Annotated in this window: 34 protein-coding genes; 12 read left to right on the top strand and 22 right to left on the bottom strand. The window is 70.2% G+C overall.

All coding sequences use genetic code 11. The features are described from left to right. Positions 1–125 precede the first annotated feature (125 nt). On the bottom strand, positions 126–1,730 hold the full coding sequence (locus ACTIGN_RS27585; RefSeq protein ID WP_439629940.1) for a glycosyl hydrolase family 28-related protein: 1,605 nt from the start codon (positions 1,728–1,730) through the stop codon (positions 126–128). Positions 1,731–1,871: 141 nt separating this feature from the next. Beyond that, positions 1,872–2,714 (bottom strand): helix-turn-helix domain-containing protein, encoded by an 843-nt coding sequence (locus ACTIGN_RS27580; RefSeq protein ID WP_439629938.1) that lies wholly within the window; start codon positions 2,712–2,714, stop codon positions 1,872–1,874. Between the two features lie 540 nt (positions 2,715–3,254). Here ACTIGN_RS27580 and ACTIGN_RS27575 point away from each other — a divergent pair. After that, complete coding sequence (locus ACTIGN_RS27575) at positions 3,255–4,181, top strand: DUF1559 domain-containing protein (protein ID WP_439629936.1); 927 nt, start codon at positions 3,255–3,257, stop codon at positions 4,179–4,181. A gap of 48 nt (positions 4,182–4,229) precedes the next feature. Here the strand turns inward: ACTIGN_RS27575 and ACTIGN_RS27570 are convergent, their stop codons facing one another. From ACTIGN_RS27570 to ACTIGN_RS27555, 4 genes are all read right to left on the bottom strand, one after another. Next, a complete protein-coding gene (locus tag ACTIGN_RS27570) occupies positions 4,230–4,625 on the bottom strand; it encodes an arsenate reductase ArsC (RefSeq protein ID WP_439629934.1) in 396 nt (131 codons plus the stop codon). Positions 4,626–4,653: 28 nt separating this feature from the next. Further along, complete coding sequence (locus ACTIGN_RS27565) at positions 4,654–5,109, bottom strand: DUF6428 family protein (protein ID WP_439629932.1); 456 nt, start codon at positions 5,107–5,109, stop codon at positions 4,654–4,656. 112 nt (positions 5,110–5,221) lie between these two features. Next, positions 5,222–5,914: an MIP/aquaporin family protein gene (locus tag ACTIGN_RS27560; RefSeq protein ID WP_439629931.1), complete on the bottom strand. Its 693-nt coding sequence runs from the start codon at positions 5,912–5,914 to the stop codon at positions 5,222–5,224. Next, complete coding sequence (locus ACTIGN_RS27555) at positions 5,911–6,288, bottom strand: ArsR/SmtB family transcription factor (RefSeq protein ID WP_439629929.1); 378 nt, start codon at positions 6,286–6,288, stop codon at positions 5,911–5,913. Before ACTIGN_RS27555 ends, ACTIGN_RS27560 begins: the two co-directional genes overlap by 4 nt. Before the next feature lie 126 nt (positions 6,289–6,414). Here ACTIGN_RS27555 and ACTIGN_RS27550 point away from each other — a divergent pair, with 126 nt between their 5' ends. Next, on the top strand, positions 6,415–6,717 hold the full coding sequence (locus ACTIGN_RS27550; RefSeq protein WP_439629927.1) for a plasmid stabilization protein: 303 nt from the start codon (positions 6,415–6,417) through the stop codon (positions 6,715–6,717). 635 nt (positions 6,718–7,352) lie between these two features. Here ACTIGN_RS27550 and ACTIGN_RS27545 read toward each other — a convergent pair. Then, positions 7,353–7,559, bottom strand: a complete 207-nt coding sequence (locus ACTIGN_RS27545) for a hypothetical protein (protein WP_439629925.1) — start codon at positions 7,557–7,559, stop codon at positions 7,353–7,355. A gap of 148 nt (positions 7,560–7,707) precedes the next feature. Between ACTIGN_RS27545 and ACTIGN_RS27540 the strand changes: the two genes are divergently transcribed. Continuing rightward, positions 7,708–8,598: an alpha/beta fold hydrolase gene (locus ACTIGN_RS27540; protein ID WP_439629923.1), complete on the top strand. Its 891-nt coding sequence runs from the start codon at positions 7,708–7,710 to the stop codon at positions 8,596–8,598. On the opposite strand, the gene ACTIGN_RS27535 is transcribed toward ACTIGN_RS27540, so the two are convergent. From ACTIGN_RS27535 to ACTIGN_RS27510, 6 genes are all read right to left on the bottom strand, one after another. Continuing rightward, the gene (locus ACTIGN_RS27535; RefSeq protein WP_439629921.1) at positions 8,585–9,373 is read right to left on the bottom strand and encodes a hypothetical protein; all 789 of its coding nucleotides are present in this window, start codon (positions 9,371–9,373) and stop codon (positions 8,585–8,587) included. The two genes, ACTIGN_RS27540 and ACTIGN_RS27535, sit on opposite strands and share 14 nt — an antisense overlap. Before the next feature lie 65 nt (positions 9,374–9,438). After that, the gene (locus ACTIGN_RS27530) at positions 9,439–11,433 is read right to left on the bottom strand and encodes a HEAT repeat domain-containing protein (RefSeq protein ID WP_439629919.1); all 1,995 of its coding nucleotides are present in this window, start codon (positions 11,431–11,433) and stop codon (positions 9,439–9,441) included. Between the two features lie 97 nt (positions 11,434–11,530). Then, entirely contained in the window at positions 11,531–13,279 is a 1,749-nt protein-coding gene (locus ACTIGN_RS27525) for a DUF885 domain-containing protein (protein WP_439629917.1), read from the bottom strand. An 82-nt stretch (positions 13,280–13,361) separates the two neighbouring features. Continuing rightward, positions 13,362–14,096, bottom strand: coding sequence for an HNH endonuclease (locus ACTIGN_RS27520; protein WP_439629916.1), 735 nt, complete (start codon positions 14,094–14,096; stop codon positions 13,362–13,364). 320 nt (positions 14,097–14,416) lie between these two features. Continuing rightward, positions 14,417–16,006, bottom strand: a complete 1,590-nt coding sequence (locus ACTIGN_RS27515) for a phytoene desaturase family protein (protein ID WP_439629914.1) — start codon at positions 16,004–16,006, stop codon at positions 14,417–14,419. A 280-nt stretch (positions 16,007–16,286) separates the two neighbouring features. Continuing rightward, positions 16,287–16,823 (bottom strand): CBS domain-containing protein, encoded by a 537-nt coding sequence (locus tag ACTIGN_RS27510; RefSeq protein ID WP_439629912.1) that lies wholly within the window; start codon positions 16,821–16,823, stop codon positions 16,287–16,289. Positions 16,824–17,053: 230 nt separating this feature from the next. Between ACTIGN_RS27510 and ACTIGN_RS27505 the strand changes: the two genes are divergently transcribed. Both ACTIGN_RS27505 and ACTIGN_RS27500 read left to right on the top strand, forming a co-directional pair. Then, the gene (locus ACTIGN_RS27505) at positions 17,054–17,908 is read left to right on the top strand and encodes a metallophosphoesterase (RefSeq protein WP_439629910.1); all 855 of its coding nucleotides are present in this window, start codon (positions 17,054–17,056) and stop codon (positions 17,906–17,908) included. 173 nt (positions 17,909–18,081) lie between these two features. Continuing rightward, positions 18,082–18,777: a class I SAM-dependent methyltransferase gene (locus ACTIGN_RS27500; RefSeq protein ID WP_439629908.1), complete on the top strand. Its 696-nt coding sequence runs from the start codon at positions 18,082–18,084 to the stop codon at positions 18,775–18,777. 230 nt (positions 18,778–19,007) lie between these two features. Here ACTIGN_RS27500 and ACTIGN_RS27495 read toward each other — a convergent pair whose 3' ends face one another. The 3 genes from ACTIGN_RS27495 to ACTIGN_RS27485 form a co-directional block, all read right to left on the bottom strand. Then, complete coding sequence (locus tag ACTIGN_RS27495; protein WP_439629907.1) at positions 19,008–19,538, bottom strand: hypothetical protein; 531 nt, start codon at positions 19,536–19,538, stop codon at positions 19,008–19,010. A gap of 375 nt (positions 19,539–19,913) precedes the next feature. Beyond that, positions 19,914–20,825, bottom strand: a complete 912-nt coding sequence (locus tag ACTIGN_RS27490) for a leucine-rich repeat domain-containing protein (RefSeq protein WP_439629905.1) — start codon at positions 20,823–20,825, stop codon at positions 19,914–19,916. A gap of 319 nt (positions 20,826–21,144) precedes the next feature. Continuing rightward, entirely contained in the window at positions 21,145–23,982 is a 2,838-nt protein-coding gene (locus ACTIGN_RS27485) for a PSD1 and planctomycete cytochrome C domain-containing protein (protein WP_439629903.1), read from the bottom strand. Positions 23,983–24,323: 341 nt separating this feature from the next. Between ACTIGN_RS27485 and ACTIGN_RS27480 the strand changes: the two genes are divergently transcribed. Continuing rightward, the gene (locus tag ACTIGN_RS27480; RefSeq protein WP_439629901.1) at positions 24,324–26,147 is read left to right on the top strand and encodes a DUF4129 domain-containing protein; all 1,824 of its coding nucleotides are present in this window, start codon (positions 24,324–24,326) and stop codon (positions 26,145–26,147) included. 151 nt (positions 26,148–26,298) lie between these two features. Beyond that, positions 26,299–28,263, top strand: coding sequence for a 1,4-alpha-glucan branching protein GlgB (gene glgB / locus ACTIGN_RS27475; RefSeq protein WP_439629899.1), 1,965 nt, complete (start codon positions 26,299–26,301; stop codon positions 28,261–28,263). Between the two features lie 311 nt (positions 28,264–28,574). On the opposite strand, the gene ACTIGN_RS27470 is transcribed toward glgB, so the two are convergent. From ACTIGN_RS27470 to ilvN, 4 genes are all read right to left on the bottom strand, one after another. Then, complete coding sequence (locus ACTIGN_RS27470; RefSeq protein WP_439629897.1) at positions 28,575–29,195, bottom strand: hypothetical protein; 621 nt, start codon at positions 29,193–29,195, stop codon at positions 28,575–28,577. A 160-nt stretch (positions 29,196–29,355) separates the two neighbouring features. After that, on the bottom strand, positions 29,356–29,796 hold the full coding sequence (locus tag ACTIGN_RS27465) for a hypothetical protein (protein WP_439629895.1): 441 nt from the start codon (positions 29,794–29,796) through the stop codon (positions 29,356–29,358). Then, a complete protein-coding gene (locus tag ACTIGN_RS27460) occupies positions 29,793–30,098 on the bottom strand; it encodes a hypothetical protein (RefSeq protein WP_439629893.1) in 306 nt (101 codons plus the stop codon). The genes ACTIGN_RS27465 and ACTIGN_RS27460 overlap by 4 nt, the downstream gene beginning before the upstream one ends. Then, the gene (gene ilvN, locus ACTIGN_RS27455) at positions 30,095–30,601 is read right to left on the bottom strand and encodes an acetolactate synthase small subunit (protein WP_439629891.1); all 507 of its coding nucleotides are present in this window, start codon (positions 30,599–30,601) and stop codon (positions 30,095–30,097) included. Before ilvN ends, ACTIGN_RS27460 begins: the two co-directional genes overlap by 4 nt. 324 nt (positions 30,602–30,925) lie before the next feature. Here ilvN and ACTIGN_RS27450 point away from each other — a divergent pair, with 324 nt between their 5' ends. Both ACTIGN_RS27450 and glgX read left to right on the top strand, forming a co-directional pair. Then, the gene (locus ACTIGN_RS27450; protein WP_439629889.1) at positions 30,926–31,816 is read left to right on the top strand and encodes a hypothetical protein; all 891 of its coding nucleotides are present in this window, start codon (positions 30,926–30,928) and stop codon (positions 31,814–31,816) included. Positions 31,817–31,950: 134 nt separating this feature from the next. Continuing rightward, a complete protein-coding gene (gene glgX / locus ACTIGN_RS27445) occupies positions 31,951–34,221 on the top strand; it encodes a glycogen debranching protein GlgX (RefSeq protein ID WP_439629887.1) in 2,271 nt (756 codons plus the stop codon). Positions 34,222–34,390: 169 nt separating this feature from the next. Here glgX and ACTIGN_RS27440 read toward each other — a convergent pair whose 3' ends face one another. Together ACTIGN_RS27440 and ACTIGN_RS27435 are read right to left on the bottom strand one after the other, a co-directional pair. Further along, on the bottom strand, positions 34,391–35,539 hold the full coding sequence (locus ACTIGN_RS27440; protein WP_439629942.1) for a Gfo/Idh/MocA family protein: 1,149 nt from the start codon (positions 35,537–35,539) through the stop codon (positions 34,391–34,393). Positions 35,540–35,809: 270 nt separating this feature from the next. After that, positions 35,810–36,556, bottom strand: coding sequence for a Uma2 family endonuclease (locus tag ACTIGN_RS27435; protein ID WP_439629885.1), 747 nt, complete (start codon positions 36,554–36,556; stop codon positions 35,810–35,812). 283 nt (positions 36,557–36,839) lie between these two features. Here ACTIGN_RS27435 and ACTIGN_RS27430 point away from each other — a divergent pair, with 283 nt between their 5' ends. From ACTIGN_RS27430 to ACTIGN_RS27420, 3 genes are all read left to right on the top strand, one after another. Next, positions 36,840–37,709, top strand: coding sequence for a BON domain-containing protein (locus ACTIGN_RS27430; RefSeq protein WP_439629883.1), 870 nt, complete (start codon positions 36,840–36,842; stop codon positions 37,707–37,709). Positions 37,710–37,858: 149 nt separating this feature from the next. Next, positions 37,859–40,924, top strand: a complete 3,066-nt coding sequence (locus ACTIGN_RS27425; protein ID WP_439629881.1) for a PQQ-dependent sugar dehydrogenase — start codon at positions 37,859–37,861, stop codon at positions 40,922–40,924. Between the two features lie 90 nt (positions 40,925–41,014). Next, positions 41,015–41,515: a hypothetical protein gene (locus tag ACTIGN_RS27420; RefSeq protein ID WP_439629880.1), complete on the top strand. Its 501-nt coding sequence runs from the start codon at positions 41,015–41,017 to the stop codon at positions 41,513–41,515. Positions 41,516–41,554 lie beyond the last annotated feature (39 nt).

Raw genomic sequence — 41,554 nt, 5'->3', positions numbered from 1 at the left:
CCTCTACGCTGCGCGCGGCGAGCGGCGCGCGTGGCTGGCGGAGGCGGTGGGCGGAGATCGGGGTCTGGTCGACCTGGCGGAGCGGGCCGGGGCTCGGACCGGGTGCCGGTCCACAACAGTTGGTCTCACTTCCCGCCCTTGAGCCTCAGGTCGAGCTGGGCCTGGAACAGGTCCTTGACGTCGGGCTCCTTCGGCTCGTCGATGACGAGGCACCCCTTGTCCCCCGGGACCATTGCCCAGGCGTTGGCCGCGCACCGCGGGCCGCGGACGCACACCAGCGCGCCGAGCGAGTGCGCGTCGGGCTGGTTCACGTACAGGCCCGGCTCCTTACCCGCGTCGCGAAGCGTCAGGTTCCAGTGGACCACCCGCGCCCCCAGGAACGGCCCCGCGCCGCCGGCGCCGCCGGGGCGGCCGTCGTTCGCCTCCAGGACGATGTTCGTGCGGAGCAGGTCGAAGCTCATGGCCCGGTGCGAGTCGAACGTGCCGTGGACCATGACCCCGTCGCTCCACACGTTCCCGGCCGACAGGTACTCGGTGTTGACCCCGTGGAACGGCTTGCTCTCGATGCGGAACTTGGTGACGAGGTTGTCGTGGCTCCCGACCCGCAGTGCCGTCGCGTGGTGGTTCTCGCCGCCGCGGACCACGAGGCCGGTGACCGTGGTGTTCTTCGCCGCGGCGTGCGTCACGGCGTTGTCGGCGTTCTCGACGGCCACGTCCCGCACCCAGCAGTGCGCCGCCCGGTTCAGGTACACGCCGTTCCACCCGGCGTACTTCAGGTGGGCCGGGAGCTTGTGCGGCTTCATCCGGAGGGTGAGCCGCTCGACTCCGGACTCGGTGACGCACGGGCCGAGGTCCTCGAACCGCACGTTCCACTCGGGCCGCACGTCCACCCGCAGCGGTTGCTTCAGCGTGACGGTTCCGCCCTCGACCTTCACGATCTCGACCGGCCAGTCCCACCGGTTGCGCCCGGTCAGCCCGGTGGCCTTGGCCCAGTCGTACTCCTTCATCTTCTCGTGCCCCGCCATCTGGAGCAGGAGCGACAGGTCGGCCGGGTTGTCCCACGCCATCATCACGAGGCCCGGCTTGAGCCTCTTCGCCGCCGCCGGGTCGACGGTCACGGTGAGGTCGCCGCGCTTCGCCGGCCCCTTCACGTCGGCGAGCTTCGCGCCGGGCCGCCAGTACTCCCATGTCTGAACGTCGCCGTCCTTGACGGTGAGCTTGCCGGCAGCGTCGAACGCGTCCCCGGGGCCGATCCACACGAGCCCGCCGCACCACGACCACTGGAGGTTCCCGCCGCCGGCCCCGAGCTTGCCGAGCGCGTCGCTGAGGGACTTCTCGAACGCGATTACCGACTTCTCGGCCCCCTCCCCGCGGAGCACGACGCCGCTGGCGTGGATGCGGATCGGGGCCGAGACCAGGTAGGTGCCCGCGGGCACGAGGACCGCGCCGCCGCCCGCGGCCGCCGCCTTCTTGATCGCCGCGTCGAACGCGGCCGTGTCGTCGGACTTGCCGTCCCCCTTGGCCCCGGCCTCCTTGACGTTCGCGACCACCTTGGGTTCGGGGAGCGGCACCTCCGAGTGCCGGTAACCGGCGAACGAGCAGTTCGGGACGTGCGAGTGGGCGTTCGGGTTCTTGGCGTACTCGGCCCACAGGGCGGCCGACGTGGCGGGCTTGTCGGCCGCGACCGCCGACAGTGCGGTCGCGAGCAGAACGAGGGGGCAGAAGCGCATCGGCGTCTCCGGGGCGGGTGGCGCGGGACAGGCAGCGGGGGCGGGACCGTTGGCAGCGGCTCAGGAAGTATCGCCGGGCCGCCGCGGTCGGGCTTCGCGATCCGGGCACGGGGGCGTTCGCAGATCGGGCAACGCCCCGGGTCAGGCGTTCGCCTGCCGCCACTCCTGCGGGGGGAGGCCCGTGTGCCGCTTGAACGCCCGGTAGAAGCTCGACAGGTCCTCGAACCCGCTCTCGAACGCGACCGCGACGACGCTCCGGGGCGTCTCCGTGAGGAGCCGGCAGGCGTGCGCGACGCGGAGCCGCGTGAGGTGCCCGAGCCACGACTCGCCGGTCAGTTCGCGGAACAACTGGGTGAACCGCCGGCGGCTCATGCCCAGCAAGGCCGCGGTGCCGTCGAGGGTCGCGGGCTCGTAGAACCGCCGGGCCATCCCGTCGAGGTACCCGCGGACCGCGGCGGCGTGCCCCGCGGCGTCGGCCCCCGGCGGCGCAGATCCGGCACCGCCCGCGAGGGTCCCGCGGACCAGCACCGCGAGGGTGCGGAACGTCAGCCCGACGACGGCGGCCCGGTGGCCCGGCCGGGCGAGCGCCTGCTCGTAGAGGATCTCGCGGAGGCCGGCGCGGAGTTGGGGCAGCGCGAGCGCGTTGAGCGGGAGCCGGCCCGGCGGGACGCGGGCGACCGCCGGTTCGCACCGGTACACCTCGGGCGCGACGCAGATGCCGTACAGCGAGAGCGGCCCGGCCCCGGCCGCGTCGTCGATGATGCGGTGGACGGCCCCCGCGGGGACGACGACCACGTCGTCGGGGCCGCAGCGGTGGTCGCGGCCGGCGACGCGGACCGTCCCGCCCCCGCGGAGGATGTAGAAGATTTCGAGGAAGTCGTGCCGGGAGTCGGCCATCGCGAAGCCGGGCGCGTGGTGGCTCTCGAGCACGAACACGCCGTGCGGCGGGAGGTCGACGCGGACGGGCCTGAGGCGCTCGCGCATGTCGCGGCCGGGAGGTGGAGCGGGTTCCTCCTCATCGGTAGACCGCCGACCACCGGGCGTCAACTCGATCGCTCGCCGGGGTGTCACCCCGGATCGGTGGATCCGTGACTTCTGGAGCGGCCCAGTATGCGACCGGATCGCGATGATCCGCATGTCTTCTGTAGCCGGCCTCTGTGAGGCCGGGCCTGTACCCGTCCCCAAGTATCGGCCTCACAGAGGCCGGCTCAAGTTAGCACTCAACGAGACCGGGGTTCACACGGTCCGCTCCGGTGGCGGCTCACGGCGGTTTGGTTGTGCGTTTGGTGAGAGGGGTCGCGAGACCATGTCGGATGCTTCTCCGCCTGCGCCGAGCGGTTTGGGCGAGGCGAGCGGGGGGCACAACACCAATTCCCGTGGGGTCGTCTCTCCTCGCAGCTCCCACCCCCCACTTTCGTGTTATCGCAAACTACCCGAACCGGGTGATTGGAACGAATCGCGGGGCCAGGTATAGTTCCCGACGTGCAGCTTTGCCCCGTGCCGACCCCTCCCCGGAGGCTCTCCATGCCGTCGAACTCCACGCGGCCGCGCACGGCGTTCACGCTGATCGAGCTACTCGTGGTCATCGCGATCATCGCGATCCTCATCGGCCTTTTGCTGCCCGCGGTCCAGAAGGTCCGCGAGGCCGCCGCCCGAGCAAAGTGCGCGAACAACCTGAAACAGCTCGGGATCGGCCTGCACTCGGCCCACGATGCGACCGGGGGGTTCTTCCCGGCCCACAACTACGACGCCCAGTTGAGCTGGCACGTCGATGTGCTGCCGTACCTCGAACAGGGCGCGCTCCACGCGCAGTTCAGCTTCGCGGCCGGGCCGTACTTCGCGTCCGGAAAGAACGACCCGCACGGGCTCATCAAGGTCCCGACCTACCTCTGCCCGTCGTCACGGTTCGAGCGAATGCCGACGGCCGCCCCGCACAGCACGTACGCCCCGGACCGCGTCCCGACGAACACCGGCGAACCCCCGTACACCGCGCACTACTACGGCGTCATGGGTCCGAAGGGGACGAACCCGGCGACCGGGGCCGCGTACCTCACCGACGCCGTCGGGAGTCACGGCGGGTACGCGCGACAAGGGGTGTTCAAGGCCACCGAGCGGACCCGGCTGACAGACATCGCCGACGGCACGTCCGGCACCCTGATGCTGATGGAGATCTCGTGGGGGAGCGACTCCGTCGGGACGCGGTACCGGAGTTGGGTCCGCGGGCGGACGAACACCGGCGAGCGCGACGTGACCGGGGCGAAGAACGTGGTCAACTCGATCAACACGCCGGGGGTCGCGACGTTCAACGACATCGCGGCCGGCAGCCCGCACCCGGGCGGGGCGAACTTCGCGTTCGCCGACGGGTCGGTCCGGTTCCTCCGGGAATCGATCCCGCTCGGGACGTACCGGTCGATGGCGAGCCGGGACGGCGGGGAGGTCGTGTCGGAGTGATCGCGGGGCATTGCAAGCGACCGGCGGCCCGCGGCTGCCCCGTCGCCGTCACAGGGTCGCGATCAGTTCCTTCACCTTCTGCTCGATCAGGTCGCGCACGCCGCGGAACTGCTCGGGGGTCATGTCCCGCGGGTCGGGGATCTGCCAGTCCACCCGGCGGGTCGCCTTCACCAGCGGGCACTCGTCGCCGCACCCCATCGTGACGGCGACCTCGACGTCCGTGCCGTTGAAGGCGTCCAGCCCCTTCGACGTGTGCGTGGTCAGGTCGTAGTCGAGTTCCCTCATCGCCTCGACCGCCTTCGGGTTCACCCGGCCACTCGGCCGCGACCCGGAACTGTGCGCCTCGACCTTCCCCGCACCGTGGATGCGGGCGAACGCCTCGGCCATCTGACTCCGATTGCTGTTCTCCACGCACACGAACAGCACCTTCTTCAGCGACGCCATACGAGCGCTCCGGGGCAGGGGGGAAGGGTCAGCAGCAGCCGGGGGCCGAGCAGCCCGCACCGGTGGTCGCGGGGACGCCGCAGCGGTCCGGGGCGAGGCACGCGGTGTGCTTCGTGCCCAGGTGGAACAGCACGCCCGACGGTGTCACCTCGGCGGCGGCCACGGGGTACTGCGACACGACCCCGCTCTCGAACTCGACCTCGACGGGCACCGTCGCGTCCGGCAGCAGCGGGCCGGCGAGGGCGACGATCTTCGCGAGCCTCGCCGTGTCGAGGCGGTGGTCGAGGTCGTTCGCCACCCACACTTGAAGGACGCACGACGTCGCGGACCGAACGGTGCCGCCGCAGTCGATGAAGTCCTTCTGCACGCGGCCGACCTCGGTGACGTGGAAGTGCTCGGGCACGAAGCTCCCGTCGGGCAGCATGAGGAAGAGCGGGGCGGCCGGGTTGGCGGCGAGCACGGAGCGGAAGGCGTCGAGCGTCATCGGTCGGTCTCCTTGGGGCCAGAGGGTAGAACGTCAGAGGACAGAGGGCAGGAAGGCACAGCGGAGCTACACCGATTTCTGACCTCTCGGTACTGTCTTAAGATCTTTTGCGTCATGTCTCGGTACAGGTCTTCGCGGGCTCGGGGGCGGCCCCGCAGCACCCGCCGGGGCCGTGGATCACCCCGCACACGGCGACCGCGACCAGCGCGCCGAGGACCGGCGCGGTCAGGTACACCCACAAGCTGTCGAGCCGGAGCGACACGAGCGCCGGGGCCAGCGACCGCACCGGGTTCATCGACGCGCCGCTCACCGGCCCGGCGAACAGCGCCTCCAGCGCGATGACGGACCCGACCGCCACGCCCGCGAGCACGCCCTTCTCCTTCGCGCCGGTCGAGACGCTGAGAATCACGAACATCAGGATCAGCGTGAGCACGACCTCCATCGCGAACGACTGCGTCGGGCCGCCGGCCGGGAGCGTCGCGCCAAGGGTGGGGCTGTCCGGGAACATGAGCCGCAGCGCGGCGCTCGCGAGGAGTGCCCCGACGCACTGAGCGGCAACGTAGGGCACCACCCGCCGGCCCGCGAACCGCCCGGCCGCGAAGAACCCGAGCGTGACGGCCGGGTTCAGGTGGCACCCGGACACCTCGCCGATCGCGTAGATCATCGCGAGCACGACGAGCCCGAACGTGAGCGCGACGCCGACGTGCGTGACCGTGCCGCCGCTGACGCTGTTGACGACGACGGCCCCGGTCCCGGCGAACACCAGGCAGAACGTGCCGAACGCCTCGGCCGCGAGCGGTCTCATTCGGTCCCCCCGCAGCACGAGGCCGCACGCGCCGTCACCCCGCACGCGCCGCCGGCCTGCTCGGTCAGGCACCAGCCCTGTTCGAGGAGCCCCGACACGCACAGGTCGACGAGCCGGTAGTACACGTTGTTCCCGTCGCGGCGGGCCGAGAGGATGCCGAGGTCGGAGAGCCGCTGGAGCTGGTTCGACACGGCCTGCGGCGTCATGCCGAGCGCGGCGGCCAGGTCGGTCACGCACACCTCGCCCTGGCGCACGACGGCGTGGAGCAACCGCAGCCGGGTGTCGTTGGCGAGCACCTTGAACACGGCGGCCAGCCCGCCGGCCTGGATCGGCGTCATGAGCGGGCGGGCGGCCAGGGGCGTCGGCTTCTTCATCACGGGGCTCCTCGGTCAACGATTACACTATGTGGTGTAATCGTTGCTTCAAGGGGAGGTGCGGGCGGCACCAGGATTGCTGCGGTTCGTGTGTCGCCCATCGCACGACACGTACCGGAGGGAGCGATGCCACGCGGCGACAAGTCGAAGTACACCGACAAGCAGAAGCGGCAGGCGGAGCACATTGCGGGCGGGTACGAGGACCGCGGCGTGCCGGAGAACGAGGCCGAGCGCCGGGCGTGGGCCACGGTGAACAAGGAGAGCGGCGGCGGGAAGAAGTCCGGGTCGGGCCGCGGCAAGGCGGCGAACCCTGAGCCCAGCCGCAAGGGCGGTAAGGTGGGCGGCGCGGCGGCCGCCACGCGAACGGCAGCCGAGCGGTCCGAGTCGGCGAAGAAGGCGGCCGCCACCCGCAAGCGGAACGCGAGTTAACCGACCTCACGGGGGCGGCCCGGACCCGGGCCGCCCCGGCGTTCAGTCACCTTACCTGGGTGTGTCGTCCGCGGGTGCAGGTGTCGGCGGACCGCTCGTCGCCCGACTCGGGCGTGAGGCACCTACCACTGCCACCACGCCCAACCCGCACCCGATCGCAGTGCCCGCGATGCCGCCGAGGACACCCCCGATCAGCCACAGGCTTTCGAAGTGGTCCCGCTCGAACGCCCCGCTCTTCGAGTCGACCAACTGCCACACGCCGAGACCGATGCTGAGTGCGGTTCCTCCAGCCCACGCCCCGATCGTGCCGAGGTGTGCCACCGGCCGCCCCCAGCGGGCGAAGCGCCCCGGTCCCACCGGAACCCAACACACCGCCCACACGATTGCGGCCGCCCCGAGGCCCGCGGCGAGGTAGTTGGTGAACTCCCAATTTTCGAGCCAGGTGACCTGCTGTGGGCTGCGGGCGAAGTGCGCGGTTGCCCGGACGCGAGCCGCGTTGTGGTACGAACCGTCCGCGACAATGGCGTACGTTGCGAGTGCGATTCCGAGGGCTGCCGTGCGAACCATAGAGCCTCCGTGCTGAGCGACCGCGGCGGGCCGCGCTTTCCGGGCCGCACGCCGCGACTCCGGTGGGGTTACAGCTTCTCGACGCGCTCGATGGTGATGTGTGCGCCCTCGGGGATCGGGTCGCCGGGCGGGGCCGAGGCCATCCACGCGGCGGTGCGGGCCGCGGCGTCGGCCTGCTTCTGCATGTCCTTCACGCCCGTCGCGTACACGACCACGTCGGCCTGGCACGCCACGCCGTCGCCCGTCGTGCCGAACAACCGCAAGTCGAATCGCATGGTCCCCTCCGCACTCCCGACGCGCCGGAGCTGCCCGCCGGTCCAGTATGCTGGCCCGGGCCGGGTTTGTCACGCGGCCGCAGCGGGGAATGCCCCGTGCGTGGCACCCGCGTTGCACCGTCCCCCGGCGGCCCTGAAGGGAGGCTCGATGCCCGCGACCTGTTCCGTCCAGCGGCGGTGGCTCACCGGCGACGGGGTGCGGCTCCGTGCCGTCACCGCCGGCGACCCGCACGGCCCTCCGGTCGTGCTGCTCCACGGGTTCCCCGACTTCTGGTACGGGTGGCGGCACCAGATCGGCCCGCTGGCCGCGTCCGGGTTTCACGTGATCGCACTCGACCAGCGGGGGTACAACCGCAGCGACAAGCCGCCGCGCGTCGCCGACTACGCGACCGACCGCCTCGCGTCGGACGTCGTGAAGTGCCTCGACGGGCTGAGCGTCGACCGGGCGGTCGTCGTGGGGCACGACTGGGGCGGCGGCGTCGGCTGGCACGTGGCCGCCGCGCACCCCGACCGCGTGGCGAAGCTGGTGGTGCTCAACTGCCCGCACCCGGTCGCCATGCAAGCCGCGCTCGAAGGGAGCTTCGCGCAGCTCGTCCGCAGTTGGTACGTGTTCGCGTTCCAGATCCCCGGCCTGCCCGAGTGCGTCGCGGCGGGGGGCGACTTCCGGCTCCTCGCGCGGGCCGTGCGGCGGAGTTCGCGGCCGGGCACGTTCTCGGACCGGGACCTCCGGCGCTACCGGCGGGCGTGGGGCCGGCCCGGGGCGCTGACCGCGATGGTGAACTGGTACCGCGCCGCGGCCCGGTACGGCCCGCGGCTCCCCCGGCCCCGGGTCACGGTGCCGACGCTCCTGCTGTGGGGCGAGCGCGACCGCTTCCTCGACCCGGACCTCGCGGACGCGTCGGCCGCCCTGTGCGACGACGTCCGCCTCGTGCGGTTCCCCGCGGCCACGCACTGGGTCCATCAGGAGGAGCCCCGGGAGGTGAATCGGCTGATCGCCGAGTTCGTCGGGACCACCCCGGTGGTGGTCACCCGCCCGTGACGCCCGCGTACGACTCGTAGATCGGGCAGTTCACGGCCCACGGCTTGAACGCCGACCAGTAGTGAATCAGCGACACGTCGTAGTCGGTGGCCAATCCGCGGGTGCGGGCGCGCCACCGGTCGCCGTCACGCCACACGGCCGTGACCCCGGCGCAACTGTTCCACTCCGGGCCGATCTCCGGGTGCCGGTAGTCGTATCCGATCGAACGGAAGTACCGGAACAGGACCGCCTGGTCCGCCCCCGGGCACGCGAACATTTGCTCCTTGGTGAACTCCGCGGCACGGGCCAGCGGCGCGACGGCGTTCTGCGCCGCGAGGATCGTGCCGAGGTCGTAGAACGCCGGGTCGGAGACGAGTTGCACGCCCGAGTTCAGGAACGGGTCGCGGTGCGTGCGGGGGTCCGCCGGGACCCACTGGTGGTCGATCCCGACCCACGGCTTCGCGTGCCGCCGCTCCCAGAGGTAGCTGAGGTCGTGGAGCACCACCGTGTCGGCGTCGAGGTAGAGGAACGGGTAGTCGAGCGCGGCGAGGTTGGGGAGCTTGAACCGCAGGTTGAAGTGGGGGTGCCCGACGTCGCGGGACCGGCACCGGACGACCTCGACGTCGGCGGCCCGTCGGTGCTCGGGCGCGACCTCGGGCTCGTGGTCCTCGTACAGGATGGTGACGCTGGCCGCGCCGCGGGCGACCACCGAGTCGAGGAACACGCGGCACATCCGCCGGAGCCGCGGCTCCGGCGGGTAGTTCATGATCGTGACGACCTTCAGCCGCGTGTCCATCAGCGCCCCGCGCGAACCCGGCGGGCACGAGCGCCCGCCCCAGGGTTCAGCATAGCGGGCGGTGGCTACTGCTTCTCGGCGACCGCGGCCTCGATCCTCGCGATCGCGTCGATCGCCGCGGTGCGGACCCCCTCGTTCGTGGCCGCCTTGAACTCCTTCAGCACCGGCAGCGTGAACCGGGCCTGCTTGCCGTAGTCCCCGAGCGCCTTGAGGACGGGCACGAGCGTGCCCTTGTCGTTGAGGGCCGCTTCGAGCGCGTCCACCTTCTCCCGGTCCGGGGCGTCGACCGCGGCGAGTTGGGCCAGCGCGGCCAGTCGCCGCTCGCGGAGCGCGAGGGTCGAGTCGGGGTTCTTGACGGCGACCGCGGCCAGCACGGCGGCGACGACCCGCTTGTCCTTGGGCGCGAGGCGGACCAGCGGGGGGAAGACCGCGGCGACCGTGCCCCGGTCGCCCAGCCCCTGGAGGAGCGCGTCCACCTTGGGCCCGGGCGGCGCGTCGATGGCGTCGAGCTGCGCGACGGCCGCGACGCGCCGGGCCCGGACCGCCTCGTCGAACTCCGGGTTCGGGTCGCCCACCGCGGCGAGGACCGCGGCCGCGAACCGCTTGTCCGCGGGGGCGATCTTGGCCACCGCGGCGAACACGTCGTAGTGCCCCTCGAAGCCGCCCAGCCCGGGCCGTTCGCTCGTGGCCAGCAAGAGCGGGACGACGGGGGCGGCCACCGCACCCAGTTCCGCGATCGCGTCGGCCGCCTTGGCCCGGTCGCGCATCGGCCCGCGGACGAGCACGGCGACGGGACCGGAGAGCGCCGGGTTCGCCCGCTCCAGCGCCTTGAGCGCGGCGGCCTGCACGCCCTCGCCGGGGTCGGCGAGCGCCTCAATCAAGTAAGGGGTCGCGACCTTTCCCTTGGGACCGAGCGCCGCGACTTGCTTCAGGACGTCCACCCGGGCCTTGGGGTCGCGGGCCTGGAGCCCGGTCGCGCACATCCGGACCGCCTCGGCGTCCGGGTTGATCGCGCCCAGCGCCTCGGCGGCCGCGTCCCGGACCACCTTCTCGCGGTCCCGCAACCCGTCCGCCACGGCGTCGGTCGCGGCGATGCCGTCGGCCCCGAGCGCGGCGATCTTGCGGAGGGCCTTCACCCGGTCCTCGGGCTCCTTGGCCTTGACCGCCGCCACCAGGGCGGCGAGCTCCTCCCCCCGGCGGCCGGCGGCCGCGTAGTTCTCCAGCGCCTGCTTGGCGAACTTCTGGACGTCGGCGTCGGGGTCGGTCTCGGCCCCGCGGAGCGCTGCGAGTGCGGGCTGTGCGTCGCCCTTCAACTCCGCGAGGCCCTCCGCCGCGGCGCGGCGCAGGTCCGGGTTCCCCCGCCCCAGGAACGCGGCGAGCCCCGCTGCCGCCTGTCGGCGCGCCGCGGCGTCCGGCCCCTTCGCGGTTGCGACGAGTGCCGCGAGTTCGGCCGACAGGTCGCGCGGGGTCGGGAGGGGAACCTCCGGTTCCTTGACCGGGGCGGGCTCCTTCGGCGGCACGGGCTCCTTGACCGGGATGGGCTCCTTCGGGTCCGGGAGCGGGTCGGGCTCGTCCTTGAACTTTGGGACCGGCTCCGGGCGGGGCCGCGGGCGGGGCCGGACCGGCGGACGGTTCGCCTCGGAATCGACCGCGGCCCTGGGCTCGGGCGCGGCCTTCGCCACCGGCTTCGGCTCCTCCCGCTCGGCGTCCCCGGCGCGGGACACGAAGTACCAGATGGTCAGCGACATCGGCACGAAGACGAACAGGACGTACCCCACCGGGATCGCGATGCGGAACAGGAGTTCGTTCTTCCCCTTGGCGGGCCGGGCCGGGGTCGGGGCGTCGTCGAGTTGGAGCGGCTCCGCGGCCGGAGCGGAGCGCGCCCGTTGTGCGGGCGGCGGGAACGGCGGTGGGAACGGCTGCGGCTGCGGTGCGGTCGGGACTGCAGCGTGCGGGACGCGGCCGAGCCCCCCGCACCGCGGGCAGTTGAACGTCCCCCCGGGCGGAACCCCGTCGAGCATGAGGGGGCACTGGCAGAAGCGGCACTGGGCGGTGGGCATGCTCGATTTCTCGGGCAGGAAGGGTGGGAGCGCGGCGGGTATTCACCATTATAACCCCGCCGGCTGTCCCGGGCAGCCCCCGTTGTCAGGTCCTTCGTTACAACGTCGGAGCGGTGTCGCCGGGGAGCATGATTTTGCGGATCATCTTGATCGGCAGCCCGCCCTGCTTCACGAACTCGTCATGGAACTTTTGCAGGGTGAACGCGGCCCCGGTCGCCCTCTTGTAGTCGTCGCGGAACTTGTAGATCTGGAGCTTGCCGAGCGTGTAGTACAGGTACGTCGGGTTGTACGTCCCCCGCCGCGACTCCTGGAACGCGACCTCGGGCTCGATGTACCCCTGCTCGACGAAGAACTTCTTCCCCTGCTCGACGGTCCACCCCTCGGTGTGCAGCTTGATCCCGACGACGAACCGGCAGTCCCGGAGCAGCGCCTCGGAGAGCTGCGCGAGCAGCACCTTCGGGTCGCCGCCCCCGAACCCCTCCTCGACGCACATCTGCTCGGCGTAGTGCGCCCACCCCTCGACGTTGGTGCCGCAGGTGTACAGCTTCCGCACCTTCGTCGGGTACCGCTTCGCGTTCAGGAACTGGAGGTAGTGCCCGGGGTACGCCTCGTGGATGGTGAGGATGTCGAGCCCGGTCTGGTTGAACTGCCGCATGTGCTCGGTCTTCTGCTGCGGGGTCCACTCCTTCTCGGGCGGGGTGACGTAGTAGAACGCCTCGGTCGCCCTGGTCTCGTACGCGCCGGGCGTGTCCATCGACGCGAACCCGCCGGTCCGGGCGAACGGCGGGGTCTCGGCGATCGTCGGCCGCACCTCCGACGGCACGGTGACGATCTTCTTCTCGATCAGGAACTTCCGGCACCGCTCGATGGTGCCCCGCGTCGCGGGCACGAGGTCGTCGGGCTTCGGGTGATCGTCGGTGAGCAGCGCGAGCACCTCGGTCGGCGTCTTCTTCGGGTCGATCTTCTTGGCGGCGGCAGCGAACGCCTCGCGGTCCCGCTTCAGGGTCGCCTCGCCGATGGCGAGCAGCTTGTCGAGCGGGATGTCGAGCATCTCCTCGGCCGCGAGCTTGTCGAGAAACGTCTTGGCCCCGATGGCGTAGGTCCCCTTCGACTTCGGCAGCAGGTCGGCTTCGAGCCACTTCGCGGCGGCCTCGAACGCCTCGACCACCGGCGCGTTCGCGGCCTCGAACTCGGCGAGCAACTTCGCGTCGGCCCCGGCGGCGGTCTTCGCCCACGCGGGCAGGTCGGTCTTGAAGAACCCGACCGAGCCCTTCGCGACGATGACGCCGAGGTCGGTGAACTCCTTCGGCGGGTTCTCGATATTCGCCTTCATCGCGGTGAGCAGCGGCGGCGTGTGCTGGAGCCGGCCGATGATCGCCTTGAGGCGCTCGGCCGGGGGCGCGAACGTGCGCTTCAAGAGCATGTCGATCCCCTCGGCCGGCTTGCCGAGGTACGCCACCGGGTTCCGCTTCCAGTCGCGGACGGTGCCCAGGTCGAGTTCCTCGGCCCGCAGCGCGTGGTCGAGCGTCTCGGCGTCGATCTGTTCGTCCGCGCTGAGCTTCCCGGCCCGCAGCGCCTTCAGCCGCGCCTGGAACTTGCCGACCGCCTCGGCGCGCGACGCGATGGCGGCGGCCGACAGGTCCGAGAGCTTCGCGTCGTAGTCGTGGACGCCGGCGTAGGTGGCCTGGTTGGGGTCCCACGCGAACAAGGCGGCGTAGTAGTCGTCCACGAATGCCGCGAACGTGTCGGCGGTGGCGGGGGCGGGTCGCGCCGGGGCGGGCGGAAGGGCCGCGATCACGGCGAGCGCGACAAGAACCGCGCCGACGGCGAGCGTACGAGCGGGCATGGCCGGGTGCTCCTGGGGGGTGGCGAGCGGAGAGGGGGCTGTCAGGATACGCCGGGCGGGGAGAGCACGGCAAACGGATTCGTCACCGCGTCTCGTCTTCGAGTGCGGCGAAGTTGCGGACCGAGATGATGTCCCACCCTGGGGGCATGAACCGCGGGGCGAGTGTACCAACGAAGTGGTCGCGCCACGCTCGCACGTAGGCCCGCCAGTCGCCGCCCGGTGGGTCGGGTTCCGGCGTCCCCTCGTAGAGCGTGTGGCACGGGCCGCACAGGAACAGCACGTTCGACAGGCACGACCGCCACGGGTGCGGCACCCGCCACTTGTGCCGCTTCGGGACGACGTGGTGCCGGGTCAGGTTGGTCGCGGCCCCGCAGCACACGCACCGGTCGTTCTTCACGGCGAGGAAGAAGTCCGAGAACGCGCCGAGGTAGAGCGCCCGCAGGCGGTCCTCGGTCTGCGTGTCGGTGAACTGCAACACGCCCGGCGCGACCTCGGCGGCGTACCCCTTGCGGAGGTAGAACGCGGCCCGCTTCGCGCTGCACCGCAGGATCGGCGAGCCGCCGGTGTCGCGGACCTCGTAGGTGTCGAACCGCACCGCGCCGTCGAGGTCGGAGTAGTCGCCGCGTTCCTGGACGAGCGACCACCCGGCCGCGGCGAAGTTCCGCGCCTTGCACGTCCCCGACCCGAGGCGCAGCGACCGGGCCGAGCCGTGCAGGTACGCGAACTCGACCCACTCGCCCACGACGGCGGTGACGCGGACCACCTCGGCCTTGCCGCTCCGCCGCCGGGCGTACACGCGGCCGATCTCCGGGGCCATCGGCGGGTGCTCCGTTGCCAGATCACGGGCCGTCACTCGCTTCGGATTCGCTGCACCCGCGCTGATTCATGCGGCACAGCAACTCAGCGGTGAGCGGGAATCCCGAGGCGGAACCGATGACGGTGTCGCATCCGCACTGTGGGCATAGCGCCGACCGCTCGGCTTCGGACGGACCGTCGGAGAGCCAGGAGCGAACGGCAGACGGCTCGAACACCGCAAGGCACTGGAAACAACCGCACGAGTCACTCGCGAGGATCTCGCCGTAGTGGCGGATGCAGTGCCGGTGTGCAAGGGCGTAATCGGGTGGAAGTTCCATCGGGTCACCCGTCGCGGAGGATCTCGCGGGCCGCGTTCAGGCCGCACGCGCCCATCACGCCGCCGCCCGGGTGCGTCGCGGCCCCGCACATGTACAGCCCCTTCACCGGCGTGCGGTAGTTCGCGTACCCGGCGGCCGGGCGGAAGCTCGCCATGTTCGACAGCGACATCGACCCCTGCATGATGTTCCCGCCGGTGATGCCCCACAGCCGCTCCATGTCCGGCGGCGGGATCACGATCCGGTGCAGCACGCTCGACTTGAACCCCGGCGCGTACTCCTCCAGGATGTCGAACACCCGGTCCGCGAACCGGTCCTTCTCGACCTCCCAGGTCGTGTCCTTCAGGTGGTACGGGGCGTACTGCACGAACATGCTGATGATGTGCTTGCCGGGCGGGGCGAGGGTGTCGTCCAGCGCCGTTGCCATCGTGCACTCGATCATCGGGTTCTGCGACCAGCGGCCGTACTTCGCGTCGTCGTACGCCCGCTCGATGTAGTCCTGGCTCGGGCAGATGTGCATGGTGCCGTGGTGCTGCGGGCCGACCTTGCCGTCCGACGGCAGCGCCTTCCAGTTCGGCGGCCGGTCCACCGCGACGTTGATCTTCACCGTCGCGGAGCTGTAGTCGATGCGGTTGATCGCCTTCAGGAACTCGGCGGGCAGGTCCTTCGGGTCCATGAGCTTCACGAACGTGACGTGCGCGTCGGCCCCGGAGATGACCCGCGGGGCGGTGAACTCGGTGCCGTCCCTGAGCGCGACGCCGACCGCGTGCCCGTCCCTCACGATGATCCGGCCGACGTCGGCGTTGACACGGACCTCGGCCCCGTAGCTCTTCGCGGCGCTCGCGATGCTGTTCGACACGGTGCCCATCCCGCCGCGGACGTACCCCCACACCCCGCGGACCCCGTTGCACTCGCCCATGACGTGGTGGAACAACACGTACGCCGTACCGGGGTGCGAGGGCGGGGCGAACGCGCCGATCACCGCGTCGGTCGCGATGGTCGCCTTCAACTCGTCCGACTCGAACCACCGGTCGAGGATTGGGCGGGCCGCGCCGGTGAGGATCTCGACCGCCTCGCCCGCAACGTCCCGGCCCATGCCCTTGAACTTCCACCCGGTCTTGGCGAGCTGCCACAGGTTGCCGAGGCCCGACGAGAACGGGTTGGGCGGGGTCTCGACCAGCATCGGTTCGAGGAAGTCGGCGACCCGCGTGAGCATGTCCTCGTACTTCGGGTACGCCTCGGCGTCCTTCTTCGAGAACTTGGCGATCTCGCGGTGCGTCATCTCCTTGTCCGGCCCCATCAGCAGGGAGCGGCCGTCGGGGAACGGGGTGAACGACGACGGGCTCCGCGGGAGCATCTCAAACCCGTACTTCTTCAGCTCCAGGTCGCGGATGATCTCGGGCCGGAGCAGGCTGTTGACGTAGGCCGCGGTCGAGACCTTGAACCCGGGCCAGAGTTCCTCGGTGACGCAGCACCCGCCGACGAGTTCGCGGCGCTCCAGCACGAGGACGCGGTGGCCCGCCTTGGCGAGGTACGCGGCGGTGACGAGCCCGTTGTGCCCGGCCCCGATGATGATGGCGTCGTAGTTGGTCGGCATGGTGGCGTCCCGGGTGGTGTTACCACCACGATAGACGCGCGCCCCCAGAACGAGAAACGGAAAAGGCGAGCCACGGATGGGCACGGATGAAACACGGATCAAAAAACCAACGGAAGACGGAACCAGCCGCGCGATCAAGGACAGATCGGACACGATAAAGACCGAAGACCGGGTTTGAAATCACTCTTCTGGTTGGATCGTGTCTGATCGGTCTCTGATCGTGCGGCTTGATTTGTCCGTGTTTCATCCGTGCCCATCCGTGGCTCGCCTGTGCTTCGCGTCAAGCGCCCTCGGCGGTGGCGGGGTACTGGTTGCCGTCGGGCGGGAGGGTGAACACCAGCGCCGGGAAGTGCTCGACGATGTAGTGCATGACGCGGCGGGCCGAGAGGGTGCCGACGGGGCGGCCGTCGGCGTCCACCACGGGGAGGTGCCGGTAGCCGCCGCGCTGCATCCGCTTGATGGCGGTGCGGACCGTGTCCCGCGGCCCGACGGTGACCGGGTCGGGGGTCATCACCGCCCGCATCGGCGTCTCGAGCGACCGGCCGGAGGCGAGGACGCGGGTGAGCAGGTCCCGCTCGGTGAACACGCCGGCGACGCGGCCGCGGTCGGTGACGAGCAGGCACCCCACCTTGCCCGAGCGCATCGCGACGACGGCCTCGCCCACCCGCGCGGCGGCATCGATCGCCAGCGGCGGGGTCGGGTCGAGTCGGGCGACCGAATCGGCTCGGAGGTTCCGCGACAGTTCCATCGGGTAGAGACCGAGCGCGGGCAGCGGGGCACCGGACGGGCTTCGGCCCGGTTTGGGGAGCCGGTTCATGTCGTGGGTGTTGTGGGTAAGGGCCTGGGTATTCTCGCAACGCGGGAAAGATGGGCAAGCCCGGGTGCCCGAAACGCAAAGTTGCGGCCGGGGCGGAAGTCCCGGGGCGGACCCGGTGGAGAGGAGCGGATTGCGGTGCGACCGGGCCGGTCGCTCGATTTTGGAGTTATCGCACGCCCCGTGTTCTAAAATCAACCTGAGTTGGCCGCGCCACAGGAGGAGTGTGCCCCGTGCCCTCGCCGGACCGGATTCTGACGCTCGTTCAGCAGGCCACCGCCCTCACCCGGGCCACCCCGGGCCGGGTCGGCCACGTCCTGCACCCGGACGCCCGCGACTGCACCGAGGCGCTCGTGGTCGGCGACCTGCACGGCCGCGTCGCCCACTTCCAGGTGGTCATCAAGACCGCCGACCTCGCCGCGAACCCGACCCGGCACGTCGTGTTCCAGGAGGTGATCCACGGCAAGTTCCGTTACCCCAAGGGGGGCGACAAGTCGCACCAGGTGGTCGACCTGTTCTCGGCGCTGAAGTGCCAGTTCCCCAAGCAGGTCCACTGCATCCCCGGCAACCACGAACTGGCCCAGTGGACCGGCCGGCCGGTGCTGAAGGGGAACGAGAACGTGAACGCGATCTTCGAGGAGGGGGTGACCGAGGCGTACGGCCCCGAGTGGGGGCCGAGGATCTACGCCGCGTACCTGGACCTGTTCCGCGCGCTCCCGGCGATCATCCGGTTCCCGAACCGCGTGGTGGTGTCGCACACGCTGCCGAACCTCAGGGCGCTCCCGACGTTCGACCTCGCCCGGCTCGAAGCGGACCGGTACGAGCCCGAGGACGTCCAGCCCGGCGGCGCGCTGCACAGCCTCCTGTGGGGCCGCGACACGGCCCGCGAGACGGTGAAGGCGTTCCTGGAGCGGCTCGACGGCGACCTGCTCGTGAGCGGCCACATCGCCTGCGAGCAGGGGTACAAGACCCCGCACGACTGCCAACTGATCCTCGACTGCGCCGAGAACCCGGGCGGGTTCGTGCTGTTCCCGACACGCCGCCGCATGACCATCGCCGACATGCTCCACTGCGTGCGGATCATCTAGCGCATCGGGTGCCGGGGGATCGAGTGGGACAGAGTGGGAGATGGGGGGACACGGAGAGGGGGAGTGAAGGCCCGGCACCGTCCTCGCCCTGTGTCTTTCTCTCCCCGTTCCGTGTCTCCCCATCTCCCACTCATCCATACCGCTCGTCCTCCGACCCCGACGCCTGACCCCAAATGCCCCCCCGCTACCACGCCACCCCGCCGGAAGTCGTCGCCGAGACCGTCCGCGAGACGGTCTTCATCGACGAGAACACGTTCTTCATCGAGCGGCCCACCGACTCGGACCGGTTGTTCGACCACCCGTGGGTGCGGTCGGCCTACGCCGCCGACGAGTACACGCCGTACTGGCCGACGCTGTGGCCCAGCGCCCGGATGCTGGCGAAGGTCGCGGTGCGCGAGCCCTGGGACGCGTACCCGCAACCGGTTCGCGTGCTGGAGGTCGGGTGCGGGCTCGGGCTGGCCGGCGTCGCGTGCCTGTCCCGTGGGCTCGACGTGACGTTCTCGGACGTGGACCGCACCGCCCTGACGTTCGCCGCCCGCAACGCGAAGCACAACGGCTTCGCGACCGGCTTCCGCACGATCCCGCTCGACTTCCGGTGCCCGCCGGACGACGTGAAGTACCCGGTGGTGATCGGCTCGGACCTGATGTACGAGGAGCGGCTCGTGGACCCGCTCGTCGGGCTGCTCGCCGCGGTGCTGGCCCCGGGCGGAGTGTGCCTCGTCACCGACCCGGACCGCCCCTCGGCCCGCTACTTCCGGTGGAAGCTCGAAGAAGCGGGTTACTCCGTGACGCCGGAGTTCATCCGCGCCGGCGAGCCCGGGGGCGAGCGCACCAAGGGCACGCTCTACCGAATCCGCCACCCGGGGTGAAACCGGCCCAGTGCCGGTAGATTTGCCCCCCGATACGAGGCACTGCGGCAGCGAGGCGGCCGCCGCCGCACACAAATCGGTTCACGATCCCCCGTCTCGCTCGCCACGCAGACCGGACAATCAAGCGCACCTGCTCAGCCGCGTGATGGAGCGACGCAGTCCTAGAAATCGAAGTGGCGGCAGGTCAGGTGCATTGCGGTGTTCGGCCTCGGCGACGCACCCCCAGGGGCCTACGCTTGGGCTGGCTGAGTGAATCGCTCGACCGTGACCCGAAGTTGCTCGCCCGTCGAGCGGAGCAGCGCCTCACGGGTCTTGTCCGGGTCGGGCGAAAGCGAAATCGGGCCGCGTAGCACGTCCGCGACCAGGTTGATCGTCGCCACCAGAATTGCAGGGAAGTCGTCCGCCTTGCCCGACAGACACTCCCTTACCCGCCTGTCAAGTAACTCCTTGAGTTCGACTGCGACGACGGTGGCAAACACACTCGGATCGGTCGAAGCTTGCCCAATCGCCAGTCGCACGAGCGCTTCGAGTTCGGCGAAGTACGCACTCGCGGGCCCCGCCAACGACCCGAGGGCTTTGGAGAGCCCGTCCTGACAGTGCCACAGGAGTTGTACGTCCCGCATGTCCAGTTTGCGGCCTTCGACGAGCTTGGCATACGCCATTGCCGCGAACGTCTCGAACGATCGGAGGTCCGTCTGATCGGACGGGAACTGCTGGGAATCGAAGGCGTCCCACCTTCGGAGGAGGTCAGGAAGGTTCAAGGCCACATCTCCTGAGCAATGGTGGGCGTCAGTCAGTCGCCCTTCTGCAGCCGAACTTGTAACTGGACAGATCGGCGCAAGTGGTCTGCTCGACACGCTCGAACACTCGCCAGGGTAAGCTGCAACCGATCGGTGGGCAAGGCGGTTCGCACAGTTGTAGGGGGACCATTCAGCTCCCGACTGCGGCCGAGTCCGTGAGCAGATGGCGAGAGTCACTCGAAGAACTGGCGGATCGGAGCGGCGAAGCCGGGGAGCACCTTGGGATGTCGGCAGTCGTGGCGGGCGGGGGACGTGAGTCCCCCGGTAAAATGAGAACTGGTTCAACCGGGGGACTCACGTCCCCCGCTCGCCAAAATCCACAGTCACACTCCGGCGTCACGGCAGCACGTTCACGTCGCAGTTCGGCAGCGCCTTCTTGAGCGCCTCGCCGCCGGCCTTGCCGATCTGCTTCTCGCTGACGGTGAGTGCGGTCAGCTTCTTCATCGCCGCGAGCGTCGGCACCGCCGTGTCGGTGATCTTCGTGCCGGCCACGTTCAGCCGGTCGAGCGCCTTGAGGGTCTTGAGTTCGGCCAGCCCCGCGTCGGTGACCGGGCACCCCTCCAGGCTCAGCGAGGTGAGCTGCGTGAGCTTCGCCAGCTCCTTCAGCCCGGCGTCGGTGACGCCCCCTTGCGGCAGCGCGAGCGACGTCAGCTTGGTCGCCTTCGCGAGCGCGGCCCAGCCCGCGAGGTCGCCCAGCTCGCACCCGCCGACGGTCAGGTACGACAGGCTCTTCACGGCGGCGAGCTTCGGCACCGTCTCGCCCTTGAGCTTCTTGTTCCCGGTGAGTGCCAGCGCTTCGAGCTTGGACAGCGCCGCAAGTTCCTTCACGCCGTCGTCGGTGAGTGCGCCGCCGCTCAGCGTCAACTCGGTGATCGTGCCGACGCCGGCGAGCGCCTTGGCCGTCGCGTCCGACACGAACGGCCCGGACAGGTCCGCGGCCTGAAGCTTCTTCACCTTGCCGAGTTCGGCGGACCCGTCGGGCGTCACCTTGGTCGCGTTCTTGATCTCGACGCGGGTGAGGGAGGGGAACTCCAGCAGGCTCTTGACGGCCGCGTCGGTGACCTTCGCGCCGGACAGGGTCACCCCGCCGACGACCTTGTTCTTCGTCTTCGCGACCCGCTCCAGCACGACCTTCCCGCCCGCGGCGGTGACGACCTTGATGGCGTCTTCCTCCGCCGCGACGACCAGACCGGCCGCGGCGGCGAAGCACAGGAGGGCAGCGAGGCAACGTGTGGGAGGGCGGCGCATGTGCGTGTCCCGGGGTGAGGGGAGCGGAACGGGAACCGGCAGCGAACGGGTGCCGGGGGCCGGCCAGAGTGGCCGCCCCGTCAGATTGAACACCTACCGGGAAGTGAAGGACGCACCGATCCGTTCGGCAAGGGACGATTCGCGGGAGGTCGTACCAGGTCAGGCGATCCATGGTAGGCGACTCGCTCCGCGAGTCGCACCCCGGCGCTGCCGAACTTACCAGTGTGCCGCGACACGCGGTCGGCGTCACTCGCGGAGCGAGTGACCTACTTTCGTCCGGTCGGCCCGAGCGTCGGCACGCTCGCGGCCCCCACCCGTGTCACTCCACGAAGATGAACTCCTTCGCGTTCGCGAGGACGTGTGCGAGGTCGGCCCAGGCCTTGGGCGCGTCGGGCTTGCCGTACTCCCTCTCCTGCTCGGCGAGGAACGCGGTCGCGGCGGCGAGTTCGGCGGCGGTCGGCGGGCGGCCGAACGCGGCCGCGTACATCGCCCCGACCCGCTGCTCGCGCGTGCGGTCCGGGGCCGCGAGGACGCGCTTCGCCCACAGCTCGGCCTGCTGCACGACGAACGGGTTGTTCATCATCACCAGCGCCTGCGCCGGCACGTTCGAGACGGTGCGGCGGCCGATCGCGGTGAACGGCGTCGGGTAGTCGAACGCCTGGAACATCGGGTTCAGGAAGTTCCGCCGCACCGAAAGGTAGACGCTCCGCCGCCCGTTCCCGTCGAGCGGCCCGGGCGCCGGCTTGCCGCGGCCGACCTGGTGCTCGGTGAGGTGCGGCAGCACGCCCGGCCCGCCCGCGGTGGCGTCGAGCCGGCCCGAGACGCTCAGGAGCGAATCGCGGATCGCCTCGGCCTCCAGCCGCCGCACGTTCTGGTGGTGCAGCAGCTTGTTCTGCGGGTCGGCGGTCACGGCCTTCGCGGCCTGCTCCGCCGTCGCCCGGCTGGACTGGCGGTACGCGGTCGAGAGCACCATGAGCCGGTGCATGCGCTTCAGGCTCCACGGCGCGCCGGGAGCGTTCGCGACGGGGCTCGGACTGACGAGTTCTCTCGCCAGCCAGTCGAGCAGCTCGGGGTGCGTCGGCGGCTGGCCCTGCTTGCCGAAGTCGTCGGGCGACCGCACGATCCCCTCGCCGAAGTGGTGCTTCCAGAGCCGGTTCACGAGAACACGCGCGACGAGCGGGTTGGCCGGGTCGGTGACGGCCCTCGCGAGTTCGAGCCGGCCGCTGCCGGGGCCGCCGAACGGCGCCTTCGCGAACGCTTCGAGGAACCCCCGCGGGGCGGGGACGCCCGGCGTCTTGTGGCTCCCGCGGATGAACACCCGCTCGTCGATGCCGGTGCCGTCGCGCATCGTCAGCGCCCGCTGCGCGCCGGGCACCGCGGCCTCCAGCTCCCGGACCTTCTCGACCAGCGGCTTCACCTCGGGCTTGGGCGCGGCCGGCAGGTCCGGGAGCGGCACCTTCGCGCCCGGCTCGGCCGGCGGCGGCGCGTCCGCGAACCACGCCTCGGAGACCGCCACGAACCCGGGGCCGTCGTCGAGCAGTTCGAGGTACGCCGTCTGCCCCTTCCACATCTTCAGGTCGAACGCGAGCCAGCGCAACTCGCCGCCGTGGTTCACGGCGTGCGCGAGGCCGCCGTAGATCGGGGCCTGGATCAGTTGCAGCCCGTTGAGGACGAGCCGGGCCTTCGCACCGGTCCCGGCGACGCGCACGGCCAGGAACGGCTTGTCGATGGTGAACGTCGGCGACCGCACCGCGCCGGCGAGCTTCAGCACCTCCTGCCCGCTGTGCGGGAACGGCGCCAGATCCGCGGCTTCGGGGCGGAACGCGAGCCCGGAGGCGTCCCACCGGGACCGCCACCCCTCGCCGAACGTCTCGAACGGCACCGCCTTCGTGCGCCAGCCGTCGGCCGGCACCCGCGGGGGCTTGCGGGCCTCGGTCGCGAGGAGCCCGTCGAGTTCGGCGCGGGCGGCCTTCAACTCGTCGAGGGCCCGGACCGCCGCGGCCGGGTCGGCCACGTCGCCGCGGTCCATGCGGGAGCTCGCGAGGACGCTGAACAGCGAGTAGTAGTCGCGGGTGGCGATCGGGTCGAACTTGTGGTCGTGGCACCGGGCGCACGCGATCGTCAGGCCCAGCACGGTCTTCCCGAACACGTCGATCTGGTTGTCGATGCGGTCGGCGTGCTCGGCCCGCGAATCGACCGGCGAGTGCTTCGACTCGCCGAGCCACCAGAACCCGGTGGCCAGCAGCGCCTCGTTCACGCCGTCCCGGCCGCGGCGCGGTTGCGGGAGCAGGTCGCCGGCGAGGTGCTCGGTCAGGAACTGGTCGTAGGGCAGGTCGGCGTTGAGCGCCCGCACGACGTAGTCGCGGTACCGCCACGCCTCGGGGATCTCGAAGTCGAACTCGTGCCCGCTCGTTTCGGCGTACCGCACGAGGTCGAGCCAGTGCCGGCCCCACCGCTCGCCGTAGTGCGGACTCGCGAGCAACTTCTCGACCACCTTCTCGAACGCGTCGGGTGCGGCGTCCTTCTCGAACGCCTCGGCCTCCTCGGGCGTCGGCGGCAGGCCGATCAGGTCGAAGTGGACGCGGCGGAGCAGGGTGCGCTTCTCGGCCGGCGGCGCGAACGCCAGCCCGGCCGCGTCCAGCTTCGCGAGCAGGAACCGGTCGATCGGGTTGCGGGTCGCGGAGTTCGGAACTCGGAGTTCGGGGACCGCGGGCCGCGTGACCGGTCGGAACGACCAGTGCGCCTTCGCGCGGGCCTGTACGTCGAACGCCTCGACCTTCGCCCCGGCCCCGCCGTCGTCGGGCCACGGCGCGCCGCCCTTCACCCACTCGGTGAGGGTCGCAATGTCGGCGTCGTCGAGCTTCCGCTTGGGCGGCATCTTGATGTCGTCGGCGTACCGCACGACCCGCACGAGCAGGCTCTTGTCGGGGTTCCCGGCGACCACGGCCGGCCCGGTGTCGCCGCCCTTGGCGAAGTTCGCCCTCGTGTCGAGCCGGAGCCCGCCCTTGTCCTTCTTGGGGCCGTGGCAGTCGACGCAGTGCGCCGCGAGGACCGGCCGCACCTTCTTCTCAAAGAACTCGTTGTTCACGGGCTCGTCGGCGCGGGCGGGGGCGGCGAACGCGGCGAGAACGAGGAGCGGGAACACAACGTCGCGCATGGTGAGAGGCTCGCGGGGGCGGGCGGCGAACAGGCGGGTGAAACTATCATGTTCGAGGGAACCGGCCGCTTCAAGGTGCAACCCGCCCGGTCGCGAAGAAACCGTCCCCGGCGGCCGGCGTCATTCTGGGGCCGCCGACCGATTCCCCAGAGTTCGCATTGGTTGCGGATCTCACCGGTCCGTTTGCGAAGAGTTGGGGGTCGTTTGCGAAGAGTTGGGGGTCGTTTGCGAAGAGTTGGGGGCGTTCGCGAAGAGTTGGGGGCGTTTGCGAAGACCCCTCCCCCGCCCCGCCGGAACCGACACCGCCCCCGCACTGAACCACCCCGACCGGACCGGAGAGCATGCCCAGCGACCGCGACCCGCCGACCGCCAGCGACCACGTGGTGACCGCACTGAGCCCGGTGCTGGTCATGCTCGTGGTCGGCAGCCTCGTGTTCTTCCTGGTCGAGGTGCTCTACGAGGGGCGGTACTCCGGCAGGCTCCTGTACACGCTGTTCTTCTTCGTGGCCGGCGCGGTCCTCGTCGCCCGCATCAGCATCGAGTCGGACGCCGGCCGCGCGTCGGTGTACGGCCTCGCGCTCGGCGGGGCGGTGTATGTCGCGCTGCTCACCTACGTCGAGTACCCGAGCGGGTGGCTGCGGTCGTACGGCTGGCTGGTCAACCTCGGTCTCATACTCCTGACGTGGTGGAGCGCCCACAAGCTGACGTGGGACTGCACCCACATCGACGAGAAGCAGAAGGGGGCCGGCCGCGGGCTGCTTTCGGCCGCGGGGCTGGAAGCCGGTTCCGGGGCGAGCCCCGGGCGTGAAGCGGCACCACCCGCGAAAGCCAAGAAGAAGAAGCGCACGCCGCACGACTCGCGGGTGTGGGACTGGATCGCCCGGTACCAGAAGCACCGCGAGGCGCGGCGGGCCGCGCCGCACACGCCGGGCGTGTGGGTGGTGTACTTCGCGCTCGCGTCGCTGCCGCTGTTCGCCCTCGGCCAGTCGCTGATCGCGCCCGACGACGCGGCCCGCCGCCGCGCCACGTTCCTCCAGATGGTCGTGTACGTCGGCAGTGCCCTCGGCTTGCTCGTCACCACCAGCTTGCTCGGGTTGCGGCGCTACCTGCGGCAGCGGAAGGCGAAGATCCCGATGGCCCTTTCGGGCGGCTGGCTCGCGCTCGGCGGGGTGCTCATCGCGGCGTTCCTGACCGTCGGCGCGTTCCTCCCGCGGCCGCACTCCGAGGTGCCGTGGTTCGGCATCGAGCGCGCCGGGAAGGCCGACCGCGACGCCTCGAAGTACGCCGTGCGCCGCGACGGGGCCGGCACGGGCGACGGGGCGGACGGCCGCGAGACGAAGGCCGGGGACGGCAAGGCATCGGGGAAGAACGGTCAACCCGGCGGCAACAAGGGCGAGTCCGGCGACGGCAAGGGCGACTCGGGCGGCGGCGGCGACGGCAAGGGCGGGAAGTCGGGCGAGAAGGCGAGCCCCGGGCGTCAGCCCGGGGAGTCCAGCAGAGGCGGCGAGAAGGCGAGCCCCGGGCGGAAGTCCGAGGGTGGCGACACCGGCGACGCGAACGACTCCCGGGATGCGAACGCCGACGCGACCGGCGACACGCCCCCGCCCGCGACACAACTCGCCGCGCTCCGCGAGCAACTCGGCGAGGCGCTCAAGAAGTTCGTGTTCGTGGTCGTCGCGCTGCTCGTGATCGCCGGCGTGATCCTCGGCGTGCTCCGCTACCTCGCGCCATTCACGAACTGGGCCGCTCGACTGCTCGACGCGCTCCGCGACTGGTGGGCCGGGCTGTTCGGGAAGCCGAAGCCGAAGCGGCGAGCGCTCGCGTCCGAGGTCGCCGCGCCCGTGCGGCCGCCGCCGTTCGCGGAGTTCGCCGACCCGTTCGCCGACGGCACCGCCCGCCGCGACCCGGCCGAACTTGTCGCGTACTCGTTCCTCGCCCTCGAGTCGTGGGCGTTCGACCGCGACGCCGCACGCGCCGGGGGCGAGACGCCGCTGGAGTTCGTCAACCGGCTCGCGGAAGCGTTCCCCGACTTGTGGGAGGCGCTCACGCCGTTCGGGGAGGTGTACCTGCGGGTGAGCTACTCGCGGGGGGAGGTGCCCCGCGAGACGCTCGGCGTGCTCCGGGCGCTGTGGAGCGGCCTGGCGCACGCCGCCGCGGCCGCCTGACCCCCGCACCCGCGGTCGCGCCCCCTCGCGGCGCAACGGGTTCGTCCGCGGGCACCTCCGAACGCGGGCCGTGACTGGCGGGCCGGACACGTTTCCGATACTTCAACTCTACATAGTGGTCCCGTCGCCCCCACGGTCCCCGAGTTCCCACATGAGCCAACCCGAAGCCCCGGCCAAGTTCCTCCCGTTCGGCGTGGAGGCGGCTCCCTCCGCCACGGTCGAGCCCGACAAGCCGTGGTTCGGCCCGCAGGACCTGTACCTGTTCAACGAGGGGAGCCACCTCCGGCTGTACGACAAGTTCGGGGCGCACCCGACCACCAGCGGCGGGGTCTCGGGCTACCACTTCGCGGTGTGGGCACCGAACGCGGACTACGTCGCGGTCATCGGCGACTTCAACGGGTGGGACAAGGGCAAGAACCCGCTCCGGGCGGTCGGCACCAGCGGCGTGTGGGCCGGGTTCATCCCCGGGGCCAAGGCCGGGCTGTGCTACAAGTACCACGTCGCCGCCCCCGGCGGGTTCACCGCCGAGAAGACCGACCCGTTCGCGTTCACCTGCGAGATCCCGCCTAAGGCCGCCGCGGTCACGTGGGACATGAGCTACACGTGGAACGACGGCGAGTGGATGAAGACCCGCAAGGAGAAGTCCACCCACGACAAGCCGATCAGCATCTACGAGGTCCACCTCGGGTCGTGGATGCGGCAGGCCGACCCGCCGTACCACTCGCTGAACTACCGCGAGGTCGGCCCGAAGCTCGCCGCGTACTGCAAAGACATGGGGTTCACCCACGTCGAGTTGCTGCCGATCACCGAGCACCCGTTCTTCGCCTCGTGGGGCTACCAGACGACCGGGTACTTCGCGGCGACGAGCCGGTACGGCACGCCCCAGGACCTGATGTACCTCGTGGACGTGCTGCACCAGGCCGGGGTCGGTGTGATCCTCGACTGGGTGCCCAGCCACTTCGCCACCGACGCCTGGGCGCTGTCGAACTTCGACGGCACCCACCTGTTCGAGCACTCGGACAGCCGCCAGGGGTTCCACCCGGACTGGGGCAGCTTCGTCTTCAACTACAGCCGGCACGAGGTCCGCAGCTTCCTGCTGTCGAGCGCGCTGTTCTGGCTCGAGAAGTACCACATCGACGGCATCCGCGTCGACGCGGTCGCGTCCATGCTGTACCTGGACTACTCCCGCAAGGACGGCGAGTGGGTGCCGAACCAGTACGGCGGCAAGGAGAACATCGACGCGATCTCGTTCCTGCGGCGGTTCAACGAGGAGGTGTACCGGCACTTCCCTGACGTGCAGACCTACGCCGAGGAGTCCACCGCGTGGGCGATGGTGTCCCGGCCCACGTACGTCGGCGGGCTCGGGTTCGGGTACAAGTGGGACATGGGGTGGATGCACGACACCCTGCGGTACTGCCAGTACGACCCGGTCCACCGCAAGTACCACCAGAACGACCTCACGTTCCGGATGCTGTACGCCTACAACGAGAACTTCGTGCTCCCGCTGTCGCACGACGAGGTCGTCCACGGCAAGGGGCCGCTGTGGGACAAGATGGCCGGGGACGAGTGGCAGAAGTTCGCCGGCCTGCGGATGCTGTTCGCGTACCAGTGGGCGATGACCGGCAAGAAACTGCTGTTCATGGGGTGCGAGATCGCGCAGCGCCAGGAGTGGCGGCACGACTCCAGCCTGGACTGGCACCTGCTCAAGCACGGCCCGCACAAGGGGGTGCAGTCGCTGGTCCGCGACCTGAACAAGTTCTACGCGAGCGAGCCGGCGATGCACCAGCTCGACAACCAGCCCGGCGGCATGGAGTGGGTGGACTGCCTCGACGCAGCCAACAGCGTGCTCAGCTTCATGCGCAAGGGCAAGGGCGAGGACGTGGTGCTGGTGGTGTTCAACATGACCCCGGTGCCGCGGCCCGGGTACCGCGTCGGCGTCCCCGGCCCGGGGTTCTGGACCGAGGTGCTGAACACCGACGCCGCGACCTACGGCGGGAGCAACGTCGGCAACGGCGGCGGCGCCTACGCCGAGTTCGTGCCGTTCCACAACCAGAAGTACTCGGTCCTGCTCAACCTGCCGCCGCTCGGCGCGGTGTTCTTCCGCGGCCGGGTGTGACCGGGTGTTACGAGACCCGCCTGGCGATGGTCAAGCGGTTCTCATTGATTCCGGGCGAGAGGCACACCCCTCGTCCGGAACCATTATGAAGTCCGGAATCAACCACACAAGGCCGTAAGAAACTATATCAGATTGTTGGATGCTCTCGCCGAACAACGGGTTGTGGCGATTTGATGTGCCAGCAGAGGGCATCCGTGATGGCGGAGAAACTCACCAAGTCCCAATTCCAGTTCGAACACCGCGCGACGCTCGGCACCGACGGGGCAACTCTTCTCTCCTACCACCCGGACGATTGTTCCGACCGCACTCGCTCACCGGCCCCTGACCAGCCACCGGGCGAACCCGAGGAGGGCGCCGGCGGCCCCGCCGACGAACACCCCCGGGAGGACGAACAGGATCGGCATGACGAAGAGCGCGACGTCGTCGTTGGTGCCGAGGCCGAAGATGAACCCCGCGCCCGCACCCATAAGTGCTCCGAAGAGCATCCCGCGGCCCAGGTACCGGCTGAAGTACGCCGGGTTCGGGTCGCGGGCGTTGCACCCCGGGCACCGCTTCGTGTTGGGTTCGACCGGCGCGTGCCCGCACCGCCGGCATGCGCCGGCGTCGGGCTTCGGCGGGCCGGCCGCCGAGCGGGCCAGGCCGCTCAGGAACTGGATGCCGCCGAAGACGATCGCGCCCCACGCCAGGAGGTACGTGCCTTCCCCGCGGGCGGCCGCGGCGAGGTACGTCGCCCCGGTGACGACGAGGCCGCCGACCATCCAGAGCGCGCCGTGAACGACGTCCTTGTCGGCCTGAGCCTTGGCGGCCCGCTCTTCGGGCAACGGGCCGCGGGGGGCGACCGCGAGCGGGGCGGCGCACTTCGGGCACGCCGCCGCCCCGGCGGCCGAGAGCCCCAGGTACGCCTTGCACGCCGGGCAGACGATGCTACTCAAGCCGCGACCCCTTCGGGCGAAACCGCAGTGCTGGTTGCGCGGCGTGCGCCGCACGGTGGGAGTCGAGTTTATAGGACGCTGCGGGCGCGAGCGAAGGGTAGTCGGTTGGTTTTGACGACGTTACAGTCGTGAAAATGTGATCCGGATCTGCTGCTCGTCCTCAAGGCGACCGTTCGGCCCGTGCCTGGAAAATGCTCGCCTCGAAGCGGTAAACGTCCGGATCGACCGCGATCGGCCCGCTTTCGCCCAGGCGGCGGCGATAGTGCTCCCCGAATCGGCGGATCAAATCGACCCATTCACCGAGCCGCGGCGGACGCACGCGGCCGTCCGGCTCGCGGTGCCCGTGAAACACCAGACTACTAAGGTCGTCAATGGGGTAGGAGAGGTCGAGCGGCATGAACCGCCCCCCGCCGATCTGATCCTCGATCGTGCCGAGAATTACGGACATCCGCAGGCAGATCGTGCGGAGGTCTGAAGAACGGAGCCGCGCCAGGTCCAGACCGGGCAGCACGACTGCCCCGTCGCACGCGAGCGGCCGCGCGAGCCACTGCACCGCCGCGACTTCTTCGGCGCTCAATTCGCGGGGCGCGAGCGGGCTCACACCTTCACGACCCGGGTGTGTTCGTCGAGCGTGATGCTGCTCAGCTCGCCGTTGGGCTTGGTGAAGCGGACGACGGGCACGACGAGGTCGTCCTCCTTGACCCGCTCGGTGGTGACGCCGGTCTCCAGGTACGCGATGCCGCGGAACTCGCCCTCGGCGGTCGCGTCCCACTTCTTCGCGCCGACCCGCACCTGCTGCGTGACGCGGATCTTGTCGCCGGGCCTGAGCCCGCGGATGACGTCGACCTGCGCCGGGTCGAGCCGGCGCGTCGGGAGCACGATCTTCGTCGGGTCGGCGCTCACGTTCCCTCCTCCGCAACGCTCGTCTTCGCCTCGCCGCGGACCATCGCGATCCGCCCGGTGCGGGCCAGTTCGAGGATGCCGTAGGGGCGCATCAGCTCGATGAACGCCTCGACCTTCCCCTCGGTGCCGCTGATCTCGATCATCACGTTCTTGTGCTGGATGTCGACGACGCGGCCGCGGAAGCTCTCGGTGAGCTGGAAGATCTCGGGCCGCTGCGACCCGGTCGCGGTGACCTTGATGAGCATCAGGTCGCGCTCGACGAAGTTCTCCGAGCTGATGTCGTCGACGCGGACCACGGTGACGATCTTGTCGAGTTGCTTGCGGACCTGGTCGAGGACGTTGTCGTCGCCGTGTACCACGAAGGTCATCCGGGAGAGGTCGTGGTGCTCGGTCTCGCCGACGGCGAGGCTGTCGATGTTGAACCCGCGGCTCGCGAGCATGTTCGAGACGTGCGCGAGGACGCCCGGGCGGTTCTGCACCAGAGCGGAGAGCAAGTGCCGCATCGGAACGGTGACCCACAGTGAGAGAACGGGACCGCCGTTAGCATAGAGCCCCCCGGGGGTAACGGCGAGCGCCGTTCGGGTGCCGGATGAACCCTGCCGCGGCGGTCGGGTGCACGACACACCTGCCGCGGAGGCCCGAATGATGTTCGCGACCCAACCCCGCCCGCTCGCGCGGTTCGCCGAATACCCCTCGCCCGGGTCCGGGGTTGGACGTGCTGGTGGCCCACGCTCCGGAGCGGTGTAGGTTCCGCAACCCGCTCACGTTTCTCCGCTTGCGGTGTTGTCTCCCGTGCGGTCTCGCTGTGACCAACCGGAGGCGACGTCATGTTTACCGTTGTTTCGCTCCTCACGTTCCTCGCCCCTGAACTCGACCTCGGTGCCCTCCAGAAACCGGCCGCACTGCCGGACCGCTGGCAACTGAAGTTGCTCCCGGACAAACTCCCCGAGTTGCCGGCCCCACTCGAGGGCGAGTGGCACGACCGGACGTTCGTCTTCGGCGGCTTTGGCTGCGGGATGCGGCCGAGCGGGCTCGGGGACACGCGGATCTGGTTCCGCCCGGGGTTCGGTGCCAACCTGCCCGGCCACGCGACGGTCGAGCGCTGGGAGCCGCTGTTCCATGGCCACCATGTGACGAAGTACCAAGCCCGTACCGCCGTACACGGCCCGCTCATCGAGTTCGCGGGCGAACTGTACACGGCACGGGTGACGACACGCAAAGAACCCGGTGGGGCGAGGCGTGAGTTGTTGCTGGGGAGCACCCTGGAGCTTCCGGGACTGGTGTGGTACCGGGCCGGTACGTCCAACGGCGGTAACTGCGTTGAAGAGTGGCGGGCCGAGTTTCGTGAAGACCCTCGCACCAACGATGAGGGCGTGGTGACGATTCGCACTCACTGGCGGTTCTGGAGTGACGTCGAGGGCATGCCACTGGTTGTGAAGGCAGCGTACAAGAAACCGTTCGTCTCCTGGTTCACGAACTCACCGAGACCGGCAGACACGCGCCTCCTGCAACTCGCCCTGACTCCGATCGGGAAGTGGCGGGTGGAGGATCTTCCTCGGCTGACCCTGGAAGGCCGTGAACTTCGCTTCGACTTCGACCACCGCGAGAGAAGGGACCAGTTGGTCCAACTCCGGTTGATTGCCGGTCCTCCCCCGACATCCCCGCTGGACGTCGAGCGAGATCCCCTTTCACTCGTGCAGCCGCCCAAGAAGCGATAGCAAGGGTCGGGTGGGGCCGCGCTATTGTGACGTGGGAGCTCACCCCGCCCACCGTAGTGCGCCGCTCCCCTGCTCCCGCGGGCGGGGGTCCGTATCCTGACCGGAGCCTTGCCCAGGTTCCCGGGACGCCCCAGATGCACACGTTTGCCACCGGCCGCGGCCGCCCCCTGCCCCTCGGGGTGACCGCCGGACCCGACGGCCACAACTTCGCCCTCCTGTGCCGGCACGGCACCAAGGTCACCCTGGTCATCCTCCCCGAGGACGGCGGCAACAAGCCCCTCGCCGAGGTCCCCCTCGACCCGAAGAAGCACCGCACCGGCGACCACTGGCACGTCCGCGTCGCCGGGCTGCCCGAGACGTTCTGCTACGGGTGGCGGGTCGACGGCCCCCGCGGCCCCCGGAACCGGTTCGACCCGACCCGCCTGCTCCTCGACCCGTCGGCCACGGCGCTGTCCGGCGGCGCGGTCTGGGCCGGCACCTGCGAGACCGACCCGCAGCGGACCAGCCGCCGGAGCCTGTACCACCGCGGCGCGCGGTTCGACTGGGAGGACGACGAGCCGCCGCTCACCCCCCTCGAAGACAGCGTCATCTACGAGGTCCACGTCCGCGGGTTCACGTGCCACCCGTCGAGCGGGGTCGCGCACCCGGGCACGTTCGCCGGGCTGATCGAGAAGATCCCCTACCTGAAGTGGCTCGGGGTCACCGCCGTCGAGCTGATGCCGGTGTTCGAGTTCGACGAGTGCGACTGCCCGTTCGTCAACCCGGACACGGGCGAGAAGCTGGTGAACTTCTGGGGGTACAACACGATCGCGTTCGCGGCGGTGAAGTCCGGGTTCGCGGCGGCCGGCACGCGGCACGACCAGAACCACGAGTTCCGCGACATGGTCAAGGCGCTGCACGCGGCCGGGATCGAGGTGATCCTCGACGTGGTGTTCAACCACACCGGCGAGGGCGACGACCGGGGCCGCACGTTCTCGTTCCGCGGGCTCGACAACGAGCTGTACTACCTGCTCGACGGGGCCGGGAAGTACACCAACTACACCGGGTGCGGGAACACGGTGAACTGCAACCACCCGGTGGTCCGCGACCTCATCATGACGTGCCTGCGGTACTGGGTCGGGGACATGCACGTGGACGGGTTCCGGTTCGACCTCGCGAGCATCCTCGGGCGGGACCGCAAGGGGAACGTGATGGTCGAGCCCCCGGTGATCGAGAGCATCACCGAGGACGGGGTCCTGGCCGACACGAAGCTGATCGCCGAGCCGTGGGACGCGGCCGGGCTGTACCAGGTCGGCGGGTTCCCGTTCGGCCGCCGGTGGAGCGAGTGGAACGGGAAGTACCGGGACGACGTGCGGCGGTTCTGGAAGGGGGACAACGGCCTGGTCGGGGCGCTCGCGTCGCGGATCGGCGGCAGCTCGGACCTGTACCAGTACAGCGGCCGGCTCCCGCGGCACTCGGTGAACTTCGTCACGTGCCACGACGGGTTCACCCTCCACGACCTCGTGAGCTACAACGAGAAGCACAACCACGCCAACGGCGAGCACAACAACGACGGGTCGAACGACAACCACTCGTGGAACTGCGGGGCCGAGGGGCCGACGAAGGACGCCGCGGTGCTGGCCCTGCGGCACCGGCAGGCCAAGAACCAGATGGCGACCCTGATGCTGAGCCAGGGGGTGCCGATGCTCCTGGCCGGGGACGAGTTCCTGCGGACCCAGAAGGGGAACAACAACGCCTGGTGCCAGGACAGTGAGATCTCGTGGGTCGACTGGACGCTGGCGGAGGAGAACGAGGGGTTCCTGCGGTTCGTCCGAGAGGTGATCTGGCTCCGCCGCCGGCACCCGGTGCTCCGCCGCCGCCGGTTCTTCGCGGGCGAGTTCAAGCCCGCCGAGGTGGTCCCCGTGGGCCGGCCGGTCCACGAGGCGGGGGCCGCGGTCGGGCCGTTCCCGGCGACCGGCCCGGTGCGGCCGGCCGAGGCCGGGCTCCCGCAGGACCCGGCCTCGCGGACCCCGGTGGGCCCGGTCCCGACCGGGTCGAACGTGCCGCCCCCACCGGGGCTGGCCGACATCCACTGGCACGGGGTCGAGCCGTTCCGCCCGGACTTCAACAACGGGTCGCGGTCGCTGGCGTTCAGCCTCGACGGGCGGTTCACGAGCCGGGAGCACGACCCGGACTACAGCATCGACGCCGACTTCTACGTGGCGATGAACGCCTGGAGCGAGCCGCTGGAGTTCCGCGTCCCGCCGGCCCCGACGCGGCGGCCGTGGCGGCGGCTCATCGACACGAGCCTCCCGAGCCCCGACGACATCGTCGCCGAGGGCGAGGGGCCGGTGGTCGCGGCGGGCGACGTCTACACTGTCGCGCCGTTCTCGACGCTGGTGCTCATCACCGCCGTGGCGAAGTGAAGGGGGCACGCCGGGGGCAGGCCGGTCGAAATCGTTGGCCTCACGCGGGCCGCCACAGAGGGCGGCCCCTACCGGAGAGTTGGTCTTCGGTTTGTAGGGGCCGCCCTCCGTGGCGGCCCGCCAACCACCTTCGCCACATCCCAGTGGAATTCTGACCGGGAACGGGCTGTTACTTCCGCAGCTTCGGGTGCTTGAACGGGAGCCAGTGGCCGTTGTCCTTGCTGCTGGCGACGCACTGCGTGATGAACAACATCCCCTCGACGCCGTCGTAGATGTTCGGGTACACGGTGTTGACCGTCTCGAACTTCTCACCCGCGGCCCGCTTCGCCATCGCGTCGAAGGCAGCAGTGTAGACGTTCGCGAACGCCTCGAGGTAGCCCTCGGGGTGCCCCGCCGGGATGCGAGTGGCCGCACCGGCCGCGCCGCCGAGCCCGCCGCCGCCCCGGGTGTAGATGCGGTGCGGCTCGCCGTTCTTCCGCACGATCATCTGGTTCGGGTTCTCCTGGTGCCACTCCAGCGACGCCTTGGTGCCGTCCACTTCGATGATGACGTCGTTCTCGCGCCCGTGGGTGATCTGGCTCGCGGTCACGGTGCCGAGCGCGCCGTTCTCGAACCGGATGAGGGCGGTGCCGTAGTCGTCGAGAGCGCGGCCCGGCTCGAACGTGGCGAGCACGCACGAGATGTCCTTCGGGAGCAGCCCGGTGATGTACCGGCCCAGGTTGTAGGCGTGTGTGCCGATGTCGCCGAAGCACCCGGCGATGCCCGACTGCTTCGGGTCGGTCCGCCACTTGGCCTGCTTCTGGTCGCTGCTCTCGAGCCGGGTCCGGAGCCACCCCTGGATGTACCGGGCGCGGATCGCGTTGATCTCGCCGAGTTCGCCGTTGAGCACCATCTCGCGGGCCTGGCGGACGAGCGGGTGCCCGGTGTAGTTGTGCGACACGGCGAACACGACCCCCGACTTCTCGACGACCTTGAGCAGCTCCTCGGCCTGGGCGAGGTCGAACGTCATCGGCTTGTCGCAGATCACGTTGTACCCGGCCTCGACGAACGTCTTGGCGATCTCGAAGTGGGTGTGGTTCGGGGTGGCGACGCTGACGAAGTCGACGCCGTCGGGCCGCTTCTTCTCGGCCTCGGCCATCTCCTTGTACGAGGAGTACGCGCGGTCGGCGGGGATGTCGTAGTCCGGGGCGCTGGCCTTGGCCTTGGCGGGGTCGCTCGACAGCGCCCCGGCGACGAGCGCCGCCCGGTTGTCCATGACCGCCGCCGTGGCGTGGACCCGGCCGATGAACGCGCCCTGGCCGCCGCCGATGAGGCCCATGCGGAGCTTGCGGTTGAGTGATCCGTTGGTCGGCACTGGTGAACTCCCTGCGGGAAAGGAACGGGAAGCGTGCCGAGATTGTAAGGCGAAGGGAGATGAGAGGCGAGCAGGCGCAGATTTGGAGCCGCGGATGCGGCGGCGGAAGGTAGCCAGGGGTGCGGTGCCGGCTCTGCGGCACAAACCCCTGGTCCGCGGCCCATGCTCCCGGACCAGGGGTTTGCTCGCTTCGCTCGCCACACCCCTGGCTACCTTCCGCCGTCCCTCCGGGACTCATGACGGCGAACCCTTCGCCTTCGCCAGTTCCTCGCGGAGTTTGGCGATCTCTGCCTCGGCCGCGAGCCGGGCCTGCCGCTCGGTATCCCGTTCGAGTTTCACGGCCGCGAGTTGGTCGCGGGTCGCGGAGAGTTGATGGACCAGGTCGGCGGGGAGCGCGACCAACTCGCGCCGGAACCAGAACCGCACCCACCCCCCGAGCAGCCCGGCTTCCAGTTCGAGTTCCGGGACCGGATGGCGGCCGTCCGGATTGGGCGGCACGGCCGAGTACCCCTTCTCGCTGAGCCGGAACAGCGTCATCTCTTCGTTGTCGGGGTAGAAGAGAAGGTAGTAGGGAACTTTCAGATCCTCTTCGTACTTCTCGAAGTTCTCATCGTAGTCCTTGCGTTCGCTCTGTTTGGAAACGTACTCCAGGACCAGTACGGGACTCGCGGGCTGCGTGTGCAGGTTGTAGCTCGTCAGCGATTCGATCGCTTCCGAATGGACCACGACGAAGTTGTCCGGGACCACCTGTCCGAGGCGCTTCCGCTTTCCCCGGGGGTACTGGACGAGGAGTTCGTTGAAGCACTGAACGTCGGGACGCATTGCGCGGATGACGTCGAAGCTCTCGAGGGTGATCTTTCGCTGCGTCGCCTGGGGCATCGCTTCCATGATGTGCTCCGGGCGCAAGGACCGCAGGTATCGGTCGGCCTCGGCGTCGAGGTACTCCTCGAGTTGCGGGTCGATCGGGCGGCTCGGCTCCATCGTGCGGCCTCTCGGGTCGGGTGGTTGGCGGCCCGCATTCTACCCGCCGGCACGCCGCCGGCGGAAGCCCGGCGCGGCACAGCTTACCCAGGCAGAACCCCTTCGCGGACCGGACGCCGTTCCCCCTGCGCCGCGCACGGAACAGTCGGGGCAGGGGCTTTTGTAATTTTGACTCAAGCTCGGTACCGCCACTGCGTTTCCTGACTGAGAATACAGTGTCGGAACTGGGACCGGGCGAGTCGTACCGATCCTTCGGCCGCCCCCCGAGACCGCGAGGTCGAACATGAGCCAGCACCCCATGGACGCGCCGCAGACCCGCCGCACACGGTTTCCGTTTGCGGTCCCCCTTGCCCTCGCGGCGGCCGCCGGCGTCGGCCTCGCCGTCCGGTTCGCCCCGGCCGCGGCCGGGGTGTTCGCCGGCCCCGAGCCGCTGCCGGTCCCGGCGTCGGCCCCCGCGGGCGCGGCCGACGCCCCCCGCCTCGCCGAGGTGGCACTCGCCCGCACCGCCCTCGCGGCCATCGATGCCGACCGCGACCTGAAGGGCGTGAACGTCGTCGTCAGCATCGTGAACCGGGTCGCGGTGGTGGGCGGGGCGGTCAGCGGGCCGCGGCAGGCGAAGCGGGTCGAGGACGTGCTCCGCTCGGTGCCCGGGATCGCCGACGTGCGGAACAACTGCTTCGTGTCGGCCGGCCCCGACCCGCTCCACGGGCCGCTCGCCGACAAGCTCGTGTCGCAGCTCCCGCAGCGGCCCACGCTGTTCGACCTCCCGGGGGTGCTGACCGGCACCGTCGCCCCGACCGTGCCGAACACGCTGATGGCGGCGGCCGACCCGGCGAACCCGGTGGTGGTCCGCAAGCCGTCGATGGAGGCGAACGTGCTGGGCGAGCCGGTCCGCCCGGCGGCCGGCCCGTCGGCCCCGCCCGCCCCGGCCCCGGGGACGCTCACGGCGAACCGCGGCGACCTGGGCGCGCTCATCGACGGCGTGCGGAGGACCGAGGCCCGGTTCGCCGGCCTGCGGGTCGAGGTCCGCGACGGGGTGCTGGTGATCGTGGGGGCCGCCCCGCACGCGGCCGACGCCTGGGACTTCGCCGAGAAGCTCCAGAAGGTGCCCGGGGTGACGCGGGTGGCGGTGGGGGCCGTCGCCGGGAAGTGACGCGGTGCCGACAACACGACGACCACGCGGAACCCGGCGGCAGCGCCGGGTTCTTGCGTTTGACGATCTTCGCGCAGCCGGTTCCCTCCGGGCCGCCGAACCGTTACGATGCGGTAATCCCGCCTGGTTCATCCCCTCCGGAATCCTCCATGCGTCGTTCGTACCTCCTCGCCCCCCTCGCCGGCGCGCTCGTCGCCGCGGTCGTCCTCGCACCCGGTGGGGCGCACCCCCGGCTCGCAGCGGCCGCCGAGTACCCGGTCCCCGAGCCGCTCAAGCAGAAGCCGCCGAGCGCGTTCGAGTGCCGGTTCACGGACACCCCCGTCACGATCGACGGCATCGACAACGAGGCCGCGTGGACGCGGGCCGAGGCGATCGACGCCTTCCACCTCCCGTGGCTCGGCGACAAGGCCCGCACAGCCCGCACGAGGACCGTCGCGAAGTTGCTCTGGGACCGCGAGTACCTGTACTTCTTCGCCGACATGGAGGACGGCGACCTGTTCGCCGACGTCAAGGACCACGACGGCGACCTGTGGAAGAACGACGTGTTCGAGCTGTTCCTCCGGCCCGACGCCGACAGGACCGGGTACTACGAGTTCCAGGTCAGCGCCGCCGGCACCAAGTTCGACGCCTTCTACCCGAAGTACCACCTCGACACCATCGGCCCGGACAGCAAGAAGGGCACGTTCCACATCGACGCCAAGGTCAAGCTCCGCGGCACGCTGAACGCGCGCGACGACGCCGACGAGGGCTGGAGCGTCGAGGGCCGCATCCCGTGGACCGACTTCTCCCGCACCGGCGGCCGGCCGGCCGTGGGTGAGGCGTGGAAACTCAACGCGTGCCGGTTCGACTACCACAAGGGCTGGAAGGAGGAGGAGTATTCCTGCGTCGCGCCGATCGCGAAGCGGAAGATCCCGCCGTTCTTCCACCAGACCGAGGACTACGCGACCGTCACGTTCGCCGGGGCCGACCCGAAGAGCTACGGGATCGACAGGCGCGAGCCGCTCACGACCAGCACCGTCGTAGGGTTCCCGGACCCGCCCCCGCCGTTCAAGGCCGAGCGCGTGATGGCCGACTACCGGCCCGAGTTCCCGATCCAGGTCGCACGCATCCCCGGCACCACCGAGGCGCTGCTCATCACGCAGCCGCGGAGCTACGGCCCCACGGCCGTCTCGCTGTTCCCGCTGAAGCCCGGTGCGAAGGACGCCGACGCGGTCAAGCTGTTCGACACGCCGGGCGAGGGGACCGCCTACGATGTCGCGTTCCACCCGAAGTTCGCCGAGAACGGATACGTCTACTTCGGCTGGAACGGCAAGCCCGAGGACGCGAAAGAAGCCAAGGAAGAGAAGGACAAGCCGAAGAAGAGCAAACGCTGCTTCGTCACCCGGTACACGATGACCACGAAGCCGCCGTTCACGATCGACACCAAGACCGCGAAGACGATCATCGACTGGGAGTCGGACGGGCACAACGGGTGCGCGATCTGCTTCGACACCGACGGGTTCCTGTACGTCACCAGCGGCGACGGCACGTCGGACTCCGACACGAACGTGACCGGCCAGCGCACCGACCTGCTCCTCGCGAAGATCCTCCGCATCGACGTGGACCACCCGGCCGACGGCAAGGCGTACGGCGTCCCGAAAGACAACCCGTACGTCGGCGACAAGCGGTTCGTGCCCGAGACGTGGGCGTACGGCACCCGCAACCCGTGGCGGATCACGTTCGACGCGAAGACCAAGCAGCTCTGGCTCGGCCAGAACGGGCAGGACCTGTGGGAGTACGCCCACCTCGTCCAGAAGGGCGACAACTACGGCTGGAGCGTGACCGAGGGCAGTCACCCGTTCTACCCCGAGCGGAAGCTCGGGCCGACGCCGGTGGTGAACCCGACGGTCGAGCACCACCACTCCGAGGCGCGGTCGCTCACTGGTGGGGTTGTGTACCACGGTAGCAAGCTCCCGGACCTCCAGGGCGCGTACATCTACGGCGACTACAGCACCGGGCACATCTGGGCCGTGAAGCACGACGGCAAGGCGATCCAGTGGCACAAGAAGGTCGCGATCACCACGCTGAAGATCACCGCGTTCGCGCTCGACGCCGACGGCGAACTGGTGATCTGCCACCACAGCGGCAAGGGCGACGGCGGGTTCTTCACGCTCGCCCCCAACACCGACAAGGCGGACACGAACTTCCCCAAGAAGCTCTCCGAGAGCGGGCTGTTCGACTCGGTGAAGGGGCACCAGGTGAAGCCGGGCGTGGTCCCGTACTCGGTGAACGCCTCGTTCTGGTCCGACGGGATGCACAAGGAGCGGTTCGTCGCGCTGCCACCGGGCGGTGGGATCGGCCTCACCGGGAACCGCGGCTGGAACTTCCCGGACAAGACCGTCCTCGTCAAGAGCTTCGCGCTCGACACCACCGAGGGCGACGCGGGCACCCGCACGTGGATCGAGACGCGGTTCATGACGAAGCAGGCCGGCGAGTGGTACGGGTACAGCTACCTGTGGAACGACGAGGGCACCGACGCCACGCTCATCGACGCCAAGGGGCTCGACAGGGAGTTCACGGTGAAGACCCCCGCGGGCGAGCGGAAGCAGGTGTGGCACTACCCGAGCCGGGCCGAGTGCATGGTGTGCCACAGCCGCGCGCAGAACTACGTCCTCGGGCTGTGCGAGCTGCAGATGAACAAGACGCACACCTACCCGAGCGGCCGCACCGACAACCAGATCCGCGAGTTCGAGCACCTCGGCATGTTCAAGACCGACTGGTACGCCGACGTGAAGGGCCGCGTCCCGGCGGACGCGCAACCGCTGCCCGACCAGCGCGCCCCGAAGCCGACGACGCTCCTGACCCGCGCGCCCACCGGCATGAAGGCGCTCGTCGACCCGTTCGACAAGTCGCAGGCGCTGGAGGCCCGCGCGAAGTCGTGGCTGCACGCGAACTGCTCGTCGTGCCACGTCGAGGCCGGCGGCGGCAACGCGCTCATGGAACTGGAGTTCAACACGGCGCTCGACAAGATGCGGGTGACCGACGTGAAGCCGGTCCACACCACCTTCGACATCAAGGACGCGAAGCTGCTGGTGCCGGGCGCGCCCGAGCGGAGCGTGCTGGTCCACCGGGCCGGGCTCCGCGGCCCGGGGCAGATGCCGCCGATGTCGTCGAACCGCGTGGACGAGGCCGGCGCGGCGCTGCTCCGCGAGTGGGTCACGTCGATGGCGAAGTGAGTCCGCCGGCCGCCCCCTTGCGGGGCGGCCGCTCGTGCGTCAGTATGAAGGTGGCCCCGCTCCCCGCCGGTCGCCCCGAGACCCCCCACCATGACCCGCCACCTCGTCCGGAACATTGTCACGCTCGGGCTCCTCGCGTTCGCCGCCGCGCCGGCCCTCGCCGCCGAGCGCCCGAACCCGCAGGCCGAGGACAAGGCCCGCACCCTGGTCGAGCGGAACCAGCGGGTGATCGCCGCGTTCGCGCACCCGACCGCCTCGTACCGCGACCTGGCGCACGTCGACACCGAGAAGCTCCCCGGCGGGTTCCGGGTGACGTACCAGTTGAACTACAAGGCGTTCCGCGGGTGCGGGTGCTCGTTCTACTCGCGGCTCGCGTTCGAGTTCGACGACGCAGGGGTGTTCCGCACCGTCGAGACGGCCGGCCGCAACTGCACCGTGGCCCCGTTCACCGCCAGCGACGCGGCCATCGGCGTCGTCCGGGCCGTCGTGCGGAACGAGCCCGACCTGCGCGACAACTACCAGATCCTGCGGATGTTCGAGACGTACGACGCCCGCGACATGATGAAGTTCGTGATGGCCCTCTCGCGGTGACTCCAGGAGGTTCTGGCGAGCCGGGAGCGTGAGCGACCG

Origin of the sequence: Gemmata sp. (assembly GCF_051859125.1) — a bacterium.
Classification (GTDB): domain Bacteria; phylum Planctomycetota; class Planctomycetia; order Gemmatales; family Gemmataceae; genus Gemmata.
The sequence above is the reverse complement of the archived record's forward strand: the minus strand, read 5'-3'. Positions and strand labels throughout refer to the sequence as shown.

What these genes read in the sequence shown, in the direction of transcription:
- ACTIGN_RS27585 (WP_439629940.1), bottom strand. Translation starts at nt 1,730, where the DNA reads ATGCGCTTCTGCCCCCTCGTTCTGCTCGCGACCGCACTGTCGGCGGTC.
- ACTIGN_RS27580 (WP_439629938.1), bottom strand. Translation starts at nt 2,714, where the DNA reads ATGCGCGAGCGCCTCAGGCCCGTCCGCGTCGACCTCCCGCCGCACGGC.
- ACTIGN_RS27575 (WP_439629936.1), top strand. Translation starts at nt 3,255, where the DNA reads ATGCCGTCGAACTCCACGCGGCCGCGCACGGCGTTCACGCTGATCGAG.
- ACTIGN_RS27570 (WP_439629934.1), bottom strand. Translation starts at nt 4,625, where the DNA reads ATGGCGTCGCTGAAGAAGGTGCTGTTCGTGTGCGTGGAGAACAGCAAT.
- ACTIGN_RS27565 (WP_439629932.1), bottom strand. Translation starts at nt 5,109, where the DNA reads ATGACGCTCGACGCCTTCCGCTCCGTGCTCGCCGCCAACCCGGCCGCC.
- ACTIGN_RS27560 (WP_439629931.1), bottom strand. Translation starts at nt 5,914, where the DNA reads ATGAGACCGCTCGCGGCCGAGGCGTTCGGCACGTTCTGCCTGGTGTTC.
- ACTIGN_RS27555 (WP_439629929.1), bottom strand. Translation starts at nt 6,288, where the DNA reads ATGAAGAAGCCGACGCCCCTGGCCGCCCGCCCGCTCATGACGCCGATC.
- ACTIGN_RS27550 (WP_439629927.1), top strand. Translation starts at nt 6,415, where the DNA reads ATGCCACGCGGCGACAAGTCGAAGTACACCGACAAGCAGAAGCGGCAG.
- ACTIGN_RS27545 (WP_439629925.1), bottom strand. Translation starts at nt 7,559, where the DNA reads ATGCGATTCGACTTGCGGTTGTTCGGCACGACGGGCGACGGCGTGGCG.
- ACTIGN_RS27540 (WP_439629923.1), top strand. Translation starts at nt 7,708, where the DNA reads ATGCCCGCGACCTGTTCCGTCCAGCGGCGGTGGCTCACCGGCGACGGG.
- ACTIGN_RS27535 (WP_439629921.1), bottom strand. Translation starts at nt 9,373, where the DNA reads ATGGACACGCGGCTGAAGGTCGTCACGATCATGAACTACCCGCCGGAG.
- ACTIGN_RS27530 (WP_439629919.1), bottom strand. Translation starts at nt 11,433, where the DNA reads ATGCCCACCGCCCAGTGCCGCTTCTGCCAGTGCCCCCTCATGCTCGAC.
- ACTIGN_RS27525 (WP_439629917.1), bottom strand. Translation starts at nt 13,279, where the DNA reads ATGCCCGCTCGTACGCTCGCCGTCGGCGCGGTTCTTGTCGCGCTCGCC.
- ACTIGN_RS27520 (WP_439629916.1), bottom strand. Translation starts at nt 14,096, where the DNA reads ATGGCCCCGGAGATCGGCCGCGTGTACGCCCGGCGGCGGAGCGGCAAG.
- ACTIGN_RS27515 (WP_439629914.1), bottom strand. Translation starts at nt 16,006, where the DNA reads ATGCCGACCAACTACGACGCCATCATCATCGGGGCCGGGCACAACGGG.
- ACTIGN_RS27510 (WP_439629912.1), bottom strand. Translation starts at nt 16,823, where the DNA reads ATGAACCGGCTCCCCAAACCGGGCCGAAGCCCGTCCGGTGCCCCGCTG.
- ACTIGN_RS27500 (WP_439629908.1), top strand. Translation starts at nt 18,082, where the DNA reads ATGCCCCCCCGCTACCACGCCACCCCGCCGGAAGTCGTCGCCGAGACC.
- ACTIGN_RS27490 (WP_439629905.1), bottom strand. Translation starts at nt 20,825, where the DNA reads ATGCGCCGCCCTCCCACACGTTGCCTCGCTGCCCTCCTGTGCTTCGCC.
- ACTIGN_RS27485 (WP_439629903.1), bottom strand. Translation starts at nt 23,982, where the DNA reads ATGCGCGACGTTGTGTTCCCGCTCCTCGTTCTCGCCGCGTTCGCCGCC.
- ACTIGN_RS27480 (WP_439629901.1), top strand. Translation starts at nt 24,324, where the DNA reads ATGCCCAGCGACCGCGACCCGCCGACCGCCAGCGACCACGTGGTGACC.
- glgB (WP_439629899.1), top strand. Translation starts at nt 26,299, where the DNA reads ATGAGCCAACCCGAAGCCCCGGCCAAGTTCCTCCCGTTCGGCGTGGAG.
- ilvN (WP_439629891.1), bottom strand. Translation starts at nt 30,601, where the DNA reads ATGCGGCACTTGCTCTCCGCTCTGGTGCAGAACCGCCCGGGCGTCCTC.
- ACTIGN_RS27450 (WP_439629889.1), top strand. Translation starts at nt 30,926, where the DNA reads ATGTTTACCGTTGTTTCGCTCCTCACGTTCCTCGCCCCTGAACTCGAC.
- glgX (WP_439629887.1), top strand. Translation starts at nt 31,951, where the DNA reads ATGCACACGTTTGCCACCGGCCGCGGCCGCCCCCTGCCCCTCGGGGTG.
- ACTIGN_RS27440 (WP_439629942.1), bottom strand. Translation starts at nt 35,539, where the DNA reads ATGGGCCTCATCGGCGGCGGCCAGGGCGCGTTCATCGGCCGGGTCCAC.
- ACTIGN_RS27435 (WP_439629885.1), bottom strand. Translation starts at nt 36,556, where the DNA reads ATGGAGCCGAGCCGCCCGATCGACCCGCAACTCGAGGAGTACCTCGAC.
- ACTIGN_RS27430 (WP_439629883.1), top strand. Translation starts at nt 36,840, where the DNA reads ATGAGCCAGCACCCCATGGACGCGCCGCAGACCCGCCGCACACGGTTT.
- ACTIGN_RS27425 (WP_439629881.1), top strand. Translation starts at nt 37,859, where the DNA reads ATGCGTCGTTCGTACCTCCTCGCCCCCCTCGCCGGCGCGCTCGTCGCC.
- ACTIGN_RS27420 (WP_439629880.1), top strand. Translation starts at nt 41,015, where the DNA reads ATGACCCGCCACCTCGTCCGGAACATTGTCACGCTCGGGCTCCTCGCG.